The sequence below is a fragment of the Brasilonema sp. UFV-L1 genome (assembly GCF_012912105.1).
Lineage (GTDB): Bacteria > Cyanobacteriota > Cyanobacteriia > Cyanobacteriales > Nostocaceae > Brasilonema.
The window spans coordinates 1-53462 of sequence record NZ_QMEA01000307.1 but is presented as its reverse complement, the minus strand read 5'-3'; the positions used below and the strand labels follow the sequence as shown (position 1 = coordinate 53462).

The window sequence follows — 53462 nt, the reverse complement described above, 5'->3', positions numbered from 1 at the left end:
TCATGGGGCGATTTTTCCGGAGGCACCGCAGTTTTTCTAGGTAAAAGCCCAACCCACAGTCATGCATTCCTTGCTTCTGGCAAGGAACGAGGAACCACAATCTTGTGAAAATTATGTATCAAATAGAACTTCCAATGATTGAATATCCTTCCAACAGTCGTTGATGAATAGCTTGGTCGCTACCTCTAGCGGATGGTTGGATATATTGAAAGATGCATATGCTTTGAGGAGATTTTCTGTTTTTTGATACAAGATTAAGTATTCGCCATCACTACCTTTTTCTAAAAAAATGGACTCTACAATAATTCCTTCGTTACTCAGAACTTGTTTGACTTCCTCTGATTGGTTATATAAATTTTTAATCCAGGCTATGGCATATTCGGTCTTTCCTGGTTTCAGTTTAATTTTGAGACACTGTGCTCTATCAGACACAGTTAAACTCCTCACATCTTAACCTAGCTCACAATTAGAAATTCTTTCCGGTTAGCAACAATGCTATACCAGCATCTGGTGGAACTTTTTCAAATATTTATTCAAATTTTTATACTTTCTTTTGATTTCACTCGCTTTTGTCGCTTGGCAACAAGTTTCTCTTTGTTCATCTTTTCCATTGCTTGACTCAAACCAACAGCGATCATGTACGTCATTTCTGCCGCTGCTTGATATGCTAGTTTCATATCTGCTTCTTGTTGTTTATTCATAGCCAAGTTTGCTTATTGCTACTGCTTATCACTGATTGATATAAAGAATACAACGGCTTTCATTCACTAGACTTCATCCATTTGGGTCACCCAATCGGGTGATATGAGATGAGTTATTATTGGGCAGCGCTAGTAATCTAGTAATAATGAGATAATAAAAACTTAAAAATTTTTAAAATTTTAAAAAACATGAAGGGTAAATTAGTTGTATTTGAAGGAGTAGAAGGTTGTGGTAAAACTAGTCAAATACAGCTGACGCAAGAGTGGTTACAAAGTTTGAAAACTTCGGTTGTTGTGACTCGTCAGCCAGGAGGAACAGAGTTAGGGTTGTATGTACGAAAACTTTTGTTAGAAGTAGGCTCTCACTCGATTGCAAATACAACTGAATTACTTTTGTATGCTGCGGATCGATCGCAACACGTTGAGGAAGTTATTAAACCGAGTCTAAGTGAGGGGGCGATTGTTTTGTGCGATCGCTATACTCACTCTACCATTGCTTACCAAGGTTGGGGACGTGGTTTAGACATGAACTTAATTCATCAGCTTAACACCATTGCGACATCTGGTTTAGAAAGTGACCTAACTTTGTGGTTTGATGTTGATATCGAGGTAGGACTTGCTCGAAAACAGCGAGGCGGGAATATGCTTGACCGCATTGAAAAAGAGACAATTGCCTTTCATCGTCGTGTTCAGCAAGGATATACACACTTAGCTGACTCTTATCCAGAACAAATTGTTCGTGTCGATGCTAGCTTGAGTCAGGAAGCTGTCCAACAAAAGATTCGGGCAACTTTAACCGCTAAGCTAAAAGCTTGGGTTGACTAGAAAAAAGATAAGTAACAAAATCTATGGAGCACAACTTTAAACAGCTTGCTGAACTATACAAAAACACGCTCCTCAAGGACGTACTCCCATTTTGGGAAAAACACTCGATTGACTGGGACCAAGGCGGCTATTTCACTTGTCTTAATCGTGAAGGGAAAGTTTATGACACAGATAAATTTGTCTGGCTGCAAAACCGCCAGGTGTGGACTTTCTCCATGTTTTATAACCAGCTCGAAAAACGCGAAAACTGGCTGAAAATTGCTAGCAATGGTGCTCATTTTCTTGCCCAACACGGTCGAGATGCTGATGGAAATTGGTATTTTGCGCTCACCCGTGAAGGAAAACCTTTAGTTCAGCCATATAATATCTTTTCTGATTGCTTTGCAGCAATGGCTTTCAGTCAATATGCCCTCGCTTCTGGCGAAGACTGGGCAAAGGATATCGCTATGCAAGCTTACAATAATGTTTTGCGTCGCAAGGATAACCCGAAAGGCAAATATACTAAAACTTATCCAGACACACGCCCCATGAAAGCCTTAGCTGTACCGATGATTTTAGCCAATCTGACTCTAGAAATGGAATGGCTACTACCAAGCGAAACTCTTGAGAACGTCTTGGCTGCAACAGTTCAGGAAGTGATGAGCGATTTTCTTGACAAAGAACGCGGATTGATGTATGAAAATGTTGCTCTCGACGGTTCTCACATAGATTGTTTTGACGGACGACTGATAAATCCCGGTCACGGAATTGAAGCGATGTGGTTCATTATGGATATTGCCCGTCGTCGTAACGATACTCAAACGATTAACCAAGCCGTGGATGTCGTGCTCAATATTCTAGATTTTGCTTGGGATAGAGAGTACGGGGGATTGTATTATTTTATGGATGCAGATGGTCATCCGCCACAGCAACTGGAATGGGATCAGAAATTGTGGTGGGTTCATTTAGAGTCTTTGGTTGCATTGACAATGGGCAATCGCCTAACCGGGCGTGAAGCATGTCGAAAATGGTATCAAAAGATGCACGATTATGCTTGGTCGCACTTTGCCGATCCAGAACACGGTGAGTGGTTTGGCTACCTTAACCGCCGTGGAGAAGTCTTGTTGAACCTCAAAGGTGGTAAGTGGAAGGGTTGCTTTCACGTCCCGCGTGCATTGTATCTCTGTTGGCAACAATTTGAAGCATTGAGTACAAAGTCAGTTTAATCTCTGCGGTTACACAAGTTAAAGTGAAAGCAGTTCTATCTCAATGAATTTCCCATGAATGTTGTGACGCCAAAGCGATTCACGATTGACGAATATCATCGACTGATTTCACTTGGATTTTTGACACAAGGCGATCGCATTGAATTGATTCGAGGAGAACTGATCCAAATGACTGCAAAAGGAACGCCTCACACAGTTTGTGGTTCCATCCTGTACCGCCAATTGGATCGACTTCTAGGAGATCAAGCAGTCATCCGTAAGCAAGATCCTATCATCCTTCCCAATCAGAGTGAGCCTGAACCGGATATTGTTATTGTACGGGGAAAAGATGAGGACTATCTTGCTCATCATCCGTATCCCCAAGATATTTTACTGATTGTTGAGATTTCTGATTCTACATTGCCTTATGATCAAACAACAAAGCTAAGGCTGTATGCAGAAGTTGGAATTTCCGATTATTGGATTGTAAACTTAAATGCTTACCAATTAGAGCGTTATAGTCAGCCCTATCAAACTATTCAAGGTGAGTTTAATTATTTGAGTAAACAGATTTCTCTGGCTAATCACCCAGTTTCAATTCCTGGATTTGAAGGTGAATTCTTAGACTTGAGTCGGATTTTTCCAACAGGTGATGTTTGGTAAGTTGTGCTTGATTTTATAAACAGTTTGACCTGTTTGAGAGGCTAAATTTTTTCATAATCGCCAAACCAGCATTGCACAAGCAATATGGTTTTTCGCTCAAATGATCCCTACAGCACTACTACACCTTTGATATAGTCGGGTTCTAGGTGATCGCGAGTAAAGGCTTGAGGCACAGATTCCAGGGACTGGTAACAATGGGTAATCCACGAACTTACCTCGATCTGCTTGGCCACCAGCAAGCCAAGTGCTCTATCATAGGTATGTGAGCGTCCGTCACTGCGGAACCCTCCTGACGCGCCAATGGCAGTAACCAGCGTTGGTTCAATGAATTGTAAGTTATTCAGTACGCTCAAATCTACACCTGCATGACCTAACCCGTAGAGTAGAACTGTAGCCTGTTTGCGGATTAAGGCAGGAAATCTGGTGAAGACAGAACCAGCACCGCAAGCATCAATTAAACACTCTACTCGCCGTCCATTAGTCTTTTCCTGGACAACTTCGGCTAAATCAAATACTTGGGGGTCAATTACCTCTGCACCAAAGTAAGAGGCTAATTCCCGCTTTCGCTGATTCGGTTCGCTAACTAGAATCAAGCCATCATAGTTTAGGACTTTATACAGATATTGAATAAATAATAGCCCCGCTGGACCAGCACCAAAAATCAGAATTGACCGCACGCGTTTATCGCTATCTTCAGCATTAATGACATAACGGGTGCGCTCGCGTGTTACCCTATCTAAGGCGTGACTAATACAACCAAGGGGTTCTGTAAGAACAGCTGCGATAGTTTCCAAATCAGAATTAATAGGTATGGCATTGACAGCAGGAACCGCTATATATTCCGCGAGTCCTCCCGCTAAGCCAGTGATACCATATTCCGAGTAAAACTGACATTGATGGGAGTCGCCACTGGTACAGTATTCACACTTCGGTTGTCGCCGTCGGCTAAGGCAGTTCAACCCCTGATCAATAACCACGCGATCTGCGCTCCGCGCAGCAGCGAAGCTATCGCCTATATGCAAATCTTTAACTAGACTCCCTACTTCTTCAACCATACCAACAAGTTCGTGACCTAAAATCTGCGGCTGCTGTGCCAGTGGAATCATCTTTCCTCGCTGATTAATGTTGTAGTTGGATTGCCCAGAAAAGATGTGAAAGTCCGTGCCACACAATCCTACCGCTGACACACGTACCAAAACCTCATGTTCCTGCACCACAGGGCGCGGTACTTCACGCAACTCTAGCTTAGCGATGTCGCTTAATACCATCGCTTTCATACTTGAGGTTTTCGATGTCAAATGGTTCATGTTAAATCCTAAAATGTAAACTTATGAACATTGCTCGGGTGATTTGTTTAGCCCAAGCACCTCTTTAAGTGGCGTCATTTTCAATCTGATGTGGGTTTGCAGACTAAATGAAATTTTTGCAACCCAAAAATAAGAGTTTGAGCAATGTTTGTTACAGACTCAATGAAATTTTGTTGCAGACTAAGTAAAATTTTACCATAGAAGTGTCCTCCTCTCTTCTCTAGTGTGGTTTCTAAAAAAAAGTTTCCGGAATAAATCCGAAAACTCATATATCAAACTTCCATCGCAAAATGACTTATTCCTAATACTTAATTCTCGGGTCAACATAAGCATTGACAATATCAATCACAATACTCGCAACAACTACAATTGCCGCGAAAAAGACTAAAACTCCCTGTATCAAAGGATAATCTCGCGCATTAATCGCATCATATAACTTATTCGCCAATCCAGGCCAAGAAAAAGTGACCTCAGTCAAAATCGCACCACCGAGTAGAGACGCAAAAGTCAATCCCATAACGGTAATCACAGGAATAAGTGCATTTTTTAAAGCATGAGAAAACAAAATCTTTCTTTCAGGAATACCTCTTGCTCTTGCTGCTTCTACATAATCTGCTTTCAGAGTTTGTTTTAAATTCACTCGCACAATCCGCTCAAAAATACCACTGAGTAAAACTCCTAAAGTAATACTAGGAAGCGCAAGATAATGCAAAGCAGTGAAAAATTGATTCAAGTTTCCACTCAATAAACTATCAACTGTATATAAACCAGTCATACTATGAGGAATTGGCATTGTTGTTGGAAAGCGCGTTCCTAAAGGAAACCAATTTAACTGCACTGCAAAAATCAATTGCAGAACCATCCCAGCCCAAAACATGGGTAGCGAATATGTGATAATCCCAAATAATCGCCCTCCAACATCTAAAGCACTTCCAGGACGAGAAGCAGAAAGAATACCAATTCCAATTCCAACTGTAAGTGCGATCGCCATACTGCAAAATGCTAATTCCAAAGTTGCAGGAAAATATTGCCCAATCACTTCCCACACCGACTGTCCACGACTCGCGATAGAAGTTCCTAAGTCCAAACGCAGCAATTTTCCGATGTAATTCAAGTACTGTAACCATATAGGAAGGTTTAAACCCAGTTTTGCTCGCAATTCTTCCTTTGCATTTTCTGGCGCACGTCCACCAAGAATTGCATCTACTGGATCTCCCGGTGTTGCACGTAGTAAGAGAAATACGACTGTAGTAACAGTCAATAGCATCAACGGAGCTAAAAGCAAACGGGCGAAAATATAATATTGTAAGGCTTTGGCTCTAGACATAATTAATTAGGAGTTAGAATTAGGAGTTAACAGTCAACACTCAAGAGTTAATAGCTAATAACTCATGACTAATAGACATCTCCAAGAATAAGTTTGAAACCCTGATAAGACAGTGGTTGATTGTTAATTTCTGGAGAGGTCTAATGACTATTTTTTGATTGCTTGATAAATTAAAATTTGATTCGGGTTAAGTTGCACGCCTCTGACTCCCTTACGAGCAAATACATAGTCTTTGTTTTGCCACAAAGGAACATAAGGGACATCAGTTACTATTTGTGCTTGAATGTCTGCAAAAATCTTCTTACGTGCTTCAGGGTTTTGTTCTTGGCGTTGGTTTCCAATCAGCTTGTTCATAGTCTCGTTGTAGTAAAACGAACCCTGACTTTGACTTCCCCCTTGTTTGCATCCCTTCTCATCTGACCCTTGATCACAACTCAAAAACGGTTGAATATAATTATCTGCGTCCAAAAAATCTGGATACCAATCTACGAAAGCAGTTGGATAAAAACTCTTAGATATATTCTTAAAAAAAGTAGCACTATCTACAACATTGATTTCAAATTGCAGCATTCCATCCATATATTTATCAGCATAAGCTTTTACTAACTGTGCTGCCAAACTCCGAGTTGGGGAAGTAGAAGGATACCAAACTTGTAGCTTGAGTGGATTTTCTTTAGAAAAGCCAACAGAAGTTAACAATTGTTTAGCTTTGTCTAAATTACCATCACCATATTTCTCTTTAAACAATGGCAGGGAAACCTCAAGTGTTTTCGGGACCATGCTATATAATGGACTAGCTTGACCTAATAAAACACGCTCATTCATCAGTGGACGGTCAATCATCGCTGCTACAGCTTGTCTAACCTCTGGCTTATCCAACGGTTTTTGATTCCGGTTTAATACCAGATAAGACACTACGCTACCTTGAGCTGATATCGCTTGCCAAGCACCTTTTTGAGCGCTTTCTTCTAAGCTGCGAATTTGGTCTGGTTCTAAAGATAGGTAAGCAACATCAACTGCACCCGTGCGGAAGGAATTATATAAGTTCGCCGGACTACTTAGAATTTGCAAATTAATACCTTTATTCGCTGGTTTTTCTCCCCAATATTTATCAAAGACATCAAATTGTAAGGAATCTGTACCATACCGTGCTAATTTATAAGGACCAGTACTAATAAAGATATTTGGCTTAAATTTTTCTGCACCAATTTCATAAGCTTTGGGAGAAACTGGACAAACGCCTGGAAACGCCAGCAACGAGGGAAACGCCGCAAACGGTTTTTTGAGTTGTACCGTTAACTCATACTCACTCGTCGCTTTTGCGGAAGCTACCACATCTGCTAGTAAGAAAGAAGGTTTACCGCCGTTTTTGATAAAGCGTTCAAGACTAAACGCCATTGCTTTAGCGTCAAAAGGAGTTCCATCATGAAAGACGACTCCCTGACGTAGAGAAATTGTGTATGTTAAACCATCTTGACTCACTTTGGGTAATGCTGTCGCAAGCTGAGGCTTAACTTCTGTGCTTCCTGGTTCGTAGGTGTAAAGGCGATCGCTCATGTTGTACACTAATCCAAGCGATGCCAATTCATAAGCGTCAGCTGGATCTAGAGTACGAGGATTCAGCGTTGTACCAACAGAAATCCGACCATCGCCTGTTGAAGCATTGACTGCACCAGATGTTGTCGTCACCTGTGGGCTTTTTGAGCAACTAACCACCAAAAGTAAACACAAACAAAGTAAACAAATAGATTTACTAATTTGACTCCACTGTCTCGCGGACAAGGAAAACCTGGTCATAACTTTGGATATTTCTAAGCTTAGTGGTCAGCAATTTTACTATATTTTTGGCAAAATGCTCGAAAAATAATTCACAATTTAGCATAACTAACTCTTTTAACAGTTACCAGTTATCAGTTATCAGTTTGAAGAAGAATTCAGAATTCAGAATACAGTATTCAGAAGGAAGAAATAAAGAATTCTGACCGGAGGCGGAGCGGCTCCTGACTCCTGACTCCTGACTCCTGACTCCTGACTCCTTCACTGTGTACTGTGTACTGTGTACTGTGTACTGTGTACTGTGTACTGTTTTAAAGTCTTTTAAAGTAGCGCGTGCGTCAGTCTTGGGTAAAAATAGAAAATAGTAGACCAATATATAGACTTTTATGTTCCCGAATAACAGAAAATTTTTTATTTAATGAAATATATAAACACTGCCTAAAATTGTTTTAGATTTACAGTATACCAGGGCAAACATTTGTTAAGCTTTTCCCGTAGCCCAAAAGGTTTACATTAGGGATTTGTCTACGTGCATCCCCATTCACGTAAAAATACTTAGCTCAAGAAAAACAGACTGGCAGCATCATGCCAATCAAACAATAGTAGATTTCGAGTCTAATAGCGAGACTAAAAAGTGTGAAATACTTCTTTCTATCTGAAGGTTGGACAGTTGGTAGAGTGTGGGCATCTGATGGACTTTGGCTGATGACTGCATGGCGACGCCAACCAGACATTCAGCGAATGAATATCTGTTTAGTAGAACAAAACGAAGTGTTATGGCTTTATCGAGTTGAAGATGCCGTTTTAACAGTGGAAGTGAAGCCTATGACACAAGTACAAGTCAGTAAATCTGGTCAAGCCATTGGTCAAGTTGTCCTCAAGCGGTTGATGAGTGCTGAACAAGTCATTGAACGCTTGGGAAGCGCTTCAGCTAGATGTCAACTGCAAGATATTCGGTCTGTGGTTTAGGTATAGAGTCCACAAAGATGAGGAAAGTGAGAAAGTCAGAAAGTTAGAGAAGTTTCGCTGACGCTCTCACTCTTTCCCTCTTTCACTCCTGTTTCTCATTTTTCCTCCTCCAAAGTTATGTAGCTTGGAAAACTTCAAGACTACGTAAATGCTTATGTTTACACGCTTGCAAACAATTCCATCAAAAGTTACACTTTTTTAAACATTCTCATTTTTCGCTCTTGCATTGCTACTCTACAGGATGAAAACTCCTGAAGGATAGCACAGCATTGCCAAATTAACCACAGTGTTTGAATTTATCAGACAGGCGTTGTGGAGAAATGTTGGCTCTGGCAATAACAAAAACTGAAAAATTGCTTTGTAAACATAAATCGTCGAGGAGGAGCGTAGTCGATGGGACTACCCTGGTACCGAGTACATACAGTTGTTCTGAATGACCCAGGGCGGCTGATTTCTGTACATTTGATGCATACAGCCTTGGTGGCAGGCTGGGCTGGTTCGATGGCTTTGTACGAACTAGCGATTTATGACCCCAGCGACCCAGTACTCAACCCGATGTGGCGTCAGGGTATGTTCGTGCTACCCTTTATGGCACGCTTGGGCGTCACCCAATCTTGGGGCGGTTGGAATGTAACCGGTGGTCCATCAACCGATCCTGGTTTTTGGTCATTTGAAGGCGTCGCTGCAGCTCACATCGTTCTTTCCGGTTTACTGTTCTTAGCTGCCGTTTGGCACTGGGTTTTCTGGGATTTGGAGTTGTTCCAAGATCCCCGCACAGGTGAAGCTGCCCTTGATCTACCAAAAATGTTTGGTATTCACCTGTTTTTGTCTGGTCTACTCTGCTTTGGTTTTGGTGCTTTCCATATCACCGGATTATTTGGACCAGGGATATGGGTTTCTGATGCCTACGGCTTAACAGGTCATGTGCAACCAGTCGCACCGGAGTGGGGACCAGATGGCTTTAACCCGTTTAACCCTGGTGGTATCGCTGCTCACCACATTGCTGCTGGTATCGTAGGTATTATTGCGGGGTTATTCCACTTGGCAGTCAGACCCCCCGAAAGGCTTTATAAAGCTCTGCGGATGGGTAATATCGAAACTGTGCTGTCTAGCAGTATTGCTGCTGTCTTTTTCGCAGCGTTCGTTGTTGCTGGCACCATGTGGTACGGTAACGCTGCCACACCAATCGAACTGTTTGGTCCTACCCGCTATCAGTGGGATCAGAGTTACTTCAAGCAAGAAATTGATCGCCGTGTGCAAGCTGAGGTTGCTCAAGGTGCATCACTTTCTGAGGCTTGGTCACAAATTCCTGAAAAACTCGCCTTCTACGATTACGTCGGCAATAGCCCTGCAAAAGGCGGTCTATTCCGTACAGGTCCGATGAACAAGGGTGATGGCATTGCCCAATCTTGGCAAGGTCACGCGGTCTTTAAAGATGCTGAAGGTCGTGAGTTGAGCGTGCGTCGTCTCCCCAACTTCTTTGAAACCTTCCCAGTGGTTTTGACCGACAGTGATGGTATTGTCCGTGCTGACATTCCTTTCCGTCGAGCTGAATCCAAGTATAGCTTTGAACAAACAGGTGTGACCGCTAGCTTCTACGGTGGCGATTTAAACGGTCAAACTTTCACAGATCCTGCTGATGTGAAGAAATATGCCCGTAAGGCTCAAGGCGGCGAAATCTTTGAATTTGACAGAGAAACCCTCAACTCTGATGGTGTATTCCGCACCAGTCCCAGAGGTTGGTTTACTTTTGGACACGCTGTCTTTGCGCTGTTGTTCTTCTTTGGTCATATTTGGCACGGTTCTCGGACAATCTACCGAGATGTCTTTGCTGGTATCGACCCAGATATTGAAGAGCAAGTCGAATTCGGTGTCTTCCAGAAAGTGGGTGACTTGAGCACTCGTAAGGAATCTGTGTAAAGTTTTGTAGCGAAGAGTTAAGAATGGTCTAATCAGAGGAACTGGTCAGGTGAGAATTGGGAAAAATTCTTGCTAATTCTCAAAACCTAACCTTAGCCTTATCTAGACCATTCTTTAACCTGTAGCTTGATACACTAGTAGGTAGTGGGTAAATAAACAGGAACTAAAGCTATGGAAAGCGTTGCGTACATCCTAATTTTGACTCTGGCACTCGGAACTCTCTTCTTTGCGATCGCCTTCCGCGAACCTCCTCGCATTCAGAAGAAATAGAAACCACTTCACGCCTGTCCTATAGGGAGATGAGGTGTAAAGTCAAACAAATGCAGGGCGCATGACATTGCGCCCTTTCCATATAGAAAAAAGTGAATGAGCTATTCATTAATAGTTAACGATTGACTAATATAAAAGAGTAAATAATTTATGATATAATGTACGATCTGGAAGGTAATGTGTTCAGATCCTCTTTTCTGCGCTAGTATGAAAAAGCTAGTCTGAAAAAGGATGTAGGTGTGGAATGCCTATTCGGCTCTTGCATATACATCGCTAGGAGGCAAAACCTTTACGGAGAAAAATCACCAGGAAACAATCAGCATGGTCAATCAGAAATTAACCGCCCCTGAAATTGGATTTACTCACGACGATTTCGCTGCTCTGCTAGACAAGTACGATTATCATTTTAGCCCAGGCGATATAGTACCAGGTACAGTATTCAGCATAGAGCCACGCGGCGCTCTGATTGACATAGGTGCTAAAACAGCAGCATACATACCTATACAAGAAATGTCTATCAACCGGGTAGATAGCCCGGAAGAAGTCTTACAATCCAACGAAACAAGAGAATTTTTCATCCTGACTGATGAAAACGAAGACGGTCAGCTGACGCTATCCATTCGCCGTATAGAATACATGCGGGCTTGGGAACGTGTACGACAGTTGCAGGCAGAAGATGCAACTGTTCGTTCTGGTGTTTTTGCGACTAATCGCGGTGGAGCTTTGGTGCGGATAGAAGGTTTACGTGGGTTTATTCCCGGTTCTCATATTAGCACCCGCAAACCAAAAGAAGAATTGGTTGGCGAAGAACTGCCATTGAAGTTTCTAGAGGTAGACGAAGAGCGTAACCGTCTTGTTTTATCGCACCGCCGTGCGCTGGTTGAGCGCAAGATGAACCGCTTAGAAGTTGGAGAAGTCGTGATTGGTACAGTACGCGGTATTAAGCCATACGGTGCCTTTATCGATATTGGCGGTGTGAGTGGTTTACTCCACATCTCCGAAATTTCTCACGAACATATAGATACACCTCATAGTGTCTTTAATGTTAATGATGAAGTCAAAGTCATGATTATTGACTTAGATGCAGAACGTGGTCGTATTTCCTTGTCTACCAAACAACTGGAACCCGAACCAGGCGATATGATTAAGAATCGCGATTTAGTCTATGACAAAGCAGAAGAAATGGCTGCTAAGTATCGGGAACAGCTGCTAGCAAAACAACAAGGTGTACCAGCTGCATCAGCTTCAGCGGCTGAAGTTGTGGCTGAAGAAATACCAGCAGCAGTTGAAGAAGAAATACCTGCAGCAGTTGAAGAAGAAATACCAGCAGCAGTTGAAGAAGAAATACCAGCAGCGATTGAAGAGTAATCCATTCACCGTTGTAGTTGTATAAATGACTACTTAGACAAAGCTGATAACAAAAGCTTATAAATAAAGTATTGGATGAAGAGGGGTTATCCCTCTTTTTTTATAACTCATGCTGGAGTGTAGGGCGAAGTTTGTCCGTTTCATTCCGTCTGGACAAAATGCGAGCGCCTTACCCAAATTTACCCATCTAGAGTTCACGATTAGTGCAGCAAGGCGGGTCTATTCTCAATAATCGACTTTTCACAACTCAACAAACCCGCCTTGCTGCAAAGGCGCTCGCATTTTGTCTAAGAACAGCCCAACCCCAGTTTTCAGTGAATACAAACGTCTCAATAGGCTTGCACAGGCGTGAAGAAAACTCGCGCTATCGGTATTGTTCGGGTAGTGCTTCAGAGTTAGTTACCAAAGTATCCAACAGCGATCGCCACAACTGGCTCATACCCTTAACGAAAAATCAAGGTTTCTAGATTGTATGAGTTGCAAGAAACCTGGTTTTTGAAGCTGGTGCAAGACCTCAGATAGAACAGATTTTATTATAGAAATCCGACTTGAATCTTCCTAAGTATACTGAGAAATAAACCTTTAGAGAGTAAGCTTTTAGCCCGCTTTGTTTTTAAAAAATCAAATAAGTCTATACATTGACAGATTCAAAGCTTTTGACATACTGTTAACAAGTTTGCACTAATGAGATAACCTTAACAAAGGTTTGAGTCACTCAACTCCACTCTGGTTTTATACAAGCTCAAATCTGATGAGGGCGTGAAAGCCCTTTCAACAAAACTTTAATAATTTTTCAGGGTTTTGCCTCTACCAATTTGGAGTACGAAAACTCACCATTGTGAGATTCAACCAATATTGAACACGAGAGAAGAGGCAAATGATGATTTTCGACCCTATTACTTTGAGTGCTATTAGCCATACTCTTAATGCTGCTTCTGTCATCAGCATTAGCACTCAAAATCAATCGAACTTGACTCTGAGTCAAGCAACCAAATCGGAATTAGCAAATCATCCAAAAAAGCTTTCACATCCAACAAAAACGACTACCCCTACTCTCATAGCCCAAGCCACCACCTCAACACCGAATTCAACTACCAGCCAATGCGGTTCTGGTCAACCACGCGATAAGTACACACAACCGTTTGCCTGCGACAGCATTTGGAATATGCCAATTGGATCCAACGCTCAATACGTTGATGCTTATATCGGCTCAACGGGCGTTGGAGTTGATACAGACTGGTTCATCATCACCCAAGATAGTGACCCGGCTGTGCCAACTTATATGCCTGGTTCGTGGGGTCCAGGTCGCTGCACTGGGACTCAGGTGCAGCAGCAGGCGCAATGGCATCCCGAAGCAGGTGAACAGTTGAAGGTTCCTGAAAATCTCATTATTGAGGATGCAAAGGCAAACTCTACTCCAAACAACTCCTCGGCGTTCCTAAAGCCTGATGGCAGAACACTTGTGTCTTTTAACGTGACCACCCGTTGTTGGCAAAATGGTCCAGTTCACGGCGTTTGGTTTGGACAGCAAGACATTTATGGCGATGGCATTGATGGTGGGCATGGTGGCTCAGGAATGTCGAGTATTGGTGGTAGCATTCGCAAGGGTGAGTTATTGAACGACGAGCCTATCCGTCACGCACTCAAAATAGTGCTCTGGGGCAAATGGCTCCACTATAATGCCTCATCGTCAACCCCTGGTCACCGCTGGCCAGCTCGTCTAGCTGATTCTTATGCAGCTAACCAATATCAGGGGTCTAATCCAGCGCTGGTTATGGGTTCGTTATTAGCAATTCCACCTAATGTCACAGCCGAGAGTTTGGGACTGACTTCCAAAGCTGGAAAAAAAATCTTTCAAGCTATGCAAGACTATGGTGCTTACGTTGTTGATGATGCGGGTTGGGACTACAATTACCTCTGCGTTGAGCGGAGTGCTGAGCAAGAGTACGAGGCTGTCATCGGACATGAGATTCATGGAGACGCCGCCCTCCAAGCAGACTTCGCCAAAATTATTGCTGCTGTGAAAGTTGTGAACAACAACGCATCGAACAGCATTGGTGGAGGTGGTACACCACGCCAACCTCTAGCACCACCAATTGGAAATTAGGAGCAATGAGTACTGTTTTCAATTCGGCATAACATTAAGAGGTGTCCAAAGGACATCTCGATAGCCTTTTTGCGTGGCAAGATCCATAGGGTGAACCAGAGAAAGCAGGCGGGTTTCTCCCGGCGTACCTCGTAGTTGCTACAGCACAACATCTCCACCCTGTAAAGGGTGGGGATGTAAGTGGGGTACTTCACATTCAAACTTTAGCTGCACTAACGCCTGGAAGATTAACCTTCAACCGCTTAAACATAGCCTCCCGCGCTTGTAAGGCTAAGGTATTATCCAGCGGTGATAAGGTGATAGGCTGTTGATACTTCAACCGCAACGCCGTTTGAATCAGCCAGTCAGCCACAAAAGGATTTTTTGGTAACAACGGACCGTGAGAATAAGTCGCGATCGCATTCTGATAAAATGCTCCCTCTGTCCCATCTTCGCCATTATTACCCAAACCATGCACCACGTGTCCTAGTGCTTCTACTTTTCCTAACTTAGTGCGTCCGCCATGATTTTCAAAACCAATCAAATACGGTTTACAACCCATCATCTCTTCCAAATCCCGCGCCAGACGAGTTGCTGTCACTTCTATGACCAAATTCCCAATACACCGCCGGACATTTTCCCCAGGATGCACAGAAACCAGATCTAATATGCCTAAACCTTCAATACGCTGTCCAAAACCTGGTTCATAATAATGTCCCAACAACTGGGGTGAACCACAAGTAAACACTCCTGGAGTTCCATTTTCAATTTTTTCACGTATTGCTTGTGCTTTCGCACCTTGCAAATCCCGCATCACTATTTCTTGCTGACGATCTTGTGCGCCACCACCGACAATCAAATCTACTGCACGGATATCTGTTGCTGTCGCGCTTTGATCTAAAGGTAAGACTTTGACATTATATCCCCGCCATTGACACCGGCGTTCTAGACAGATGACATTACCCCTGTCACCGTAAGTACTCATGAGTTTTGGATACAGCCAACCAATTGTTAACTCATACTGTTGATTACTCATAATTTATCACTCCTCACTCATGGGCAGACGCTCTGTTTGAAACGTCTTTAGAATTTATAATGTTCCTTAATTATGGTCGGATAATCCGGTGCATATCCAAAATTGGTGGAGCAATTTCAGTTTGGGTTAGCATATCGTGAATTTGACCGCGATGGTGTGTCTGATGATTGAAAAAGTGTGCTAGCAATAAATTAGCCGGGTCAGTATGAAGTTTACCCTGATTATTCACGTAGCTTATTGTTTTGGTGACGAAATCTTGCTCTAATTCTGACATGAAAGCTTCTATACGCTCATCTTCTAACACACGAACTGAGCGTAACTCATCAAAGTCATCATAGAGGATAGCATCAAGATTGGTAGATGGCATTTGTTTGCCTTCAAAACGTCCCATCCAAATGCTATCGCCTACCATGATATGATTTAAAGTTCCGTGAATACTTTTGAAAAAAGCTGGTCTGATGCACTTGCGTTCTACATCCGAAAGTTGGGAACAAACTTCATAGAGTTTTCTATTTGCTAAGGTGTTATAACGTGCAAGCATTTGGAAGTGCTGAATAAGCATAGAAACAATTCAAAATTCAAAATGATAATAGATTCGTAGTCACAGCGGTAGTGCGAAGTGACAAACCCATGACTCTATTTATAGAATTTTTCTGCCTGTCAGAACTTCTCGCACTTCCAGCATGGCAGAATAGGTAGGTAATATGTGCAAAGTTTCATTGTCTGGTGTGTGTTCTAACGCGATTGCAATGGCTTGTCGTAAATCTTCTTCGACGATGAGATTGAAGTGAGTTTGAGGAGTCTTTTCGCTGTAGCGCAAACGTAACGCCATGTCATAGAGGCGATCGCCACTCACAACTAAAGTCCCTCCTCGTTCTACTAATTTCTCTGTATCCACATCCCAAATCCAAGATACGTCAGTTCCATCGGGTGTCCTGTCATTCAGCACAAGCAGTGTCGTTTTGTCAAGACTTTGAGTCACAACGCGAATTGTTTCATTCGTTCCCACAGGATTTTTTGATAACAAAATTCGTACTCGTTTCCCATTAATTTCTAACTCTTCAGCACGACCAAATGCAGCTTGGAAATTGTTAATCGTATCTAGGATAGTTGCTTCATCAACTCCTAATTCTATAGCAGCGCTAGCGGCTGCCAAAGTATTATATTTGTTGTACAAGCCTACAAGTATTTGTGGAAATTCGCGGCTATCAAGCACGGGTTGACTTCTACTAAAGCCACATTTAGGACAATGAAAATCTCCTAAATGGGACAAGTAAACGCCTTTGTAATCTAAGGAGTGTCCACAACTAGGACAAAATATAGAATCGACAGCGTGAGGAATTTCATCTAGATAATTTTCTGGCTCATTCAAGCCAAAGAATAACACTTTCTGCGGTAACTGCTGACCAAGATAAGATAAGGTTGGGTCATCAGCATTAGGAATGACGACTGTTTGACTTGGAAGAGTAGAAATGACTTTTGTCCAACGTTTGCTAATTGTATCAACCTCTCCGTATCTGTCGAGTTGGTCGCGGAACAAGTTTAAACACAGAATTATCTTAGGCTGAATTGGTGCAAGAATCTTTGGTAGGATATTTTCATCAACTTCTAAAATGGCGTAATCAACATTTAGCGTACCGACTAAGTTAGTACTTTCCAACAGCGCTGTCATCAAGCCGTTTTCTAGATTTGCGCCTGTAGAGTTGTGAGCAACGCGATACCCTTTGCGTTCTAGAATTGAGCACAGAAGCAGCGAAGTGGTTGTTTTACCATTGGTACCAGCAATTAAAATGACTCCGTTCTTGACTTGTTGAGTTAATAACTGCAAGAGTCGGGGTTCGATGCGACGCGCCAGAGAACCTGGTAAAACACTCGCCGCACCCAAGCGCAGCGATCGCACTCCAAAAGTAACGCTTTTTGCGACTGACACAGCAAAAGCCAGTCGTATCCTGTCTATCAGTTGAATTTTGTTTCCCACATCAGTACCCTAATCTTGGTGAGTGTTGCTAGTTTTAGCAGGTGAGTCTTAAGTTTAATCATGTGAGTTTAGCTAATTCTTGCCAAAATAGCCACCTCAGGAGATGACAGGTGATATGTGACAGACTAATTTCTCTCTAAACTCCTTGTCTTCCTGTAACTGAGCAGTATTGAGAGGCGATGCGGAAGCCACCTGCACTCTATCGCCTATATTTGGTTTAGATGATACCCACTCAAAGTGATGTCAATAAATAAAAAAGGTAGGAAAAACAAGTGAAATCTAGCTTATATTTAACAGCAACAGTTTCGCAAGGAAATAAAATCGAGATTCAAAATCCAAATCTGATAGAAGGACAAACTGTAGAAATCGTGATTATCATTCCGCAGCCTGATATTCCTACTCCCGATGATAATCAGTCTCTTTCTTTAGAACAGCGTCAAGCTTTCCTGAAATTACCGGGCGTAAATTGCTGAGTGCAGCAAAGAAATAACAGGTTATTGTGCCAAAATCGAGCGTATCAAAATGCTCATAACTTCAAATGAAAGGATTTTACTCGCGAACGAGTGTTTGATAGTCGCGAACAAGTGTTTGTAACTTACGAACAAGTATTTGTAACTTACGAACAAGCGTTTGTAACTTACGAATAAGCGTTTGTAACTTACGAATAAGTGTTTGTAACTTACGAATAAGTGTTTGTAACTTACGAATAAGTGTTTGTAACTTACGAATAAGCGTTTATAACTTACGAACAAGCGTTTATAACTTACGAACGAGTATTTGGAACTCGCGATACTCCTTCTCCTACCGGAGACGCTGCCTAACGGAGTCGCCAAAGGCGATGCTCCCAAGGGGAGCCGCGCAAAGCGCGAACGACAAAAGACACGCTTTCACTCACTCAGACTGGCGATGCTCACGCAAGTATTTTAAATTTTCACGGATAGTGATTGTGTTGGGATGATTGACTCATTCGCTGAGTGAAGCAATTTCCAATGCTTTGAGAAGAAGTGGTTCAGCTTCAGTGTACCGTCCTTGGGAATCGTAGAGTAGAGCCAAGTTGTTGTAACTGGAGGCGACATCGGGATGCTCATCTAAGCGCAGGCGTCGCCTTAGTTCCAATGCTTTGAGCTGCCCAATATTTGGTTCTGGCTTGCTAGTCATAACAGTTATCAGTTATTCCCTCGTTCCCTCGTTTCCTCGTGATCATGCTCTGCATGGTAACGCATTACCTTGGGCTGCTGCGTCAATGCATACTGTTGGCGAAGTCGTATCTGCCTCCACGCTCGATCGCACGTTTGTAAGCTTTTCGGGCATGGATGCGATCAAGAAATTCCTTGAGCTTTGGTCGGTTCTCGACTTCTTCGCTATGCATAGCAAGCATTTCGAGGGGAAAACTCATTTGGATATCGGCGGCGGTGAATTCAGAACCCGCGAACCACATACTCTTATGGAGTTCGCTTTCGATGTAGTCAAAGTGAAGCTTGATCTGGGGTGCGATGAATGCGCTCTTCGCGTCGTTGTTCCCTAGTCCAAAATGATCGAAGATGAGATTGAGGAGCAAGGGCGGCATTGCAGAACCTTCAGCGTAGTGTAGCCAATACGTGTAGCGCAGACGCTCCGGTGTTCCGGATGCTGGAACTAACCGACCATTGCCGTAGCGATCTACTAGGTATTCGATGATAGCACCTGACTCGGCAATCGTAAGGTCTGCATCTGTGATCACTGGTGACTTGCCGAGTGGATGGACTTGCCGCAGTGACTCCGGTGCTAGCATTGTTAGGGGATCGCGTTCGTAGAACTTAATTTCGTACTCGATACCTAATTCTTCAAGCAGCCATAGCACACGTTGCGATCGCGAGTTGTTGAGATGATGGACAATGATCATAAAACGTTCCGAGTAGTAACAAAGCCTAATTTTTAACTCATTTCGCGCTTTGCCCATCCCTCTGTAGGGTGGGAAAAGCGACTCCTCACAAAAATCAAAGAAATGAAACACTTGTTACGATGCGTATTGTGTTCATCAGCGTCATAGCAAGGTACACAATTAATGACAATTTGCGCATTTGTTACAGGTGCTACAGGCTTTATTGGTGCTAACTTAGTACGGTTGCTTCTTCAAGAAGGCTATGCAGTCCGAGCGCTAGTACGTCCTAACAGCCGCTTGGACAATTTACAAGATTTAGATGTCGAGATTGTCAAAGGCGATTTGAACGAACCAGATTTATACCGGAAAATACAGGGCGCTCAGGTATTATTTCACGTTGCGGCTCACTATTCACTTTGGCAAGCTGATCGAGATATATTATACCACAATAACGTTTTGGGAACACGTAATGTTTTAGCGGCTGCACGTCAAGCAGGTATTGAACGCACTGTTTACACGAGTTCTGTTGCTGCGATTGGAGTCGGTAAACCAGGGAAGGTAGTGGATGAAACTCATCAAAGTCCTGTTGAGGAACTTGTTGGTCACTATAAGAAGTCTAAATATCTAGCTGAGCAAGAAGCAAAACAATCAGTTCAACAGGGTCAAGATATCGTGATAGTCAATCCAAGCACTCCAATCGGACCTTGGGATATTAAACCAACTCCGACTGGGGGGGAGATTATTCTGCGGTTTTTGCGAAGGCAAATGCCATTCTACCCAAACACGGGTTTGAATTTCATTGATGTGCGCGATGTGGCGAGGGGACACTTATTAGCTTTGGAAAAAGGACAAACAGGAGAACGTTATATCTTAGGCAACCAAAACCTTTCTTTTAAAGAACTCCTAGACCAACTCGCCGAAATCACAGGTTTGAGTGCTCCTCAAAAATCTGTACCAGCGTGGTTACCCCTCAGTTTAGCTTGGATTGATGAGCGAATTCTCGCGCCTTTAGGTAAACCCCCTTCGATTCCTTTAGATGGTGTTCGCATGGGGCATCAATTCATGTATTACGATGCTTCCAAAGCGGTTCGAGAATTAGGTTTACCTCAAACTCCAATCAGAACAGCTTTACAAGACGCCGTAAATTGGTTTGTGGCTCAGAAATACGTTGAGGTAGCATACAAATAGAGACTTTTCGGCGAGTTACCATAACCATGCAAAATTGTCATCGGACATTTTGCTCAATCGGTTGTGTGCAGACTACCGGTGGCTAGAGTCTATGTTCAGGTGTGAGGAAAATTATGGGTATTCAGTTACAACAAGCTATTGAAATAGGTAAATATTTAATGACTCAACGCCTGTTGGGTCGAAAACGCTTCCCTTTGGTTCTAATGTTAGAACCTTTATTCCGGTGTAATTTGGCTTGTCCTGGTTGTGGTAAAATACAGCATCCTAAAGAAATACTTAAGCAACACTTAACTCCTGAAGAATGCTTTGCTGCTGTCGAAGAGTGTGGCGCACCAGTCGTCTCTATTCCTGGAGGCGAACCTCTGCTGCATCCCCAAATTGATGAGATTGTGCGAGGCTTGGTTGCACGCAAAAAGTTTGTTGTCTTATGTACTAATGGACTGTTGTTAGAGAAGAGCTTAGATAAGTTTGAACCTTCCCCATACTTGACTTTTAGTATACATTTAGACGGGATGCGGGAGTTTCATGATAAGTGTGTAGACCGCAAAGGAGTGTTTGACACTGCAATTGCTGCGATTCGTGCGGCAAAAGCAAAAGGATTTCGTGTTGCAACAAACACTACGGTTTTTGACGGTACTGACCCGAAAGAATTACAGGAGTTGTTTGACTTCCTCAGCACGCTGGGTGTTGATGGTATGACAATTTCTCCTGGCTATAGTTACGAATGGGCACCGGATCAAGATCATTTTCTCAAACGCGAACAAACACGGGCGCTCTTCCGGCAAATTTTTGCTCCTTACAAAGCAGGAAGCAAGAAAAACTGGGATTTTCTCAATAGCCCATTGTTTTTAGATTTTCTCACTGGTGAGAAAGACTACGATTGTACTCCTTGGGGTAGTCCCAGCTATAGCGTTCTTGGTTGGCAAAAGCCTTGTTATCTTCTGAATGAAGGACATTATAAGACTTTCCAAGAACTGTTAGATAAAACTGACTGGAGTCAATACGGTTACGCGAGTGGAAATCCCAAGTGTGCAAATTGCATGATGCATTGCGGTTATGAACCCACGGCTGCAATGGATGCGATGCAACCAACAAATATCGGGCGATCGCTTAAGTCGCTTTTAGGTATGGGAAGCTAGTCTTTAGGCAAGACTTAGCACTCTTTGTGGCGATGCTCCCTCTGGGAGCCGCCCTTTGGGTTGGGTGCGTTTAGGCATAGTGTTTGCTATTTACTGACGTGGCGTCGGCTGCGCGATATCAAAATGAATTTTTATGGAAGGTAAGGTTTTATTATTTCTACAATAGAAAACAGATATATCAAACTATAATTAGGGGTTGTTAAATGCCCAAAAGCCTTGTTAATAAAACAATTGTATTTAGTTTACTTTGTTCTTTGCTGGTCATGACAACCGCTTGTGGGGGTGAGAGTTCCAGTGACACGAACTCTTCACAAGTTAATCAAACCACAGAAATCAGAAATGGTGAAGTTAAGCTGAATTGTTCTTCTAGTTCACCAGATGATCAAGTCACGACAACAGCAACTGTTAATGGGAAACAGTACAAATGTGAAAATGGGCGGACGATTAGGGTGAGATAAGCTGTAACGCCTATAAGTGTACACTATATAGCCGCTCCCATGCTCCCGATGAAGTAAAAAGTAAATGTCCAGTTTGTCGAGATTTTATTAGCAGTGGAAGCTCATAGAAACTGAGGTTAAAATCACAAGCAAGGTTTGAATCGGCAAGATAACGATTATGAAGACTGCTGAAAAATTAGCTGCGGGTTGGTTGCTTACACTCGGATTTATGTTTTTGTCACTCTCAGCTTCTGCACTCATGCAGAAAAATGCTATGCAGAAGCCAATCTTACCAGGTGTCAGACAGGTTGTAGATCTTCCTGATTTTCGTAATGAAGAAGCCATTAACGTACTGGATAATACTGCATTTAATGGTTTAATTTTTGGCGTTCCCACCTCCGTATTAGGAGTCTGGTTAGCATTGGGAGTATACCGCCAAAATCAGCAGGAAAAAAAGGCAATTAAGGCGCAGACAAGTGACCAGTTGCAATCTACGTTTTATCGTATGATTCAAGATAATCATGGGCGCATCACTCTTGTCGGCTTTGCAATGCAGTCACAATTGCCACCAGCCACTGCAAAGCAATATCTAGATGAGCAAGCTAAACTATTTAATGCTAATTTTAAAGTAAGTGAAGAAGGGGGAATCTCTTACCATTTTGACGTTTAAAGAGCAAATTGGCTAAAAAGTTACCTCATGACACGAATTTTTTTGAGTTTAGCAGCTATTTTAGGTGGTTTATCTGTTGCTGCTGGTGCATTTGCTTCTCATGCTTTGCGGGAAAAAATCAGCGATCGCTCCCTAGAAATTTTTGAAGTCGGCGCTCGTTATCAGATGTATCATGCCTTAGCACTGCTAGTAGTCGCACTACTCCTCAGTCGCATTGAGTCACCTCCCGTGACTCTTGTCGCCAGCGGATGGCTGTTCATCATTGGTATTGCTGTCTTCTGTGGGAGCTTATATGCTCTGAGCTTAAGCGGTGTGAAATCTTTAGGAGCGATCGCTCCCTTAGGAGGAGCAGCTTTTATTGCAGGTTGGGGTGCTCTAGCTTTCGCTGCTTGGAGTTTGAAATAATTCTGATTTCACAACTAGTACCGCAGTCATTGCAACGCAAAACTCTTGTATCCCAAGAGTTTTGTTTGTCTCGAAAACTGTTATAGTACATTTGCGCTCGCCTCCGTGAGGCAGGTGTTCTGCCTTGTATAACCAGGTTTTACTAAACTCATAAAATATAACTTTTCAGATATCTTCTGAAATAAGAAAAAATTGCTTAGTACATTTATATCAAAATTTAAGATATCTCAAAGAGATATATTTGGAGTGGAATCGGCGACGCTATGCTGTATATAACACTACAAAGTCTTGTGACTTTATTTGGATTTATTCCTCACGGACATTGCTATCTCTGGAAGACAGACTTAGTTTCGGTTCATATCATATCCGATGCTTTGATTGCGCTGTCCTATTATTCAATACCAATCTCGCTAGCGTATTTTATCAACAAGCGTAACGATTTCCCCTTTATCGGCATAGTTTGGCTTTTCGGAGCATTCATCTTTGCTTGCGGTACCAATCATGTGATGGAAATTTGGACACTTTGGTATCCCACTTATTGGCTATCGGGATGGTTGAAAGTTGTCACTGCTGTGATCTCAGTATACACAGCGCTGGCACTTGTACCATTAATCCCAAAAGCACTTGCTCTACCCAGCCCAGCACAACTAGAAGCTGTCAACCGTGAACTACAACAACAAATTGCAGAACGCCTGCTTGCAGAAGAGGCTTTGCAAAAAGCTAACGAGGAGTTACTCAAAAGAAGTCAGTCGCGGCTAGAGTTAGCTCAAAAGGTTGGAAGAATTGGAACCTTTGAATGGAATATTCAAACACAGGAGACAATGTGGACGGAAGAATTTGAAGCTTTGTACGGACTCACTCCTGGTAGCTTTGGCAATAGATATGATAACTGGGTGCAAACACTTCATCCTGGTGACTTGGTTAGAATAGAACAACAAATTCAACGTGCTATTAATGAAAGCTCAGAATTAGACACCGAATTTCGCATTGTTTGGCAAGATGGAAGTGAACACTGGATAGCAGCCAAAGCTCAAGTCTTTAGTGATGACACCGGAAAGCCTTTGCGGATGATTGGCGTGAATATGGATATTACAGAACACAAACGAGCAGAGCAGAAAATCCGCGAACAAGCTGCTCTGTTAGATATTACAAAAGACGCTATTATAGTTCACTCATTAGACGATAACAAAATTCTATATTGGAGTAAAGGTGGCGAAACTCTTTACGGATGGAAGACAGAACAGGCATTAGCTCAGGATGTTAATGTTCTGTTATATGATGAAGAAGTTTTACCAAATTTTGAAGATGCGAAGAAAACAGTTACAATGACAGGTGAATGGTATGGGGAATTTCATCACTTCACGCAGTCCAACAAGAAAATTATTGTCTCAAGTCGATGGACTCTGATGTGCGACTGGTCAGACCAATCAACATCAATTCTGACTGTAAATACAGATATCACAGAGAAGAAAGAACTTGAAGCACAATTTCTGCGCGCACAGCGTTTGGAAAGTATTGGCACACTTGCGAGTGGTATTGCCCATGATTTAAATAATGTATTAACACCAATTATTGCTTCTGCTCAACTGCTTCTACATATAGAATTCTCTGAACAGAAGAGGCAGAGATATTTGACAATAGTAGAATCAAGCGCAAAACGCGCGGCTGCTTTAGTCAAGCAAGTTCTACAATTTGCACGAGGATTTGAAAGTCAGCGCACTATTGTTCAACTTGAGCATTTACTTCAGGAATTTAAGCAAGTCACTCTTGAGACATTTCCTAAATCTATTGAAATTTGCATAAATATAGCACCTGATCTTTGGACAGTTTTAGGAGATGTCACTCAACTGCAACAGATTTTTATAAATCTTTGTGTTAATGCTCGCGATGCAATGCCAAATGGTGGTACCCTGAGTATCTCTGCAGACAATCTTCTCATTGATGAAAACTTTGTCAAGATGAATCCTGAAGCCAAACTTGGTTCCTACGTTGTTGTTAGTGTCTGTGATACGGGAATTGGCATTTCTCCAGAAATCATAGATAGAATTTTTGAGCCATTTTTCACAACTAAGGAAGTGAGTAAAGGTACAGGATTAGGACTTTCAACAGTGTTTGGGATCACCAAAAACCACGGCGGGTTTATTAAGGTGTATAGCGAAGTTGGACAAGGAAGCGAATTTAAGGTGTACTTACCAGCACTAGAAGGAAGCATTTCTCAGCCAGTAGAAGAGATTGAACTCTTTACAGGAAATGGAGAATTAATTTTGTTTGTAGATGACGAACTTGCGATTCAAGAGATTAGCAAGACTTTACTTTCAACGCATAACTATAAAGTTATAACTGCTAGTGATGGAATTGAGGCGATCGCACTTTACGTCGAACATCAAGAACAAATTCAAGCAGTGGTAACAGATATAATGATGCCATCTTTGGATGGGATGAATACCATTCGTGCTTTGCAGAAAATTAACCCATCTGTAAAAATCGTTGCCATTAGCGGATTGTCATCAAACAAAAGGGTAGCCCAAATGTCTGGGATTGGTGTTCAAGCATTTTTGTCTAAGCCTTACACAATGCAGGAATTACTGAAAACCTTACACTCAGTGTTGAACGTTCAATAGTCATCCGACTGCTATATAAAACCTAGACAAGTCTAGACATTTATTTCTTTCTTCATAGGGAGCATGGGAGCGGTTAGCCCGCGCTAACGCGCCGCTGCGCTAACAGAAAGCATTCACGCCAAAGCCCTGCGCGATAGATTAATTGCTGCATTCAAATCCCTGTCCATCACATATCCGCAATGTTCACATGAATAGACACGTTGACTTAACGATAGGGATTCTTTCTTGCAACCACAGTTACTACAAGTTTTGGAGGATGGATACCATCTATCCGCAACAACTAACCTGCTTCCAAACTTCTTGCATTTATATTCAAGCTGTCTTTTGAATTCATGGAATCCGCAATCAGCGATGCATTGAGCAAGTTTATGATTTTGCATCATGCCCGAAACATTCAAGTCCTCAACCACTACAAGCGCGTGGTTTTTGCATAAGTAGTTGGTGACTTTGTGAAGCGAATCTTTGCGAATGTTTGAGACGCGAGCATGATGCTTTGCAAGTTTGATTTTTGACTTATGACGATTGCTACTACCTTTCGCTTTTCGCGCCAAAGTCTTAGACAATCGTTTCAGCTTTTGGATGTTTTTTTTGTAGGTTTTTGAATTAGGAAATGTAATACCAGTACTAAGTGTAGCCAGTTCTTTAATCCCCAAATCCACTCCTACAACATCTACGGATTTAGGCGTAGGCTCGGTTTCTACCTCATACGCAAATGCAATGTACCAGTCATCGGCTATCCGAGATATTGATAACTTGGTGGTCGCTGTATGAGGCAATCCTTCATAAGTTTTGACCCATCCAATAGTAGGTAGCTTGACACGTACACCACCGACGGGGATAGGTTTACCACTAGCGTCAATCGTAAAAGAATCATTCTGACCTTTCTTTTTGAACTTTGGATAACCGCCCAGCCCTTTAAAAAATCGGCTATATGCATCACCAAGTTGATCGAAAGCGTATTGAGTAATCTTTTGACAAATACCTTTCTCCTTGATCCATTCAAACTCAGGTTTTACGTGGTTGTTAAAGAACTTCTTGAGAAGATATTTGTTTGGCTTGTATCCATCATTATATAAGTTCTGCCAAGTTGCCAAACCCCAGTTGTAAGTAAAACGCGCTATACCAGCGTGCTTACTCATTATTACTTTTTGTTCGGCACTCAGTTTCAACTTAGTTTTGATGGATAAAAGCATTGTTCGACCTCAAATACTATGTTAATGTTAGTATATCAACACTTACAGCCTAAGTCAATGACTTTCAGGAAGAAAAACAAATTAGGCGCACTCCCTTTTAACGAAGAGCCGTTTGACAAGTCGCCCGTGTGTTTTAAAGTACGCGAAGGCGTTAGAGAGAAACTTAAAGCCGTCCCTAATTGGCAGGAACGGTTGAGGAAACTCGTTGATGAGTTGATCGAAGACATGGGAGATAGTTGTCAATAAATGGCTAGCTTTGTCTAGGAAACCGGCTACTTAGGACGTACTCTACTTGCATTGGGTTTTACTCAAAACACCGCGAGAATCTTTACTCAAACAACCACAACAACATGATATCTAAACAGGTGAGTAGTATTGGTAAAGGGGGAGATAGCAAGGGACTAATAGCCAGTTGAGGAGATGACAGATGACATGTGACAGACTCATTTTTCTCTAAACTCCGTATTATATTTCCTACTGTTTCCCTAAATGCTGTACTCTAAACCCTGTACCCTCTCCCCTTGTCCCCCCTGTCCTCCAGTTTGCTACATTCAGCACAAACTAGAAAAATATAAATGTTGAAAGGTTCTTTTTGATGAATACCATAAAGTGGCGCTTTTTACTGAATTTCATTCCAAACTGGCGGCGATTGTTTTCCTTGTTCCTACTGCTGACTTGCTTGTTATTGACTAATATACAGTCGGCGTTTGCTGGTATCGATAACGACAGATATGACGGCAATATTTTTGTGGTTTATGCGGGAAATGGTTCACTCATTCCTCCAAAAGTAACTCTTGCAAAAGCTTTAGCAGAGCATAAACCGACGCTATTAGCATTTTATGTGGATGACAGCAGCGATTGTAAAAAATATGCCATTGTTATTTCAACGGTACAAGAATATTACGGTCAAGTAGCAGAAATTATCCCTGTCACTGTTGATAGCATTCTCACCGAGAAGACTTATAACTCCACAGAACCAGGTTATTACTACTCAGGGGGTGTTCCTCAAGTTGTCGTGTTTAATCAGTCGGGTGAGGTTGTTTTGAATAAAAAAGGTCAAGTCCCTTTTGAAGAAATAGACGAGCAATTTCGGAAATTGTTTGATTTATTACCTCGTTCAGAGTCAGTACCATTGAAACGGCGAGCATTTAATGAGTTAAACAGTGAGTTAACAAGGTAACTTGTGGGGTAGACAAAATTTGTCTGCCCTATTTTTTAGTGTTATTAGATACTGCAAAGCTTTTGACTCTAAGGAATAATTGACATGAACAATTTTTAAAAATTATTGAGAACTGAGGAGTTAGGAAGTCACAAATCAGTAACAGAAGAAATAATGACTATTGACCAATGACAATGACTAATAGAGTGTGTTCTGATGTCAAAGGTTTACACTACCGAGCAGTTAATCCAAATTTTACGGTCTGAACGCCAAGCTTGCCTCAAGGGAAAACGCCTGAAGTTAGCAGTCACCGTCTCTGGCAATCCTGTCATAGACCAGTTTATCAGCACCGATGGGCTACAAATGTTTACAGCATATGAAGATTTCAAAGCCACCATTCACGACTATCAAAACTTACATCAAGTTTCAGGTATTGTCTGGCGTGAAGTGAGTGTCAAAGGAAAAACCTTACGCTATCCAGAAGTTGATGCTCACTTAATTGCTTTATCCAGTGACATAGAAATATTAAAAGCAGCAAAAAATTCTGTATTGGAATTTTGGAATGAAGTCACTGTAGGAATGGACTTGTACTTAAGTTTTAATCATGGCAAACAGCATCAACAAATTATAAAAGCTGATGTGGATAGAATTGCTCAAAGAACAGAATGGACAAATTTATGGAAGTCGGAAAATACTAACTTTTTGGAAATTATTTTACAGTTAGGATGGGGAAACCCAGAGGAAGCTTCTTATAAACGAGGATTTCCAACCTCAGGAAGTGAGTATATTCATGCAGTCAATCCCGGAAATCTTCCAATAGCTTGAGTGAATGGAAGTTTAACCAGCAAGCTCAAAATCCTATAGACATAGTTTATGGAACTATTACTACAGGTACACTTTGGCGGTTTCTACGGCTGCAAGATAATACTATCACCATTGATTTGACTGAATATCCACTTCCTCCAGTTAAGTCCATTTTAAATCGATTGATTTACATGGTAGGTTTGTAGTGAGAATGCGATCTGCCGGAGGGCGTAGCGTGCGCAAAGCGCTCGTAAGGCAAGCGTTAGCGCAGGCCCCCTAAGGGGCTAGCGATCGCCATTTGGGCGGGCACCCTGCGCCATTGCGCTTGGCAAATGTTCCAGCCCTTGAATTTTGTTAGCGCAGCAGGACGCAGTCCCGGATTGAATTCCAAGGTAAGCTGTCGCGCTTTTAATTTGCATATTATTTTGGTCTAGCCAATCATTGAAACCCTCTTCCCTTCAGCATAGCTGCCCTCAGCAAGGCAGTACTAGATTTCTAATAATCCTGATGGTGGCGTAATTTCAATACGACGGATTTCCAAGTCTACAATTGGTACTATGGCTTTTACAAACGGAATCAGAACAGTCTTTTGTTTTTTGTCCCTTGTCTTTTGTTCTTCGTCCTTTGCAGAGTGTAATTGTACTTCCAACAAATCATTACCAGCAGGAAGAACATCCACCACTGTACCAAGAAGTTCCCCAGATTCCTGCATAAAGACTGGTAAGTTAATCAAATCTACGACGTGATATTCATCTTCTCCCAATTGAGGGCGATCGCTTTCTGGGACAATCAACTTACAACCACGCAACTCCTCAACTTGGTTACGATTTTCGACTCCCGCAAGTTCAATAATATATAAATTTTTACCTTGCACATAACGTCCTGACAGTAATTCTACGGCTTGCGGTTCCGCCTGATTCGGACGCAACAGCCACCGTGTTCCAGGCACCTCAAAGCGTTCTGGGAAATCCGTGTCAGGATAAACACGTATCTCCCCATCTAACCCTTGAGGTGCCACAATTGTGCCAATTTCTATCCAACCATCTGGTATTGAAATGGGTGGTGGGGAGGATGACGGAGATGGGGAAGGTGAGGGAGTTTTTTCTCCACTTGCTTCTCCTGCTCTACGGTGTCTGTTTTTCTCCTTATCCCTCATCTTTTCCTCTGCATTTTTAGCGTTCTGGCGCTTCATTTAAGCACTAATAGCCGCACGTTGATAAACTTCTTGTACCACTTTTGCCAAACGCTGCATACCTACAACAATTTCTTCATCAGTAGCGGTGAGACTAATACGAACACACTGCTGTTTGTGTTCCCACTCTTCCTCTAAGCCAGGGAAGAAAGTACTACCAGGAACAACTATGACACCCACCTGTTTGAGTTCTTGATAAAATTCCCAGTCAGTCATTGGCAAATCCTGCAACCACAACCAAGCAAAAATTGCTCCTTCACCGCGATGCAGAAACCAAGGTAAATCCTTTGGCATTGCTTCGTTTAAGGTGCTTTCCAAAACCGTGAACTTATTCTGATAAAATGGACGAATGACTTGCGTAGAAATTTCTGCCAGCGCACCAGAATTAATCGCACGTGCCGCGATCGCTTGTCCATACCGTGAAGAATGCAGATTTGCATTTGCTTGGAAACACTCAAGCACCTCGATGAGTTTTTCGTCTCCAATCGCAATACCAATGCGTTCCCCTGGTAATCCTGCTTTGGATAAACTCGTGCAGTGGAGGATATTTTCTCCAAATATCAACTGCATATCTGTAAAATTTAATGCCGGGAAAGGCGGAGAGTAAGCAGAATCAACTAACACCGGCACATCGTGAGCAGCAGCAAGAGCAGCAATTTTTCTCACCTCATCGTCAGTCAGGACATTTCCTGTGGGGTTACAAGGGCGAGAAAATAAAACACATCCAGTCTTTTGTGTAATCGACAGTTTGCTGAAGTCGGGACGATATTTGAATCTGTGAGCTGCTGCATCAACATCCAGAGATGGTTTATACGCCACTAATGCTTCTGGTACTAAGCTAACACCACCATAACCAGTGTAATCAGGACTCAGAGGTAGGACAATTTGCTTGAGTTCGCCGTTGGTAGTGTAGCCACCGAAAATATTAGCAGCGTAGAAGTAGAGAGTTTGACTACCAGGGGTGATGAGGATGTTGCGATCGCTTAGATTTAATCCATACCGTTGATTATAATCTTTGGCGATCGCTTCAATGAATGGTCCATACCCTTGACTCGACCCATAACGACAAACGACTTCACCATATTCTGGGCTAGCCAGCAATTCGGCTGTACAATTGCGCCACAACTGTTCTACTTCTGGCAAAATTACTGGGTTACCAGCACTCAAATTAATTAATTCCTGCCCCGTACCAGTTTGTAAAGTTCCGATAATGTCCTTCATAATTGCTCTAACGCCGCTCAGGTTGGACATTTGAGCGCCAATTTTAGTCAGGGCAGGGTTCATAGGCGATAAAAAATAAGCGTAATCTAAAGGTGGACAATTTTTGAGTAGTTGCTAATGACAGACTGGTGTTGCCAAAAAAGCTGCTACCACTTTTATCCAATGTAACTAGAGAATGGCACTATCATGTACAGTAACATGATATCTACATTAATTTTTGACATTTCCCCCTTTTAGTGAAACGCGACTCCATCTATTACCAAATTTTTAACGGTATCGCGGAAGTCCCCACCCTCAACGTACCCGCAGGGTGGGGATGGCGTGCTGTGCAGCGACGATTGCATCTTTGACCAAGAATAGCCGCAGGCTGTTGAGGGAAAAGATGCATGTTAGCGGAGCAGCACGTTAGCGCGGAGTTGTCAATATTCCCGGATTTTACCAACCATTGTTGTATAATAGTATTGGTCGATGACCCGCCCAACTGTCTCGGAACAGATAGGTCAAGTAGCGGTAATACGCTTACCACAGAAAGAGCAGAGCTTGGGGAAAGAACATGACCACTGGTTCGTATGATTACGCTCTGCGGTAAAAGATCAGCCAAGCCATGTTGTACGTAAAGTTATATCCTTGCGGGAGGCGAGGATCTGCCTGTGGACGCGGAGTAAGACCAAATCATACACGGGTATGAGGAGGCATCGGCGGATGAAGCGGGAAGCCCAAAAGACGAATAAGACCGTCGTTGCATAGTTGAAATTGGAAGCCCCTTTTTCAGCGTTTGCGCAGCGCCCCGAAGGGGCTAGCAAAAAGGGGTACTTCACTGCAGTTGACAATTGCCTCAGAGAAAGCTATCGCACAGCAAGCAAAGCAATTAATTGAGCGGGTACAATTAGAATCAACGGACGCACTACTGAAAAACGAAATCACAGATATTATTACCACGATTGCAGTTTATAAGTTTTCTTCGTTGAGTAGAGAGGAAGTGGAGGCTATGCTAGGACTGACTTTAGAGCAGACAAGGGTTTATCAGGAAGCGAAAGCTGAGGGACGAGAAGAAGGACGAGAAGAAGGACGAGAAGAAGGACGAGAAGAAGGACGAGAACAGGGACGAGAAGAACGGGAAGCTGAAATTTTGAGAGTCACTGTACCTCTGTTACTAAAAACAGGCATGAGTGTGGAGCAGATTGCTCAACAACTTAATGTTGATGTAGAATCAGTCCGGCGAGCCGTACAGTAGAGCGTATAGAAGGGGCGAACACGCTCTAGCCGTTTATCAGTTTTTGTAAGTTTTGCCCTGAAGAGGTGAAAGCTGTGTTAGGACTGACTTTAGAGCAGACAAGGGTTTATCAGGAAGCGAAAGCTGAGGGACGAGAAGAAGGACGAGAAGAAGGACGAGAAGAACGGGAAGCTGAAATTTTGAGAGTCACTGTACCTCTGTTACTAAAAACAGGGATGAGTGTGGAGCAGATTGCTCAAGAACTTAATGTTGATGTAGAATCAGTCCGGCGAGCCGTACAGTAAAGCGTGTAGAATGTCTCGTTCCTTGCCTCTGGCAAGGAATGCAGTCATCGAGGCTATGCCTCTTTGACTGACTACAGGCTCCAACCTCAGCGAATTGCATTCCCAGGCTGGAACCTGGGAACGAGGCTGATTGCGGGGTAACATCTCTGGTAAATCGACCAACAGTATCATTCTATTCGCCAAGTCTTTTTGCTACAATCCAACCTCTCAATAATTCTGACTCCAATCCTCTAAAGCAGCAATCACAAAACTTGCAGCAGGATGACTGAGCAACTGTTCTAAAGCAGCAGTTCCACCAGCCCTTAACGAACTAAGAACTTTCCTCATCAAAGTCGGATTATTTTCAATGCGTTGAATAGCTTCTGTAGCAACAGCCATTTTTCCAGACATTGTATCAGTAGAATAAGATTGATTGAGCTGCTCTAACAATTTTTGTATTTCCTCAGCAGCTTCCGCCAGAGTTTGTTCTTGTGCTGCATAATTGTGTTGATTCACTATCTGCTGACTGCCAGACTTCGCCGTATCAACAACATTACCAACATTAGCTCTGCTTAAGTCATATTTCGTTTTATAATTTTCATTATTATTCATAGATAACTGATTCTCACTCCCTTGTACTGCTTGCATTCCTTGACCAAGTTGACTATCACTCACGCTTTGATGAATTCCACCTTGATTTGGATTCATATTATCTACCTTTTCGACTTGAGTGTTTGAATAAAAGCTAGGACGCTCTAGCGCCGTCGTTACCATATTTTCTAATCTACGTATTTGGTTTGCTTTTTCTGCTATTTCTTTTTCTGCTAACAGTAATTTTATTTCGCTCTCTGGCAAGTTTTTAAATTTATTATAAGTCTCAAAATATTCTGCACTCAGTTCTGATTTATCAACATTCTCTGCAGTTTTAGCACGAAGCAAAAACTTATCTTCTCCTCGCACCTCCATCCCCACAATTCGCAAATCTGCTTCTGGATGATTCTCTGCTAACTGTTTGAAGGAAATGGCTATAGCACGCGGGTCAACACCTTGGTTATGATAAAGGTCGAGAGTATCAACAATCGGTTTAATAAAATCTCCAAACTCACCATCTGCAAATACTTCTTCCCTGTTATCCGGTTTACGCAAGGGATCAGGATTTTCTTTTGTGGGGAGCCGCATATAAACGTAAGAGCATCGCACCCCATCAAATTTCGTATCGCCGGTAATACCCCAATCTTGTATATACGCTCCCGTGAGAATCGCGCCTGTAAAATCAGTTCCGTCTAGCTGTGCTTGTACTAACTTGGCTCTGGATAAATCAGCATCTTGCAAGTTAGCTTCACTCAAATCTGTGCTCACAAAACTTGCATCTATTAAGTCAGCTCCATGCAAATTAATTCCCCGCAAGTTTTGACGGTCAAAATTTATGTCCACTCCTTTTCCAGTCACCAGCACGCCTCGCACTTGTGCTTTTTGAAGATATGTAAAACCAGCACGAGCAAGGTCAAGCTTTTTGGTATTGCGCAAACACGTACGAGTCACTCGCTAGCCCCTAAGAGGGGCGCTACGCAAACGCTCAAATTCGCTCATTCGCTCATTCAAAATTAAGAACCACCAAAATAAATTTAGGGGCTTGAAACAAGGACGCCGTTTTCCGCACTTCGTGCCGCTCCGCTAACGCGCTATGCGTCTTTTGAAAACATTTTTTACATTCTCCATACCATAAGTTGGGGGCTTGTATCCTTTTCTTTTTCGGTCAGAATAGCTTCTCTAAAATCTGTACTTTTGAGCGTGGCTCCTGTAAAATTAGTATCAGTTAAATTAGCATTGCGAAAACTTGTACCGCGAAAAGCGGCAAAAGCAACAGCAATGTTCCGAATCAAAGCGTGCTTTTCGTCTCCTTTCATCGCTCGCCAACTGATATAAATACTCAATAACGTTACGGCGAAGGCTACGGCGAAGGCTCCGGCGAAGGCTACGGCGAAGGCTCCGGCGAAGGCTACGGCGAAGGCTCCTAAGCCTGCTTGTATTCCTTGGCGAATTGTGATGAAAATGAAAATAGCAAGTATAATTATAACAATCCAGCCCGCGATTTGATAGGCTATTTGCTCTTGAGGGTCTTTACTGGAGTCAAATAATAGTGCCACCACAAAATAGCCAGCAAAAGCGGAGAGGAATCCTGAGACTCCACAGAGCAACGACGAAACAACAACCAGGAAAATAGCCCAGCGCTTTCGCAGTCCCGCTTTAGCATGGCTGAAGTTTGCACCTGTTAGATTTGCACCAGTAAAATCAGCCCCTCTAATATCTGCATAGCTAAAGTTTGCCCTTGTTAAGTCTTGACCTTTGAACGAACGCCCTCTGAGATTTTGACCTGAGAAGTCTGGCGGCATAATTATATACAGTTATCAGTTATCAGTTATCAGTTATCAGTTATCAGTTATCAAGGAAGCGCAGTATCAGTTATCAGTTATTACTGTTCATTGTTTACTGTGTACTGTTTACTATTCATTAATAACTCAATACGGTTCAGATAAGACCAAAACCATTGTCACATTGTCATCCTGGCAATGTACGAACGCTCGGATGCAACGTCTCTACACATCATCAAATTTCACTAAAAATTCTTAACTGAACCGTATTGATTAATAACTGTGTACTGATTTAATACAGTTTCTACAACGTATTTTCCAGATTTTTTGAGAATTACCACAATTTTTAATAGACGTTTGTGGAAAGTCCCACAGAGCAATGCTCCTGCGTGGTTCTTGCTAGAGCAATTCGCCGATCTCAAACAAAATCCCCCAAAACCATCTGAGGGAGAGGAGCAGCTTTAACAGTGAACAGTACACAGTACACAGTACACAGTACACAATGAACAGTGATAACTGATAACTGGTAACTGGTAACTGGTAACTGACAACTGATAACTGTGTACTAGACTGGCTCAAAGTGCAATACCTTGACACTCTCCGGGCTAAAGCCACGGAGATTCTTAAGACATCGCTGCCTTAATATCCTGATTGCTCAGGTTCCCAGGCTCACCACGTTTGCCCAAAGGGCGTAGTGATATCTCCTCAAGGTTGTTTCGGGCGTAGACTTTCCCCCAGTCCGGGGGTAGGTTTTTAAATCTTGTACTGATGTAAATATTTTAGCATCCTTGACGAAAGCCTAAAGGCTTTCATGCAGCTTTCATCCGACGCATTGTCCCCGAAAATTTTGGGCAGCCTTATTAAAACGGGTACTCGTCTTGGAACACTAATTAACGAAACAAGGCTGCCCAAAATTTTTACGTGTAAGACCCCGCCCTTGCCTAAAGTACGGAATACGGCACTACGTGCCTGTTCCTCAAGGGTTTTCAGCCAGCTATCCTTATAATCTGATTTGGACGCAAACCAATTGATTCATAAGTGCGTCCATTGCGATCGCTAAATTCAACTTCAAAAGCAGTACCACCCGCCAACATCTCAACCACCGTACCAACTTGTCCGCGCCACAGATTGTATTCGGGAAGGTCTACCATCAAGGCTACCACATCAAGCAATTTGACTGAATTGGTTGTCATCTCATCTCACCTCCAAATATTACAGAGGATAGCAAGTCGTTAATCTCGGAATATCAGAATCATGTTCGATAATCCAGCCACTCCGGATGATTCCACTTCTATCTTGCCATTCAATTTGGAAATCAAGGATGTAGCGTTGTCCAAACTCATCCTGTCTTCCCAGTCGAGCCGAACGAGTTTTGACAATTTCTAGAAGAATTCGACGCAATTGTTCAGCATCATCAGCCGTCATACCCAGTTTCGATGAGAATAGCCGAGCTTTGTGTTTTCCATTATCATGCTCTTGATTTAAACAGTAATCACGTAGTTTACGAATATCAACGACTGCATTTTCTGCATTCGGAATCAGCATTAGAAAAAACAGTAGTCCTAAAAAGATAATGATGAATTATAGTGTTAAGCTCATCATCTCTTGCTCTCTTTCTTCTCGCATTTGATGAACGATTTCATCAATATCCGGTTCAAAGGGTTGACTACTACGCCGTTGCTGAATGGCTTGAGCATTGGCTAAAATTGCTGAACGTAAGTTTTGCCAATTCGATGGATGTGTTAATTTTTGGTTTAATAACTCTCGTTCTTCAGGAGACAAAGCTAGTATTGCATTGGCTAAAGATTCGACAAGCTGAATATTCATAGACGTTCCCTATCCTGCTATCAAAGTGAAAGAAATGAATATCCCAGGACTTACGCACAGACACGAAAGAAACCGGGTTTCACAAACAGAGACTTATGGCTAAAATGACGATTTTTCGTAAAGAAACCCGGTTTGGTGCGTAAGTCCTATATCCTTTGCTTCTCCTAACCCTCCCTGCGAGTTCGGAAATAGAAAGATTTTAGCGCAGTTAAAAGAGAGGGTGGGGTAATCTGTCGCAAACATTTTCTGAATCGGTATGAGCCAGCACTTGCTGGTTTAAAATTAAGATAATGCACAAAACTCAAACTATATAAAAGTTCAGTCTTCAGCTATCCACGATACCAAAAACAGCTGATTTATTAAATTCGGAATATTGAATCACTTATGACTGCTGATCTTGCCCAAACCCTAATCCGTGCTGTTGAAGAAGCAGACTCCTCTGCTCGTTTACTGGAAGCTGTCGAACAATTATCTGCTGCTCGTCTGGAAGCAGCAATTCCAACCCTAATTGCAGCATTGGGTTACAATAATCCTGGAGCAGCAGTTGCAGCTGTTGAAGGACTGATTCAGATCGGGAAGCCAGCGGTAAAACCTTTAATGGAACTGCTGGATGGCTACAATTATGGAGCAAGGGCTTGGGCAATTCGCGCTCTTGCTGGAATTGGTGATCCACGAGGATTGGAGATGTTGCTGGATGCGGCAAAAAATGACTTTGCTTTCAGCGTCCGCCGAGCAGCTGCCAGAGGACTTGGTACAATCGTTTGGGAAGAGTTACCGTCAGAACAAGTTCAACCTGCACAGGCTCAAGCTTTAGATGTTTTGCTGCAAGTGTCCCAAGATCCAGAATGGGTGGTGCGTTATGCGGCGGTGAATGGGTTGGAGAAATTGGCGATCGCCGTCGCTATTTCCAACACTGATTGGGCGATGCAAATCCTGAGACATTTCGATAGCCAAGTTGCATCGGAAGATAATTTAGCAATCATAGCTCGGATTTGGCTAGCACAGAAAGAGATTCAGGAATATGTCGTCGAGGTACTAGACACGCAAACAGCCCAAATAGTTAGCGCCTTCGATATCGATTGGCAAGGAACCCTTGAAAAGCTTTATGCTCGTAAACGTCAGGAACAACCCCTACCAGAAGGCGATCCGCGCAAGTTTCATCAGGTAGCAGCCGCTATTGCAAAAGCGAATGCTTAGTATCCAGAGTGGGAAATAGCAACTCGCCGTCTGAGCACTTCCAACAAAGTTGTAAACTCTTTGGGAGGAGGTGCTGTAACTTCAATCGATTCTCCTGAGACAGGATGCTCTAACTTCAATCGCCAAGCGTGGAGTGCTTGACCTGATAAATTCACACCAACAGAACGACCAGAACTATAAACAGGATCACCAACAATAGGATAACCTATATGTGTACTATGAACGCGAATTTGATGAGTGCGTCCGGTTTCTAGTTGGAAGTGCATGAGTGTATAGTTACCGAGGCGTTCTTTGATTCGCCAATGAGTCACCGCAGCTCTTCCACCTTGTTCTATGGAAACAACAGCCATTTTTTTACGGTCAACTGGATGGCGACCGATGGGTAAGTCAATTGTACCGCTTTCTGTTTTGGGTGTACCGTAGATAATACCAAGATATTCTCGCCGAGCTGTCTTTGCTTTGAGTTGAGCTTGTAGATGTTGATGGGCTTGTTCTGTTTTGGCAATTGCGATCGCCCCTGTTGTATCCTTATCCAATCGATGGACAATTCCCGGACGTTGAACTCCCCCAATTCCTGGTAAACTAGGACAGTGAGCTAAAATTGCGTTGACTAAAGTACCGTCTTGATGACCTGGTGCAGGATGGACAACTAACCCAGCTGTTTTGTTGATGATAAGTAACGAGTCATCTTCATAAAGAATCTCAAGAGGGATATCTTCTGGTTGGAGTTCTAAAGGTTCAGCATCTGGTATTTCTATGGAAATGCGATCGCCTGTTTTGACAGCAATTTTCTTTGATATGCAAATATTACCATTGAGTTGGACATGACTTTGTTCAATCAGCTGCTGAATGCGTGAGCGGGATAACTCTGGTAATTCTTGGGAGAGGTAACGATCTAGGCGTTCAGCGTTTTGTTTGACTTCTAGATAAAAATTGTTCACATTGAGTCTGGATGAATTCCTCGTTCTTGAAGTAAAGTATGCAGCGCTTGTAGTTCAGCTTCAGCTTGTTCTGCCCTAGCTTCAGCTTGTTTTGCCCTATTTTCAGCTTGTTCTTGTTCGTGAGCAAGTTCCACATAGCTAAGAAACCGCCCTCCATCAGGACGATAAATCTGAAGTTCGCCGTCTGACAATTCAAAGCGTATACTTAGACGGGGACTTACCCAACCTATCATTTGTTCAATCTCTGCTAATTCATCACCAGAGCGTAGCCAGCCAGTCAACTCACCTGTGTCTGGATCATACAAATAGTATTCTTCCACGCCATAGCGCTCATAAAACTTAAATTTAGCGATCATCTCTTTAGCGCGATTGTTGGGAGAAAGAATTTCAAACACCACTTGTGGGGGAATATTTTCTTCTCGCCACTGTAGATAAGAACCTCGGTCTCCTTTTGGTCTGCCAAAGGCAACCATAACATCAGGTGCTCTACGGATGAGGTTATTACCTTCAACAGGATACCACAGTAAGTCCCCAGCAACGAACACATTGGGGTCATTGTCAAACAGGACATCCAAGTTTTTTTTAATGAGTACAATCAATTCAAATTGCTTTGTGTTGTCTGCCATTGGTTGTCCGTCGCTTTCGGGATAGATAATATCTTTTTGATTGGAAGATGTCAGTTGAGTCACCATTACTGTGAGTCCTATTTTTGCAGGTAGTATTGTTAATTTTAACGAACGCAAGTGCGTCCGCCTTAGCGCGTACAACCAAGCAGATGTTTCCTGGAGATCATTTTTTTGTTGACTTCTCTGAATTTCCACCCCCGTGAATTTGAAATCCCCCGCTAAGTTTCTTGCGTCTTTATAGCGGGGGAGGATGTCACTCGCCCTTCGGGCTCAAATTCAAAATTCAAAATTCAAAATTCGCTCATTGAATTAGTGGGAGCTTGTACTCACCACTAATTCAAGACCACCAAATCAAAGATTGTGGTGGGGGTTCTGACCCTCATTGATCAATTCAAAAAAGATTCTTAATTTTGAACTTTGAACGTTAGCGCAGCGAAGGCAGGCAGCGAACTTTGAATTCAAAAAAGGTCAAAAGTGATCTATTCTTCCATCACTTCTGCTGTCTTCTTCTTATCTAACTTGAGAACCAATACTCCCAAGGGTGGTAGACATAAATCCAGCGAGTATGGACGATTGTGCATTGACCAATTATCTGTCCACTTACCACCTAAGTTACCCATATTGCTACCGCCATACTGACGAGCATCGCTGTTGAACAACTCGGTATAGAATCCTGGTTCGGGTACACCAATGCGGTAGTGAGAATGAGGTTGAGGCGTAAAGTTGCAAACTGTGACAACGAAGTTATCGGAGTCTTTGTCTTGACGAATGAACGATACTACGCTATGGCGGTTATCACTACAGTCAATCCACTCAAATCCTTCCCGTGCAAAATCTTGAGTGTACAAAGCTGGTTCAGAGCGATAGAGTTGGTTGAGACTTTTGAAAAACTCTTTAAGTTGTTGGTGCGGCTCATACTGGAATAAATGCCATTCCAAGTCACTCCAGACATTCCATTCACTCCACTGCCCAAATTCCATGCTCATGAACATGGTTTTTTTGCCTGGGTGCGTAAACATATAGGCAAACAAACAACGCACATTAGCGAGCTTTTGCCATCTATCTCCAGGCATTTTACCGATAATATTGCTCTTACCATGCACCACTTCATCATGTGACAGCGCCAGCATATAGTTCTCGCTGTGGTGATACCACATGCTAAAAGTGATGTTGTTTTGGTGGAATTGGCGGAACCAGGGGTCCATGCTGAAGTAATCCAGCATATCGTGCATCCAGCCCATATTCCACTTTAAGTTAAACCCCAAGCCTCCAGTGTAGGTAGGCCAAGATACCATCGGCCATGCGGTAGATTCTTCGGCAATTGAGACAACGCCAGGGAAATAGCTGAAAATAGTGTGATTGACCTGACGCAGAAAATCTGCTGCTTCCAGGTTTTCTCTGCCGCCGTACTCGTTGGCAACCCATTCTCCATTTTCGCGGCAATAGTCAAGATACAGCATTGAGGCGACAGCATCAACGCGAATACCATCAATGTGGAATTTGTCAAACCAGAACAGGGCATTTGCTACCAAGAAATTTCGGACTTCGTTACGGGAGTAGTTGAATACGAGAGTACCCCATTCCTTGTGTTCACCTTTGCGGGGATCCGCGTGTTCGTAAAGGTGAGTCCCATCAAAGAATGCTAAACCATGACCATCTTTGGGGAAGTGACCTGGAACCCAGTCTACAATAACTCCAATACCGTTTTTGTGGCATTGGTCAACGAAGTACATAAAATCTTCTGGACTACCAAAACGCGAGGTAGGGGCATAGTACCCAGTGACTTGATAACCCCAAGAGCCATCAAAGGGGTGTTCTGCAATCGGTAATAATTCAATATGGGTGTATCCCAAGTCTTTAACGTAGGGAATAAGACGTTCTGCCAATTCTCTGTACGTCAAAAAACGTGCGCCCGGATTCAGTTCTGAAACTGTGACTACTGGCTGTGTTTCACCATTGGGCAGTTTGGCTGGTTCCGCACTGGAGGCGTGTAACCAAGAGCCTAGATGCATTTCGTAAACTGAGATGGGCTGGGTGAGGGGATCTGTGTGACGCCGAACCTCTAGCCAATCTTGGTCACCCCAAGTGTAGGCATTCAAATCTGTGACAATGGATCCAGTTTTGGGGCGGGGTTCTTGTTGAAAACCGTAAGGATCAGACTTTTCGTAGATGTGTCCTTCAATGTTTTTTATTTCGTATTTGTAACACTCTCCTACCCCGATTTCAGGAATAAACAATTCCCAAATACCTGTCTGTCCTTTACGCATCTGGTGTTTGCGCCCATCCCAATTATTGAAATCTCCCAGGATTGACACATTACGAGCATTCGGTGCCCAAACTGCAAAATAAACACCTTTCACACCGTTGATTTCTGTGGGGTGCGCTCCCAGTTTTTCGTAAATCCGGTGATGATTACCTTCTGCAAACAAGTGTAAATCAAAATCAGTCAGATGGGGAGAACGGAAAGCATAAGGATCATACATGACTCGCTCGTGTTCCCCTTCTTTTATCCGTAACTGGTAGTTCGCCAGTTCTGTTGTTTCTATCGTGCATTCAAAAAAGTGAGGATGATGCACTGCTTCCATTGGGTATTCCTTCCGTTCCTCAGGAAGGATAACCCACGCCTGACTCACACTTGGTAGGTAGGCTCGCACAGCCCAGATGCTTTTACCATTCTGTTCTATGGGGTGGGCACCTAGTATTTCAAACGGATCTTGATGTTGATTCCAAACAATGCGGTTAACCTGTTCTGGGGCTATTGTGGTCATAGACATGGAGCTACCTACGTTCGTTGAATAAAGTGACTAAGTAAATTTGCTTTGTCAAACATCTATCTATATTCTTTACATTTCTTCGCAAATTTTGCCCTGGATAGTCATCGTACCTTGGAAGGAGTACCTTTGGGGAGAGAGTATCTTCATTGGGTGTAGAATACGGAATTTAGAAAGATGTAGTCATTTTTTAATTTCTATACCCTTCAAATATCTAAAAACGGGAAAAGCTGAAGCAATGTCTTACGCAGTCGTATCAGAAAAACTTGATCCCGAATGCGGGGGTCAAGTTTTGGTGGGGGAACTTTTTGCAACTGAGCTTGCAATTGAGCGTATTCTCCAGCACTCAGGGGTTGACCATCAACAGGCGATCGCGCTGCTGTAATCATCTGCATCCGCAATATTTCTTCTGGTAAATCTTCTTTTGGTGGTAATGCCATGACCGATGCTCCCTGTGAACTGCTTAACCCCACCAATATGCTAGTACAGACAATTAAAATCAGAAACTTTATCACTCTTTTCATTTTTCCTCCCGTGGAAAAATTCGGTAAAAAACGGAGTCAGCACGCCAGGTCTCTCAACGCGCTTAACCCGCGCACGAGACTGGCTCCTTTGTCTAGTTTCACTGTCGGCACCCACGAGTACTCGTTCTAATAAGGCTGACTCCGTTTTTTATGGATTCATGCGTCCCCATATTTTTATCTTGCCAGCAGCTTAAGCGCCAAGAAACCCGGTTTCTCTGTGAAACCGGGTTTCTTGAGGAAGTTGTTGTAAAAACTTGGCAAGCTCAGGTACTAATACCTGGGCACTTTTCCAGATAAGGAACGGAGTACAGGGGTTGGCCAAGAGAAATTGTTAGTGAGCGTGACTAACTTCATGCCCTCTCAAAACATAGCGATCTACATCTATAGTCTGAGAATATCAACTCAACTAATGTAGTGAGGAGCGCTACAACAAACTGTTTTGGTTGTTTTGAGAAACTCCTATCTAAGGAGTCTTGGTTGGGCTGGCAGGGGTAGTAGCAGATGCGGGAGGGGTAGCTGTAGTGCCATCAGCTGCGGGAGGGGTAGTTGCTGTACCACCAGCAGGAGGGGTAGCGCCGGTGTCTGCTGGTTCAGCAGGTGAAGTTGCAGCACCTCCAGCACCGCCCCCAGGTGCTTCGCTGCCCCCCTCACAGGCTCCAAGAACTGTAGCCAGACCAAGAATCAATGCAAAACTAAGGATTTTTATTTTCATAACTCCTCTTTCACCAATTGCGGCAATAACAATTTTAGCCTGTTGAATACGATACCCTATTTGTTGCTTTTTTTTAAGTGACTTGAGATCACAGATTTAAGCAAAATTCCTGAATTTTTTGTCAAACAACTTAATTGTTTAGGGTAGCATTACTAGATTAAGTCATGGAGCGCGATATCATAGCAAAAATTCCGATTTTATTTGCATACTCTTGCTTATGGTGGCAATGCGTTGCCATACTTTATAAATGCGATACCTCAACAGTCAAGATATTCAGGGGCAATTCCAAAATTGTCAAGAAATCTTATTTCTTTAAGAAACCATGTTCCCTAGGGATGCAAAGATTGGTGTGCCTACCTATCACAATATATTGACTGGATTAGTGGTGTTATTTGTGGTTATTGTCCGATAGGCAATAATAGCAAGAGCAAAAACAGACAATCATCTACACTAAAGTATCTTAATTCCAAAAAATTATGGCTGTTGCACGTAAGTCAAATGTTTCTGCAACGGGCAGTCAGTCCCGAACAGCAGCGAAAAGTGGCAGAAAAAGTGGCTCTGCTCACCAAAAAAAAGCGTCCACTGAACCGGAAAAGACCCCACAGACAAAGCAGTTAAGCACTCCAAAGGTCACTCTACCTGCTTCATCTACACCAGTATCCACTCAAAAACCAAGACATTCCTCAAAAAAATCAGTTTCTTTTCAGCAACTCACAAAGGAAGCTTCTAGCACCAATAAACACACAACAACATCCGTGAGCGAACTAGGCAAACAAAAAGCGTCAGCTGTCCCTATGATGCCATCTGCTGAATCTGTCCCTTTTTGGTTACTCCGCTTATGCACTTTACATCGTTACTCTTCAATTGTGGCGTTTGCGTTGGTAGCTGTAACCCTCGTGGTCTATGGTTGGACTGTGTATTCCCAACAACTTTGGAGTCAAGCATACCGTAAGTTGCAAAACTTGCAACGTCATGAGCGCCAATTGATGACGACTAATGAGGTGCTAAAAAACAAAATGGCACAAGAAGTAGAACGTACACCCGGCAAGTTTGTATCGCCATCTCCCGATAGAATGATTTTTTGGGAGCCAGCACCTATTGAGCCGAACTCAGTACCCCCCACAGCACCAAATTCAGAAAGACAACTGCAAACCCCTAATCCAGTGGGGTATTAGTCATTCGTCATTTGTCATTGGCACTTGGACATCAGACAAAGGACATTTGAAGGACAATTTTCATGCAAAAGTCATCAAACAGAGCAAAATTTAAAAACTTTAACTTTCCGAAACCAGCATTCAAGAAGCGACGCCAAAAGGGTTCCAAACGAGAGTCGAGCAGCAAATTTGTTGACTCAACAAAAGAGCCATTTAACATAAAATTCAGACTTTTCATTGTTTGGAGCTTTCTTCTTGCGGCTGGAGTGGGCTTGGGTTTTAATTTGTACAACCTACAAATCGTGCGCGGACCAAAGTTAACAGAAAAGGCGCGAAACCAGCAAATGGTGAATTTGCGACCTTTTATACCCCGTCGCCCAGTGGTGGATCGTAATAAAGATTTGCTGGCAATAGACCGTCCCGTATATACTTTATATGCCCATCCCAAACTCTTTGAAAAGTCTAATCAGCAGATGGCAGAACAACTCTCGCCATTACTCGGTCAAGACGTTGCTGAGTTAGAAAAAAAGTTTGACGCTAAGAAAAGCGGTATTACACTTGCTAATGCTTTATCAGAAGAAATTGCTGATCGCATTTCTTCACTACATCTCAATGGCTTAGAGTCAATTCAAAAATACTCTCGATTCTACCCACAGCAGGATTTAGTTGCAGAAGTCGTAGGCTACGTTAATTTAGATCGTCGTGGTCAGGCTGGTGTAGAGTACTCTCAAGAAAAGTTGCTAGAACGTTCTATGCAAACAGTACGGCTCAGCAGAGCTGGTAACGGGGCGCTCATGCCAGATTACGCTCCAGATGGTTTTTTTAATTCTGATGATCTGCGACTACAACTCACCATAGACAACCGTCTGCAAAGAGCAGCCCGCTTTGCTCTCAAAGCACAAATGAAAAAGTACCAAGCAAAGCGAGGGGCTGTGATTGTTATGGATGCATGGGATGGTTCCCTACTCGCTTTGGTTTCTCACCCCACCTATAACCCAAATGAATACTCTAAAGCCGATATCTCTTTATTTAAAAACTGGACGGTAGCAGACTTATATGAACCAGGTTCAACCTTCAAACCTTTAAACGTCGCGATTGCATTGGAAGCTGGCATCATTAAACCAGAAGATGTATTTAACGATCCTGGTCAGATTCAAGTGTCTGACCGAACAATCAAGAATGCCGAAAATAAACGTTACGGTCGGATAAACATCTCTGAGATCTTACAACACTCCAGTAATATAGGGATGGTGAAAATCATCCAAAAATTGCAACCCTCTATCTACTACGGTTGGCTAGAACGCTTGGGTTTAGGGCAAAGTGTTGATACAGATTTACCCTTTACTGTTAACAGTCAGCTCAAAAGCCAGGGAGAATTTCTTGCTACACCAGTTGAACCAGCAACAACCTCTTTCGGTCAAGGCTTTTCGTTGACACCGTTGCAGTTGGTGCAAATGCACGGGGCTTTAGCCAATGGCGGTAGACTCGTGACACCTCACGTAGTTCAGGGATTAATAGATACCAAAGGACAAATCCACTATTCACCTAATCGAGCGGTACCACGCCAAATTTTCTCACCCACAACTGCCCGAAAAGTGGTAGAGATGATGGAGAGTGTTGTCAATAGCGGTTCAGGAAAAGCATCACAAATTCCTGGGTATCGCATTGCAGGAAAAACTGGCACAGCTCAAAAAGCGAGTCGCGCAGGTGGCTACATTATCGGAGCTAAAATTACCAGTTTTGTAAGTATCTTACCAGTAGAAGCGCCTCGCTATGTCGTGCTGGCATTAATTGATGACCCAAGAGGTGAAAATGCTTATGGTAGTACTGTCGCCGCACCTGTTGTGAAGTCAGTCATGGAAGCACTGATTAACATTGAACAAATTCCACCCAGTAAACCAATGGCTCAAACACCCACCAGTCCGCGTTGAGGACAAGGGGAGACAGTGCGTTGTTGTGCCAGGGAAAGCAGGAGGGTTTCCTGACAGAGGAACCTTTTTATTCCTCCTGTCAAATCGACTGGCCGCAAAACATAATTCCTATTTTCCAACTTGCCGCTTCATTTTTACGCACAGGTTATCTGCGCTTGTGGGAATATCTAAAAGCCGAGTTGCAGTGGTACACATGCTCTACTTTGGATGAATGGCGCGATCGCAAGGCAGCGCAGCAGCAAAGCGATCGCCCCAGAAATATTCTTACCCAACTAACCCCAGAATTTATTGCTTCACTCGCTGGTTGGGATTTGATCACGAACGCTATATTAAGCGCATCTTCATACAGAATTGCTACAAATATTTGAACGCACAAATCATTAATCTAACAAAGCTGCTGCTGTTGCTCGTCCATCTAAAAGTTTGAAATATAAGCCCAAAGAACAAGGCTGAAATCTATATATATTGTCTTTTTTAATTATATAAACATGGTAAAATGCAATAACTAAAGCGCTCAAAGTTTGGAGACCGACGGCGCTTTTCTTTAGTGATTATTCATTAACTAAAACTATGAAATCAAATTTTTCTGAGATTAAGCTCATTCATATGAAAAATTTTATAAAAAATCTTCCAATCAAGGAACTGCTTAAACTGGAGGCGTCTGTAAAGGAGCAGATAGCAGAGGAATTAGCCCAGAAGAAGCAAGAAGAACCGCAAGTGACAAAAGGATTTGGAAAAGGGTTTTCCAAAAAGCGACGCAAATAAACCGATAAAGCTTGTCCGCTTGCTATTGATATTATGGCAGGCTGGTAGTATCCAGCTGTTTTGAAGTTAGAGAAATCACGCGCTAAGAATGTGCGGCTAAAGATGGAGGTTTTGTAACAAAAATAAACTTGAAAAATACGACTGAAATTTATATTTTTTGTGCTTTTTGATTATAAAAGCATGGTATAATACAAAAAACAAAAGCGCCCCCTAGTCTCGCAAACCTGAGCGCTTTTGTTTAGTAAACTTATCAATTTAACTTAAAGCCATGATAACAAATCTTGACTCAACTGCGATCGCTTCTGCAAAAAATTTTCTAAAAAATTTTCCAATTGAGGAACAGCGTGAACTAGAGGCGTTTCTAAGTCAGGAGATAGCACAGAAATTGGCGGATAAGAAGCAAGAGTGTGGCAAGCACAACCGCAAGTGGCAAGAGTATTTGCAGGAAAAGGGTTTTACAGAACGCGACGCGAAGAAACGGATAAAGCTTGTCCGGTTGCCATTGGTGTTATGGCAGGTTGGGACTATTATGGCGCTTCAACTAGCAACACCTATGATGGAACCTGTACGAGATTACTTTACCGCGACTGGTGATGAAGTGACTCAAGAGGCTGTGCAAGCCAAGATGGACGACGTGAAGCAGATGCGGAAAATGGAGCGCGAACTTCTGGCGCAAGAGGAAGAAGTAAGTATCTGGAAAATGGATAAGAATAGGCGACGGTATTGGGAGAGTGGGAAAAGCTACGATCAAGAGGCGGGAGTTGTATTGGAGAAATTGGTCAAAAAAACTGGTAAACTTCCTCAAACGATAATTTCTGAAGCGCTTTTGTTGAGGGTTGATGGTGGCGTGAGTGTCTCGCGCTTGGTTTTTGACAAAATCCTCGATGGCGATGATAGAGGAGAATTTAGTACTCAGGAGTCAGGCTTAAGAGAGCATCAGCCGACGGGAGTCAGGAGTCAAACAGCTTTCATATCTGGCGCGTGAAGTCTAAATTGTGTACCTCGTTTACTTGCAAACTGCTGTAATTTCTGTGCCGGGACAATTGCGATCGCCTTGGGCTGAGTGGGAACCTTTAACCACGGAAGTTCAAGAAGTTGCAGAAAAATCTGTGATGGCTAATTGTTATGACGCCAAAAGAGCGATGCAGTTGTTTGACAATTCCTAAATGGTGCCAGGTATTGAAATAGCACCAAATGCTTGTGTTTTTGTAGAAAGTGCTTTTGTAGAAATATTGTAATAACTAAACTGGAACGTTTGTATGTTACTGTTTACGTCTGATCAGTAACTGGTAGAACTCCAAACTCCTCCATTAGCAGCATCAAGGGACGGATTGTTGTTTTGGGATCGAGCCTATTGCAAGATGTCTGGCAGACATAGAATTGCACGCTTAGGATGAACCAACAACAATCAATGGGGTAAGCCTCGGGGGCTTACCCCAATCCAACTACTGGATTATGGCAGAAGCATTAGATGAGAGCGAAGTCTTGAGCAGAGAATTGACCTTGGTTGGCTAGATCCGTTTGATTAACGAGATTGCCAAGGACACTGATATCACCACCGTTTGCGAGGTCTTGAGAGAACACAACTCGAGAGAAGCCCAGCGTGGTGTTGAAGTAGACAAACAAACCCGCACCGGCTGTGATATCGTCGTTATCCGCAATAGCTTTTGCAGCAGCGGGAGCAGCAGCAAACCCGTCCAATAGCACCACTAAATTGCTATCACCAGACAGATCAACGCTATTTCCGCTTTGGAAGTTGAGGGCATCAATGCCGAGCTGCTCGCTGCTAAAGACCAGCTTATCTTGCGCGAATTGGAAGTCGGTAAGTATATCTGGCTGATTCAAAACGTTAATACCGGTGGGGGCATTTAGGGCTGGTGTACCGCCAGAGAAGGGGTTATCGGAAAAGAAGAAGATATCTTGACCCGGACCACTAGTGAGCGTGTCCACACCGCGACCACCACTGAGGATGTCATTGCCGCCACCACCGATGAGGTTGTCATTGCCGTCACCACCGAAGAGGATGTTATTGCCCGCATTACCGAAGACGGTGTCATTACCCGCCCTACCATATACGATGTCGTCGCCCTGATTACCTGATAGGTTGTCGTTATCATTAGTACCGATAAGGACATCGTTGCCGCTAGTACCTGTTGTATTTGCCATGGTAGTTTCTCCTGGGAGTTAAATTTGATGGGTTTAGTCCAAGTATCAGCTAATAGCTGATAGTCCTGGTATGGTTATCTAAAACTTTGACTGTTAAAACTTTGAACGTCCTGGATACCATAAAATGACGCTACCCAAGAAAAGCTTACCTACTAGCTTTGTTCAAGCTTTGTCTATTCCTTTTATTCATCACTGAAGTAGGCATAAAAAGTGACTTCTAAAGGTTATTAACCAATGGAAGAGACATTTTTTTGAGGTGTAAATTTTAGATGACATAGAAAATAATATCAGTAAAATCCACTATGTAATTTTTTTTTGTATCACGATTTCTTATCTGGAAATTTTTGTTTTATTGAAATAAGCTATTTAGAATAACTAAGTTGTTCAATATTACTTGACTTATTCTCACCATCCACCGTTCAATAGCATATATTTGCTTGAACACCTTGGAAAACCATGAGATTTGCTTATGCATTGAATGTAATGCTTTGAGATGCCTGCCTGGTTGTTTGTCAATTTTTATATTTTTTTGATAAAAAAAAGCAGAACACATTTTTCTTTTTAGAAGCTTAATTTATTTATTAGAAACTGCCCTCGAGTTGATATTAATGAGCATAAATATTTTAGTGATAGCCCTTATTTACCAAAGGGTTTCAAAACTTATCCAGATCAGGATGATTTTAGGTGAGTGCCTCCTCATCAGGTACAAGGCAAGAGGCATTTACCCGATAAATCAATTTAGAAGTTTCAAGCTTTGACACCTTGTTCATCGTGGCTCCGCAATTGGGAACAAATCTTGCTTTTCTTGCTTTGTCTCCACGCTTTTTGTAGAGAGTGGATGCTGTTGGCGAATTATTTCAAAACACATTGGAATATTCGATAAACCCTTTGTTTTGGTAAATGCTGGGTTTCCTTGTGTCAACACAACCTACGAAAAAATAAGGTTTTGAAGTATTAAGTTATATTTCGCCAACAGTATCAGAGTGGATCAAGAATTTCGTAAAAAAAGTTAAGACGGTTGCCAGATATGTGCAAATGTCCTGATTTTAGAGGAAAAGGCGATTCGGTCATTGTGAATGCGATCGCCGTTGGGCGGGTACTCCGTGCGATTGGCTTTGCCACTGCCCCTTGGGCAATCGTGCCCTGGCGGCTCCTCCGGAGCATCGGATAATGACCCAGCGAAGCTGATCGCCATTATCTTAAAATGGTAGATACCAAAATTGTCCAATAAAGTTAAGAGCTAAAGGGTAAACTAGCCACACTTGTGAGCGTTAGAATTCCCCGCCCGTGCAAGTATCTGTTGACACAAAGAAAATTGCTCCCCTACTTCCTGTGGTGTACCTGTAGACTGAATCTTTTATCAAAAACTTAATTTTTTCTTTATCACTCACGGGAGAGGAACTTAAATTGACTAAATGGAAATCTAGAGAGTACAAACTGAAATAATTTCATGCCAGCCTTTACTAGCTAACATGTTCCATGCAAAGTAATGTACTCATGTCTCCTCTCGCCGAGGTTGAAGCAAAAAGTAAGCAAATAAAAGAAAAAGTAAGTGTAGATTATCATCTTGCTGAGCAGCAATTTATAGAACTGCTGACAACAGAAAATTTAGATGAAAAACTAGATGCACAACCTTCACAAAAGAACGAGTTTGAACAGACACTCAGTGTAGCAATTTCTGCTGCTTATCAAAATGGTACTGGTGATGATGCAGCTCATCGTTTTCTCCAGCGTATTCTTTATCGCATTAATCGATTAAATTTGTTTTGGTATGATGATCTACGCCACTACATAAACGAGCGTTCTCCTTACTTGCATAAGGTGCGTGACCAAATTGAGACAGCTTGGCAACAGTGGGAACTTAGACAAATCGATGTGGCTGCATTGCAACAATTAGATGTTAAGCAAGCTTTAATTGAGCGTGCTGCTTACGATTTAGATCCGCCTTTGTCGGAAGACAGTCGCTACATCCGGGAAGAAATGAGCGAGGCTAGTTACCGTCACTTACTCGCTATTGGCTCATTTGAAGGTTTAGTAGAAAGCAGTCACCTTCCCCGCATTCTGGGTGGCGCTGCTAATGCAGTACAGTGTACACTCATGCGAGTCTTTCAGGAAGAGTACGGTAACGGTCGCTTATCTCGCAAGCATTCTACGTTTTTTGCTCAAATGCTGAACGAGTTTGGGATGAACACCAAACCAGAGGGATACTTCGATTTAGTCCCTTGGGAACTTCTAGCTTGTTCCAATAATAGCTATCTGATAAGTGAACGAAAGCGTTATTTTCTACGGTACAATGGTGGGTTAACCTATTTTGAGCTATCGGTACCTGCAGCTTTCAGAAACTATGTTGCAGCAGCGCAGCGCTTGGGACTCTCTAACGCGGCTATGAGTTATTGGGAAGTGCATATTAGGGAAGACGAACGTCACGGACGTTGGATGTTGGATGATGTGGCTTTACCTTTAGCCGAAATGTACCCCAATGATTCGTGGGAACTAGTGTTGGGGTACGACCAAGAAAAGCTGATGGGCGATCGCGCGTCTAAAGCTGTTGTGCAATCAATACGTGCAGTCGAAGCCGCATTGAGCAATTCATAATTCAAAATGCAAAATTCTCAATTCGTGGTATTCATCATTTTGCATTTCTAATCAAATAGTCATTCACCTTCTCAATCATTCCTTTAGTAACAAATTGTTTGCTAGAGGAACAATTTTCTCTTGTCTGTTTAGAGGTTTTCGCTGAACTAGATACTTTATATCTCAAGTTCAAACATTGAAGTTTCTGGATAATGGTAGTCAAATGAAGAACATCTTTTTTTGCCCGGAAGAATCTAATTTCTACTCAAACTGCTTAGATAACTTTGTTTTAAGAAATTGTCAAAAATCTGAGTGCATAGTTGAGTTTGGTTCAGGAGATGGCAGTCCTGTTATTAATTCATTACTGAAAAATAGATTTGATGGTGTCATACATGGATTTGAATTAAATACTTCTGCTTGGAAAGTCGCTAATTTGACAATCGATGAATATAATCTTGCTCAAAAATACATAATTCATAATTCATGTTTATTTGAATCTTCTCAACCAGATGCTGAGTATCTAGTTGCTAATCCTCCCTATCTACCTGCACCAGATCAAGATATTTGTATGCCATTGTTATTTGGCGGTATAGATGGTGCTACTGTGACAAACGAACTTTTATCATTAGGCTATGAGAATGTATTACTTTTAGTCTCTAGCTACTCTAATCCAGAAAGTACAATTCATCATGCAAGGTCGAATGGTTATCGAGTGATAAATTTCATTGTTTTACCTTTAAAATTTGGTTATTATAGCTCTGAGCCAAAGGTGAAAAACCATATAGATAAATTACGAGAAAATAAAATGGCATTCTATTCAGGTGATTATTACTTTTTAGCTGGTGTTTTATTTCAAAAGTCTAAAGAATCGAAGTTAGATTTGTCTCATGAGTTAGCCCAAGTGATGACAAGTTTGTAAAAGAGGCGTTTAATAATTGAGGAACGAATTTTCCTTTCTGCTAACAATTAAACAAAGACTTCTTGAAGTATCTCTGTCTTAGAGATGATTTATAAAGTAAACCTTAAATTGTAGGGTGCGTTAAAGCAACGCGCTTCATTTTTCATAGACAAAAATGGACAACCACTAACAATGTCTACTCGTAAA

Annotated in this window: 54 protein-coding genes and 1 pseudogene; 30 read left to right on the top strand and 25 right to left on the bottom strand. The window is 42.5% G+C overall.

Annotated features, from left to right (window positions below):
- Positions 1-111: 111 nt before the first annotated feature.
- Complete coding sequence (locus DP117_RS34555; RefSeq protein ID WP_169222642.1) at positions 112-432, bottom strand: DUF6176 family protein; 321 nt, start codon at positions 430-432, stop codon at positions 112-114.
- Between the two features lie 101 nt (positions 433-533).
- On the bottom strand, positions 534-701 hold the full coding sequence (locus tag DP117_RS34550; protein WP_169222641.1) for a hypothetical protein: 168 nt from the start codon (positions 699-701) through the stop codon (positions 534-536).
- Between the two features lie 189 nt (positions 702-890).
- Here DP117_RS34550 and tmk point away from each other — a divergent pair, with 189 nt between their 5' ends.
- From tmk to DP117_RS34535, 3 genes are read left to right on the top strand one after another with little or no spacing between them, the layout of a single operon-like run.
- Positions 891-1526, top strand: a complete 636-nt coding sequence (gene tmk, locus DP117_RS34545) for a dTMP kinase (RefSeq protein WP_169222640.1) — start codon at positions 891-893, stop codon at positions 1524-1526.
- 23 nt (positions 1527-1549) lie between these two features.
- Positions 1550-2731 carry an AGE family epimerase/isomerase gene (locus DP117_RS34540; RefSeq protein ID WP_169222639.1) on the top strand — a complete coding sequence of 394 codons (1182 nt, stop codon included), beginning with the start codon at positions 1550-1552 and terminating at the stop codon, positions 2729-2731.
- A 54-nt stretch (positions 2732-2785) separates the two neighbouring features.
- Positions 2786-3373, top strand: coding sequence for a Uma2 family endonuclease (locus tag DP117_RS34535; RefSeq protein WP_169222638.1), 588 nt, complete (start codon positions 2786-2788; stop codon positions 3371-3373).
- Positions 3374-3480: 107 nt separating this feature from the next.
- Here the strand turns inward: DP117_RS34535 and DP117_RS34530 are convergent, their stop codons facing one another.
- The 3 genes from DP117_RS34530 to DP117_RS34520 form a co-directional block, all read right to left on the bottom strand.
- Positions 3481-4650 carry an alcohol dehydrogenase catalytic domain-containing protein gene (locus DP117_RS34530; protein ID WP_169222637.1) on the bottom strand — a complete coding sequence of 390 codons (1170 nt, stop codon included), beginning with the start codon at positions 4648-4650 and terminating at the stop codon, positions 3481-3483.
- A gap of 331 nt (positions 4651-4981) precedes the next feature.
- Positions 4982-6007 carry an ABC transporter permease gene (locus DP117_RS34525; protein ID WP_169222636.1) on the bottom strand — a complete coding sequence of 342 codons (1026 nt, stop codon included), beginning with the start codon at positions 6005-6007 and terminating at the stop codon, positions 4982-4984.
- 147 nt (positions 6008-6154) lie between these two features.
- Positions 6155-7804, bottom strand: coding sequence for an ABC transporter substrate-binding protein (locus DP117_RS34520; protein ID WP_169222635.1), 1650 nt, complete (start codon positions 7802-7804; stop codon positions 6155-6157).
- Positions 7805-8419: 615 nt separating this feature from the next.
- On the opposite strand from DP117_RS34520, the gene DP117_RS34515 reads away from it, so the two are divergent.
- The 6 genes from DP117_RS34515 (at position 8420) to DP117_RS34490 (ending at position 14417) form a co-directional block, all read left to right on the top strand.
- Positions 8420-8752: a hypothetical protein gene (locus DP117_RS34515; protein ID WP_169222634.1), complete on the top strand. Its 333-nt coding sequence runs from the start codon at positions 8420-8422 to the stop codon at positions 8750-8752.
- A 393-nt stretch (positions 8753-9145) separates the two neighbouring features.
- Complete coding sequence (gene psbB, locus DP117_RS34510; protein ID WP_169222633.1) at positions 9146-10672, top strand: photosystem II chlorophyll-binding protein CP47; 1527 nt, start codon at positions 9146-9148, stop codon at positions 10670-10672.
- A 171-nt stretch (positions 10673-10843) separates the two neighbouring features.
- On the top strand, positions 10844-10942 hold the full coding sequence (locus DP117_RS34505) for a photosystem II reaction center protein T (RefSeq protein WP_071654227.1): 99 nt from the start codon (positions 10844-10846) through the stop codon (positions 10940-10942).
- Positions 10943-11263: 321 nt separating this feature from the next.
- Positions 11264-12310, top strand: a complete 1047-nt coding sequence (locus DP117_RS34500; RefSeq protein ID WP_169222632.1) for a 30S ribosomal protein S1 — start codon at positions 11264-11266, stop codon at positions 12308-12310.
- Between the two features lie 203 nt (positions 12311-12513).
- Positions 12514-12777 (top strand): hypothetical protein, encoded by a 264-nt coding sequence (locus DP117_RS34495; RefSeq protein ID WP_169222631.1) that lies wholly within the window; start codon positions 12514-12516, stop codon positions 12775-12777.
- Between the two features lie 410 nt (positions 12778-13187).
- On the top strand, positions 13188-14417 hold the full coding sequence (locus DP117_RS34490) for a hypothetical protein (protein ID WP_169222630.1): 1230 nt from the start codon (positions 13188-13190) through the stop codon (positions 14415-14417).
- 196 nt (positions 14418-14613) lie between these two features.
- On the opposite strand, the gene DP117_RS34485 is transcribed toward DP117_RS34490, so the two are convergent.
- The 3 genes from DP117_RS34485 to DP117_RS34475 all read right to left on the bottom strand — a co-directional run bounded on the left by DP117_RS34485 (position 14614) and on the right by DP117_RS34475 (position 17410).
- The gene (locus DP117_RS34485; protein ID WP_169222629.1) at positions 14614-15432 is read right to left on the bottom strand and encodes a type 1 glutamine amidotransferase; all 819 of its coding nucleotides are present in this window, start codon (positions 15430-15432) and stop codon (positions 14614-14616) included.
- Positions 15433-15502: 70 nt separating this feature from the next.
- Complete coding sequence (locus DP117_RS34480; protein WP_169222628.1) at positions 15503-15994, bottom strand: DinB family protein; 492 nt, start codon at positions 15992-15994, stop codon at positions 15503-15505.
- A 78-nt stretch (positions 15995-16072) separates the two neighbouring features.
- Positions 16073-17410, bottom strand: coding sequence for a Mur ligase family protein (locus DP117_RS34475; protein WP_169222627.1), 1338 nt, complete (start codon positions 17408-17410; stop codon positions 16073-16075).
- A 272-nt stretch (positions 17411-17682) separates the two neighbouring features.
- Here DP117_RS34475 and DP117_RS34470 point away from each other — a divergent pair, with 272 nt between their 5' ends.
- Complete coding sequence (locus DP117_RS34470) at positions 17683-17883, top strand: hypothetical protein (RefSeq protein ID WP_169222626.1); 201 nt, start codon at positions 17683-17685, stop codon at positions 17881-17883.
- 490 nt (positions 17884-18373) lie between these two features.
- Here the strand turns inward: DP117_RS34470 and DP117_RS34465 are convergent, their stop codons facing one another.
- Positions 18374-18568 (bottom strand): tetratricopeptide repeat protein, encoded by a 195-nt coding sequence (locus tag DP117_RS34465; protein ID WP_169222625.1) that lies wholly within the window; start codon positions 18566-18568, stop codon positions 18374-18376.
- An 82-nt stretch (positions 18569-18650) separates the two neighbouring features.
- Positions 18651-19292, bottom strand: a complete 642-nt coding sequence (locus tag DP117_RS34460) for a glutathione S-transferase (protein ID WP_169222624.1) — start codon at positions 19290-19292, stop codon at positions 18651-18653.
- Between the two features lie 168 nt (positions 19293-19460).
- Between DP117_RS34460 and hpnA the strand changes: the two genes are divergently transcribed.
- The 6 genes from hpnA to DP117_RS34430 all read left to right on the top strand — a co-directional run bounded on the left by hpnA (position 19461) and on the right by DP117_RS34430 (position 25731).
- Positions 19461-20459, top strand: a complete 999-nt coding sequence (gene hpnA, locus DP117_RS34455) for a hopanoid-associated sugar epimerase (RefSeq protein WP_339381198.1) — start codon at positions 19461-19463, stop codon at positions 20457-20459.
- Positions 20460-20572: 113 nt separating this feature from the next.
- Positions 20573-21598: an adenosyl-hopene transferase HpnH gene (hpnH, locus tag DP117_RS34450; RefSeq protein ID WP_169222622.1), complete on the top strand. Its 1026-nt coding sequence runs from the start codon at positions 20573-20575 to the stop codon at positions 21596-21598.
- Between the two features lie 203 nt (positions 21599-21801).
- The gene (locus tag DP117_RS34445; protein ID WP_169222621.1) at positions 21802-22056 is read left to right on the top strand and encodes a hypothetical protein; all 255 of its coding nucleotides are present in this window, start codon (positions 21802-21804) and stop codon (positions 22054-22056) included.
- A gap of 157 nt (positions 22057-22213) precedes the next feature.
- On the top strand, positions 22214-22705 hold the full coding sequence (locus DP117_RS34440; RefSeq protein ID WP_169222620.1) for a hypothetical protein: 492 nt from the start codon (positions 22214-22216) through the stop codon (positions 22703-22705).
- A gap of 27 nt (positions 22706-22732) precedes the next feature.
- Positions 22733-23110 carry a DUF423 domain-containing protein gene (locus DP117_RS34435; RefSeq protein ID WP_169222619.1) on the top strand — a complete coding sequence of 126 codons (378 nt, stop codon included), beginning with the start codon at positions 22733-22735 and terminating at the stop codon, positions 23108-23110.
- Between the two features lie 263 nt (positions 23111-23373).
- Positions 23374-25731 carry a PAS domain-containing protein gene (locus DP117_RS34430; RefSeq protein ID WP_248277974.1) on the top strand — a complete coding sequence of 786 codons (2358 nt, stop codon included), beginning with the start codon at positions 23374-23376 and terminating at the stop codon, positions 25729-25731.
- 113 nt (positions 25732-25844) lie between these two features.
- Here the strand turns inward: DP117_RS34430 and DP117_RS34425 are convergent, their stop codons facing one another.
- Entirely contained in the window at positions 25845-26924 is a 1080-nt protein-coding gene (locus DP117_RS34425) for an RNA-guided endonuclease TnpB family protein (protein WP_169222618.1), read from the bottom strand.
- A 595-nt stretch (positions 26925-27519) separates the two neighbouring features.
- On the opposite strand from DP117_RS34425, the gene DP117_RS34420 reads away from it, so the two are divergent.
- From DP117_RS34420 to DP117_RS34410, 3 genes are all read left to right on the top strand, one after another.
- Entirely contained in the window at positions 27520-28104 is a 585-nt protein-coding gene (locus DP117_RS34420) for a thylakoid membrane photosystem I accumulation factor (protein WP_169222617.1), read from the top strand.
- A gap of 195 nt (positions 28105-28299) precedes the next feature.
- Entirely contained in the window at positions 28300-28908 is a 609-nt protein-coding gene (locus tag DP117_RS34415) for a hypothetical protein (RefSeq protein WP_169222616.1), read from the top strand.
- Positions 28905-29093, top strand: coding sequence for a hypothetical protein (locus DP117_RS34410; protein WP_169222615.1), 189 nt, complete (start codon positions 28905-28907; stop codon positions 29091-29093). The genes DP117_RS34415 and DP117_RS34410 overlap by 4 nt, the downstream gene beginning before the upstream one ends.
- 78 nt (positions 29094-29171) lie before the next feature.
- Here DP117_RS34410 and DP117_RS37145 read toward each other — a convergent pair whose 3' ends face one another.
- The 3 genes from DP117_RS37145 to DP117_RS34400 all read right to left on the bottom strand — a co-directional run bounded on the left by DP117_RS37145 (position 29172) and on the right by DP117_RS34400 (position 31363).
- Positions 29172-29306: a hypothetical protein gene (locus DP117_RS37145; RefSeq protein WP_282440351.1), complete on the bottom strand. Its 135-nt coding sequence runs from the start codon at positions 29304-29306 to the stop codon at positions 29172-29174.
- A 68-nt stretch (positions 29307-29374) separates the two neighbouring features.
- Positions 29375-30079 carry a ribosome maturation factor RimM gene (gene rimM, locus DP117_RS34405; protein WP_169222614.1) on the bottom strand — a complete coding sequence of 235 codons (705 nt, stop codon included), beginning with the start codon at positions 30077-30079 and terminating at the stop codon, positions 29375-29377.
- Positions 30080-31363: a valine--pyruvate transaminase gene (locus tag DP117_RS34400; protein ID WP_169222613.1), complete on the bottom strand. Its 1284-nt coding sequence runs from the start codon at positions 31361-31363 to the stop codon at positions 30080-30082.
- Positions 31364-32117: 754 nt separating this feature from the next.
- Here DP117_RS34400 and DP117_RS34395 point away from each other — a divergent pair.
- Both DP117_RS34395 and DP117_RS34390 read left to right on the top strand, forming a co-directional pair.
- Positions 32118-32534: pseudogene (locus DP117_RS34395) on the top strand (DUF2887 domain-containing protein); the annotation flags it as partial.
- A 74-nt stretch (positions 32535-32608) separates the two neighbouring features.
- Positions 32609-32818, top strand: a complete 210-nt coding sequence (locus DP117_RS34390; RefSeq protein ID WP_169222643.1) for a hypothetical protein — start codon at positions 32609-32611, stop codon at positions 32816-32818.
- Positions 32819-33025: 207 nt separating this feature from the next.
- Here the strand turns inward: DP117_RS34390 and DP117_RS34385 are convergent, their stop codons facing one another.
- The 5 genes from DP117_RS34385 to DP117_RS34365 form a co-directional block, all read right to left on the bottom strand.
- Positions 33026-34339 (bottom strand): pentapeptide repeat-containing protein, encoded by a 1314-nt coding sequence (locus DP117_RS34385; protein ID WP_169222612.1) that lies wholly within the window; start codon positions 34337-34339, stop codon positions 33026-33028.
- 164 nt (positions 34340-34503) lie between these two features.
- Entirely contained in the window at positions 34504-35190 is a 687-nt protein-coding gene (locus tag DP117_RS34380) for a pentapeptide repeat-containing protein (protein ID WP_169222611.1), read from the bottom strand.
- 965 nt (positions 35191-36155) lie between these two features.
- Positions 36156-36362, bottom strand: coding sequence for a DUF4926 domain-containing protein (locus DP117_RS34375; RefSeq protein WP_169222610.1), 207 nt, complete (start codon positions 36360-36362; stop codon positions 36156-36158).
- 19 nt (positions 36363-36381) lie between these two features.
- Positions 36382-36714 carry a DUF6883 domain-containing protein gene (locus DP117_RS34370; protein ID WP_169222609.1) on the bottom strand — a complete coding sequence of 111 codons (333 nt, stop codon included), beginning with the start codon at positions 36712-36714 and terminating at the stop codon, positions 36382-36384.
- A 36-nt stretch (positions 36715-36750) separates the two neighbouring features.
- Positions 36751-36996, bottom strand: coding sequence for a hypothetical protein (locus DP117_RS34365; RefSeq protein WP_169222608.1), 246 nt, complete (start codon positions 36994-36996; stop codon positions 36751-36753).
- A 384-nt stretch (positions 36997-37380) separates the two neighbouring features.
- Here DP117_RS34365 and DP117_RS34360 point away from each other — a divergent pair, with 384 nt between their 5' ends.
- On the top strand, positions 37381-38193 hold the full coding sequence (locus tag DP117_RS34360; protein ID WP_169222607.1) for a HEAT repeat domain-containing protein: 813 nt from the start codon (positions 37381-37383) through the stop codon (positions 38191-38193).
- On the opposite strand, the gene DP117_RS34355 is transcribed toward DP117_RS34360, so the two are convergent.
- From DP117_RS34355 to DP117_RS34335, 5 genes are all read right to left on the bottom strand, one after another.
- Positions 38190-39134, bottom strand: coding sequence for an RluA family pseudouridine synthase (locus DP117_RS34355; RefSeq protein WP_169222606.1), 945 nt, complete (start codon positions 39132-39134; stop codon positions 38190-38192). The two genes, DP117_RS34360 and DP117_RS34355, sit on opposite strands and share 4 nt — an antisense overlap.
- Positions 39131-39826 carry a Uma2 family endonuclease gene (locus DP117_RS34350; protein WP_169222605.1) on the bottom strand — a complete coding sequence of 232 codons (696 nt, stop codon included), beginning with the start codon at positions 39824-39826 and terminating at the stop codon, positions 39131-39133. Before DP117_RS34350 ends, DP117_RS34355 begins: the two co-directional genes overlap by 4 nt.
- 413 nt (positions 39827-40239) lie before the next feature.
- Positions 40240-42528, bottom strand: a complete 2289-nt coding sequence (glgB, locus tag DP117_RS34345) for a 1,4-alpha-glucan branching enzyme (RefSeq protein ID WP_169222604.1) — start codon at positions 42526-42528, stop codon at positions 40240-40242.
- 209 nt (positions 42529-42737) lie between these two features.
- Entirely contained in the window at positions 42738-43055 is a 318-nt protein-coding gene (locus DP117_RS34340) for a hypothetical protein (protein ID WP_169222603.1), read from the bottom strand.
- Positions 43056-43518: 463 nt separating this feature from the next.
- On the bottom strand, positions 43519-43767 hold the full coding sequence (locus DP117_RS34335; RefSeq protein WP_169222602.1) for a hypothetical protein: 249 nt from the start codon (positions 43765-43767) through the stop codon (positions 43519-43521).
- Between the two features lie 476 nt (positions 43768-44243).
- On the opposite strand from DP117_RS34335, the gene DP117_RS34330 reads away from it, so the two are divergent.
- The 6 genes from DP117_RS34330 (at position 44244) to DP117_RS34305 (ending at position 48783) form a co-directional block, all read left to right on the top strand.
- Entirely contained in the window at positions 44244-44942 is a 699-nt protein-coding gene (locus DP117_RS34330) for a hypothetical protein (RefSeq protein ID WP_169222601.1), read from the top strand.
- A gap of 62 nt (positions 44943-45004) precedes the next feature.
- A complete protein-coding gene (locus DP117_RS34325) occupies positions 45005-46852 on the top strand; it encodes a penicillin-binding protein 2 (RefSeq protein WP_169222600.1) in 1848 nt (615 codons plus the stop codon).
- A gap of 20 nt (positions 46853-46872) precedes the next feature.
- Positions 46873-47220, top strand: a complete 348-nt coding sequence (locus tag DP117_RS34320; protein WP_169222599.1) for a hypothetical protein — start codon at positions 46873-46875, stop codon at positions 47218-47220.
- A 238-nt stretch (positions 47221-47458) separates the two neighbouring features.
- Positions 47459-47617, top strand: coding sequence for a hypothetical protein (locus DP117_RS34315; protein WP_169222598.1), 159 nt, complete (start codon positions 47459-47461; stop codon positions 47615-47617).
- Between the two features lie 268 nt (positions 47618-47885).
- Positions 47886-48602, top strand: coding sequence for a hypothetical protein (locus tag DP117_RS34310; protein WP_169222597.1), 717 nt, complete (start codon positions 47886-47888; stop codon positions 48600-48602).
- A 10-nt stretch (positions 48603-48612) separates the two neighbouring features.
- Positions 48613-48783, top strand: coding sequence for a hypothetical protein (locus DP117_RS34305; protein WP_169222596.1), 171 nt, complete (start codon positions 48613-48615; stop codon positions 48781-48783).
- A 301-nt stretch (positions 48784-49084) separates the two neighbouring features.
- Here DP117_RS34305 and DP117_RS34300 read toward each other — a convergent pair whose 3' ends face one another.
- Positions 49085-49783 carry a hypothetical protein gene (locus DP117_RS34300; protein ID WP_169222595.1) on the bottom strand — a complete coding sequence of 233 codons (699 nt, stop codon included), beginning with the start codon at positions 49781-49783 and terminating at the stop codon, positions 49085-49087.
- A 1497-nt stretch (positions 49784-51280) separates the two neighbouring features.
- On the opposite strand from DP117_RS34300, the gene DP117_RS34290 reads away from it, so the two are divergent.
- Both DP117_RS34290 and DP117_RS34285 read left to right on the top strand, forming a co-directional pair.
- On the top strand, positions 51281-52378 hold the full coding sequence (locus DP117_RS34290; protein WP_248277973.1) for an iron-containing redox enzyme family protein: 1098 nt from the start codon (positions 51281-51283) through the stop codon (positions 52376-52378).
- Between the two features lie 202 nt (positions 52379-52580).
- Complete coding sequence (locus DP117_RS34285) at positions 52581-53276, top strand: class I SAM-dependent methyltransferase (protein WP_169222592.1); 696 nt, start codon at positions 52581-52583, stop codon at positions 53274-53276.
- The last annotated feature ends 186 nt before the right edge of the window (positions 53277-53462 follow it).

Coding starts and splice junctions, on each gene's coding strand:
- DP117_RS34550 (WP_169222641.1), bottom strand. CDS start 701: ATGAATAAACAACAAGAAGCAGATATGAAACTAGCATATCAAGCAGCG.
- tmk (WP_169222640.1), top strand. CDS start 891: ATGAAGGGTAAATTAGTTGTATTTGAAGGAGTAGAAGGTTGTGGTAAA.
- DP117_RS34540 (WP_169222639.1), top strand. CDS start 1,550: ATGGAGCACAACTTTAAACAGCTTGCTGAACTATACAAAAACACGCTC.
- DP117_RS34535 (WP_169222638.1), top strand. CDS start 2,786: ATGAATGTTGTGACGCCAAAGCGATTCACGATTGACGAATATCATCGA.
- DP117_RS34530 (WP_169222637.1), bottom strand. CDS start 4,650: ATGAAAGCGATGGTATTAAGCGACATCGCTAAGCTAGAGTTGCGTGAA.
- DP117_RS34525 (WP_169222636.1), bottom strand. CDS start 6,007: ATGTCTAGAGCCAAAGCCTTACAATATTATATTTTCGCCCGTTTGCTT.
- DP117_RS34520 (WP_169222635.1), bottom strand. CDS start 7,804: ATGACCAGGTTTTCCTTGTCCGCGAGACAGTGGAGTCAAATTAGTAAA.
- psbB (WP_169222633.1), top strand. CDS start 9,146: ATGGGACTACCCTGGTACCGAGTACATACAGTTGTTCTGAATGACCCA.
- DP117_RS34505 (WP_071654227.1), top strand. CDS start 10,844: ATGGAAAGCGTTGCGTACATCCTAATTTTGACTCTGGCACTCGGAACT.
- DP117_RS34500 (WP_169222632.1), top strand. CDS start 11,264: ATGGTCAATCAGAAATTAACCGCCCCTGAAATTGGATTTACTCACGAC.
- DP117_RS34490 (WP_169222630.1), top strand. CDS start 13,188: ATGATGATTTTCGACCCTATTACTTTGAGTGCTATTAGCCATACTCTT.
- DP117_RS34485 (WP_169222629.1), bottom strand. CDS start 15,432: ATGAGTAATCAACAGTATGAGTTAACAATTGGTTGGCTGTATCCAAAA.
- DP117_RS34480 (WP_169222628.1), bottom strand. CDS start 15,994: ATGCTTATTCAGCACTTCCAAATGCTTGCACGTTATAACACCTTAGCA.
- DP117_RS34465 (WP_169222625.1), bottom strand. CDS start 18,568: ATGACTAGCAAGCCAGAACCAAATATTGGGCAGCTCAAAGCATTGGAA.
- DP117_RS34460 (WP_169222624.1), bottom strand. CDS start 19,292: ATGATCATTGTCCATCATCTCAACAACTCGCGATCGCAACGTGTGCTA.
- hpnH (WP_169222622.1), top strand. CDS start 20,573: ATGGGTATTCAGTTACAACAAGCTATTGAAATAGGTAAATATTTAATG.
- DP117_RS34445 (WP_169222621.1), top strand. CDS start 21,802: ATGCCCAAAAGCCTTGTTAATAAAACAATTGTATTTAGTTTACTTTGT.
- DP117_RS34440 (WP_169222620.1), top strand. CDS start 22,214: ATGAAGACTGCTGAAAAATTAGCTGCGGGTTGGTTGCTTACACTCGGA.
- DP117_RS34435 (WP_169222619.1), top strand. CDS start 22,733: ATGACACGAATTTTTTTGAGTTTAGCAGCTATTTTAGGTGGTTTATCT.
- DP117_RS34430 (WP_248277974.1), top strand. CDS start 23,374: ATGCTGTATATAACACTACAAAGTCTTGTGACTTTATTTGGATTTATT.
- DP117_RS34425 (WP_169222618.1), bottom strand. CDS start 26,924: ATGCTTTTATCCATCAAAACTAAGTTGAAACTGAGTGCCGAACAAAAA.
- DP117_RS34420 (WP_169222617.1), top strand. CDS start 27,520: ATGAATACCATAAAGTGGCGCTTTTTACTGAATTTCATTCCAAACTGG.
- DP117_RS34415 (WP_169222616.1), top strand. CDS start 28,300: ATGTCAAAGGTTTACACTACCGAGCAGTTAATCCAAATTTTACGGTCT.
- DP117_RS37145 (WP_282440351.1), bottom strand. CDS start 29,306: ATGCAAATTAAAAGCGCGACAGCTTACCTTGGAATTCAATCCGGGACT.
- rimM (WP_169222614.1), bottom strand. CDS start 30,079: ATGAAGCGCCAGAACGCTAAAAATGCAGAGGAAAAGATGAGGGATAAG.
- DP117_RS34400 (WP_169222613.1), bottom strand. CDS start 31,363: ATGAACCCTGCCCTGACTAAAATTGGCGCTCAAATGTCCAACCTGAGC.
- DP117_RS34380 (WP_169222611.1), bottom strand. CDS start 35,190: ATGCCGCCAGACTTCTCAGGTCAAAATCTCAGAGGGCGTTCGTTCAAA.
- DP117_RS34375 (WP_169222610.1), bottom strand. CDS start 36,362: ATGACAACCAATTCAGTCAAATTGCTTGATGTGGTAGCCTTGATGGTA.
- DP117_RS34370 (WP_169222609.1), bottom strand. CDS start 36,714: ATGCTGATTCCGAATGCAGAAAATGCAGTCGTTGATATTCGTAAACTA.
- DP117_RS34365 (WP_169222608.1), bottom strand. CDS start 36,996: ATGAATATTCAGCTTGTCGAATCTTTAGCCAATGCAATACTAGCTTTG.
- DP117_RS34360 (WP_169222607.1), top strand. CDS start 37,381: ATGACTGCTGATCTTGCCCAAACCCTAATCCGTGCTGTTGAAGAAGCA.
- DP117_RS34350 (WP_169222605.1), bottom strand. CDS start 39,826: ATGGTGACTCAACTGACATCTTCCAATCAAAAAGATATTATCTATCCC.
- glgB (WP_169222604.1), bottom strand. CDS start 42,528: ATGACCACAATAGCCCCAGAACAGGTTAACCGCATTGTTTGGAATCAA.
- DP117_RS34340 (WP_169222603.1), bottom strand. CDS start 43,055: ATGAAAAGAGTGATAAAGTTTCTGATTTTAATTGTCTGTACTAGCATA.
- DP117_RS34335 (WP_169222602.1), bottom strand. CDS start 43,767: ATGAAAATAAAAATCCTTAGTTTTGCATTGATTCTTGGTCTGGCTACA.
- DP117_RS34330 (WP_169222601.1), top strand. CDS start 44,244: ATGGCTGTTGCACGTAAGTCAAATGTTTCTGCAACGGGCAGTCAGTCC.
- DP117_RS34325 (WP_169222600.1), top strand. CDS start 45,005: ATGCAAAAGTCATCAAACAGAGCAAAATTTAAAAACTTTAACTTTCCG.
- DP117_RS34315 (WP_169222598.1), top strand. CDS start 47,459: ATGAAAAATTTTATAAAAAATCTTCCAATCAAGGAACTGCTTAAACTG.
- DP117_RS34310 (WP_169222597.1), top strand. CDS start 47,886: ATGATAACAAATCTTGACTCAACTGCGATCGCTTCTGCAAAAAATTTT.
- DP117_RS34300 (WP_169222595.1), bottom strand. CDS start 49,783: ATGGCAAATACAACAGGTACTAGCGGCAACGATGTCCTTATCGGTACT.
- DP117_RS34290 (WP_248277973.1), top strand. CDS start 51,281: ATGTCTCCTCTCGCCGAGGTTGAAGCAAAAAGTAAGCAAATAAAAGAA.
- DP117_RS34285 (WP_169222592.1), top strand. CDS start 52,581: ATGAAGAACATCTTTTTTTGCCCGGAAGAATCTAATTTCTACTCAAAC.